The organism is Polaribacter pectinis, assembly GCF_014352875.1.
Lineage (GTDB): Bacteria > Bacteroidota > Bacteroidia > Flavobacteriales > Flavobacteriaceae > Polaribacter > Polaribacter pectinis.
This window is the reverse complement of the sequence record NZ_CP060695.1, coordinates 2380241-2437911: the sequence shown is the minus strand read 5'-3', so window position 1 is coordinate 2437911 and position 57671 is coordinate 2380241. Positions and strand designations below refer to the sequence as shown.

General features: G+C 29.1%; 53 protein-coding genes (2 of these 53 running past the window's edge). 22 read left to right on the top strand and 31 right to left on the bottom strand.

Going from position 1 to position 57671, the window contains the following annotated elements; genetic code table 11:
* Positions 1-587: the 5' portion of a YqaA family protein gene (locus H9W90_RS10830; protein WP_187481614.1), read on the bottom strand. The gene continues 43 nt to the left of window position 1, outside the view; the window shows 587 of its 630 coding nt (coding positions 1-587); the start codon lies at positions 585-587; the stop codon falls past the left edge of the window.
* Positions 588-750: 163 nt separating this feature from the next.
* Between H9W90_RS10830 and H9W90_RS10825 the strand changes: the two genes are divergently transcribed.
* Both H9W90_RS10825 and aat read left to right on the top strand, forming a co-directional pair.
* A complete protein-coding gene (locus H9W90_RS10825) occupies positions 751-3336 on the top strand; it encodes a chondroitinase-B domain-containing protein (protein ID WP_187481613.1) in 2586 nt (861 codons plus the stop codon).
* Between the two features lie 73 nt (positions 3337-3409).
* Positions 3410-4048: a leucyl/phenylalanyl-tRNA--protein transferase gene (gene aat, locus H9W90_RS10820; RefSeq protein WP_187481612.1), complete on the top strand. Its 639-nt coding sequence runs from the start codon at positions 3410-3412 to the stop codon at positions 4046-4048.
* Positions 4049-4400: 352 nt separating this feature from the next.
* Here aat and H9W90_RS10815 read toward each other — a convergent pair whose 3' ends face one another.
* Both H9W90_RS10815 and H9W90_RS10810 read right to left on the bottom strand, forming a co-directional pair.
* Entirely contained in the window at positions 4401-6071 is a 1671-nt protein-coding gene (locus H9W90_RS10815; protein WP_187481611.1) for an RluA family pseudouridine synthase, read from the bottom strand.
* 137 nt (positions 6072-6208) lie between these two features.
* Positions 6209-7054, bottom strand: coding sequence for an OmpA/MotB family protein (locus H9W90_RS10810; protein WP_187481610.1), 846 nt, complete (start codon positions 7052-7054; stop codon positions 6209-6211).
* A 116-nt stretch (positions 7055-7170) separates the two neighbouring features.
* Here H9W90_RS10810 and H9W90_RS10805 point away from each other — a divergent pair, with 116 nt between their 5' ends.
* Positions 7171-8163, top strand: coding sequence for an FAD:protein FMN transferase (locus H9W90_RS10805; protein WP_187481609.1), 993 nt, complete (start codon positions 7171-7173; stop codon positions 8161-8163).
* A gap of 74 nt (positions 8164-8237) precedes the next feature.
* The gene (locus H9W90_RS10800) at positions 8238-9518 is read left to right on the top strand and encodes a hypothetical protein (protein WP_187481608.1); all 1281 of its coding nucleotides are present in this window, start codon (positions 8238-8240) and stop codon (positions 9516-9518) included.
* A 7-nt stretch (positions 9519-9525) separates the two neighbouring features.
* Here the strand turns inward: H9W90_RS10800 and H9W90_RS10795 are convergent, their stop codons facing one another.
* Genes H9W90_RS10795 through gpmI form a run of 5 tightly spaced genes read right to left on the bottom strand, consistent with a single transcriptional unit; the run spans position 9526 to position 13639 of the window.
* Positions 9526-10296 carry a class I SAM-dependent methyltransferase gene (locus tag H9W90_RS10795; RefSeq protein ID WP_187481607.1) on the bottom strand — a complete coding sequence of 257 codons (771 nt, stop codon included), beginning with the start codon at positions 10294-10296 and terminating at the stop codon, positions 9526-9528.
* Between the two features lie 3 nt (positions 10297-10299).
* A complete protein-coding gene (gene map / locus H9W90_RS10790; RefSeq protein WP_187481606.1) occupies positions 10300-11106 on the bottom strand; it encodes a type I methionyl aminopeptidase in 807 nt (268 codons plus the stop codon).
* Between the two features lie 58 nt (positions 11107-11164).
* Complete coding sequence (locus tag H9W90_RS10785; RefSeq protein ID WP_187481605.1) at positions 11165-11569, bottom strand: BT0820 family HAD-type phosphatase; 405 nt, start codon at positions 11567-11569, stop codon at positions 11165-11167.
* Complete coding sequence (locus H9W90_RS10780; protein WP_187481604.1) at positions 11570-12103, bottom strand: thioredoxin family protein; 534 nt, start codon at positions 12101-12103, stop codon at positions 11570-11572.
* 18 nt (positions 12104-12121) lie between these two features.
* Complete coding sequence (gpmI, locus tag H9W90_RS10775; protein ID WP_187483972.1) at positions 12122-13639, bottom strand: 2,3-bisphosphoglycerate-independent phosphoglycerate mutase; 1518 nt, start codon at positions 13637-13639, stop codon at positions 12122-12124.
* Positions 13640-13912: 273 nt separating this feature from the next.
* On the opposite strand from gpmI, the gene H9W90_RS10770 reads away from it, so the two are divergent.
* Complete coding sequence (locus H9W90_RS10770) at positions 13913-14302, top strand: ankyrin repeat domain-containing protein (protein ID WP_187481603.1); 390 nt, start codon at positions 13913-13915, stop codon at positions 14300-14302.
* A 41-nt stretch (positions 14303-14343) separates the two neighbouring features.
* On the opposite strand, the gene H9W90_RS10765 is transcribed toward H9W90_RS10770, so the two are convergent.
* Positions 14344-14616 (bottom strand): hypothetical protein, encoded by a 273-nt coding sequence (locus tag H9W90_RS10765; RefSeq protein ID WP_187481602.1) that lies wholly within the window; start codon positions 14614-14616, stop codon positions 14344-14346.
* A gap of 193 nt (positions 14617-14809) precedes the next feature.
* Between H9W90_RS10765 and H9W90_RS10760 the strand changes: the two genes are divergently transcribed.
* A complete protein-coding gene (locus H9W90_RS10760) occupies positions 14810-16570 on the top strand; it encodes an aromatic amino acid hydroxylase (protein WP_187481601.1) in 1761 nt (586 codons plus the stop codon).
* Between the two features lie 38 nt (positions 16571-16608).
* The gene (locus tag H9W90_RS10755; RefSeq protein WP_187481600.1) at positions 16609-16884 is read left to right on the top strand and encodes a rhodanese-like domain-containing protein; all 276 of its coding nucleotides are present in this window, start codon (positions 16609-16611) and stop codon (positions 16882-16884) included.
* Between the two features lie 3 nt (positions 16885-16887).
* On the opposite strand, the gene H9W90_RS10750 is transcribed toward H9W90_RS10755, so the two are convergent.
* The 11 genes from H9W90_RS10750 to H9W90_RS10700 form a co-directional block, all read right to left on the bottom strand.
* Positions 16888-17274 carry a hypothetical protein gene (locus H9W90_RS10750; protein WP_187481599.1) on the bottom strand — a complete coding sequence of 129 codons (387 nt, stop codon included), beginning with the start codon at positions 17272-17274 and terminating at the stop codon, positions 16888-16890.
* 52 nt (positions 17275-17326) lie between these two features.
* Positions 17327-17980, bottom strand: a complete 654-nt coding sequence (locus H9W90_RS10745) for a response regulator transcription factor (RefSeq protein WP_187481598.1) — start codon at positions 17978-17980, stop codon at positions 17327-17329.
* 49 nt (positions 17981-18029) lie between these two features.
* Positions 18030-19934 carry a tetratricopeptide repeat-containing sensor histidine kinase gene (locus H9W90_RS10740; protein WP_187481597.1) on the bottom strand — a complete coding sequence of 635 codons (1905 nt, stop codon included), beginning with the start codon at positions 19932-19934 and terminating at the stop codon, positions 18030-18032.
* Between the two features lie 24 nt (positions 19935-19958).
* The gene (locus H9W90_RS10735; RefSeq protein ID WP_187481596.1) at positions 19959-21908 is read right to left on the bottom strand and encodes a tetratricopeptide repeat-containing sensor histidine kinase; all 1950 of its coding nucleotides are present in this window, start codon (positions 21906-21908) and stop codon (positions 19959-19961) included.
* A 57-nt stretch (positions 21909-21965) separates the two neighbouring features.
* Positions 21966-22256, bottom strand: a complete 291-nt coding sequence (locus tag H9W90_RS10730; protein ID WP_187481595.1) for a hypothetical protein — start codon at positions 22254-22256, stop codon at positions 21966-21968.
* A gap of 11 nt (positions 22257-22267) precedes the next feature.
* Positions 22268-23590 carry a hypothetical protein gene (locus H9W90_RS10725; protein WP_187481594.1) on the bottom strand — a complete coding sequence of 441 codons (1323 nt, stop codon included), beginning with the start codon at positions 23588-23590 and terminating at the stop codon, positions 22268-22270.
* 107 nt (positions 23591-23697) lie between these two features.
* Positions 23698-24144, bottom strand: coding sequence for a hypothetical protein (locus H9W90_RS10720; RefSeq protein ID WP_187481593.1), 447 nt, complete (start codon positions 24142-24144; stop codon positions 23698-23700).
* Positions 24145-24248: 104 nt separating this feature from the next.
* On the bottom strand, positions 24249-24719 hold the full coding sequence (locus H9W90_RS10715) for a DUF6252 domain-containing protein (protein ID WP_187481592.1): 471 nt from the start codon (positions 24717-24719) through the stop codon (positions 24249-24251).
* A gap of 79 nt (positions 24720-24798) precedes the next feature.
* Positions 24799-25794, bottom strand: a complete 996-nt coding sequence (locus tag H9W90_RS10710; protein WP_187481591.1) for a hypothetical protein — start codon at positions 25792-25794, stop codon at positions 24799-24801.
* A 4-nt stretch (positions 25795-25798) separates the two neighbouring features.
* Complete coding sequence (locus tag H9W90_RS10705) at positions 25799-26893, bottom strand: hypothetical protein (RefSeq protein WP_187481590.1); 1095 nt, start codon at positions 26891-26893, stop codon at positions 25799-25801.
* An 86-nt stretch (positions 26894-26979) separates the two neighbouring features.
* Positions 26980-27690, bottom strand: coding sequence for a DUF6498-containing protein (locus tag H9W90_RS10700; protein ID WP_187481589.1), 711 nt, complete (start codon positions 27688-27690; stop codon positions 26980-26982).
* A 156-nt stretch (positions 27691-27846) separates the two neighbouring features.
* On the opposite strand from H9W90_RS10700, the gene H9W90_RS10695 reads away from it, so the two are divergent.
* Positions 27847-28284: a hypothetical protein gene (locus H9W90_RS10695; protein ID WP_187481588.1), complete on the top strand. Its 438-nt coding sequence runs from the start codon at positions 27847-27849 to the stop codon at positions 28282-28284.
* Positions 28285-28343: 59 nt separating this feature from the next.
* Here H9W90_RS10695 and H9W90_RS10690 read toward each other — a convergent pair whose 3' ends face one another.
* From H9W90_RS10690 to alaS, 4 genes are all read right to left on the bottom strand, one after another.
* A complete protein-coding gene (locus H9W90_RS10690; protein ID WP_187481587.1) occupies positions 28344-29294 on the bottom strand; it encodes a GSCFA domain-containing protein in 951 nt (316 codons plus the stop codon).
* Complete coding sequence (locus H9W90_RS10685) at positions 29294-30874, bottom strand: DUF1501 domain-containing protein (RefSeq protein WP_187481586.1); 1581 nt, start codon at positions 30872-30874, stop codon at positions 29294-29296. Before H9W90_RS10685 ends, H9W90_RS10690 begins: the two co-directional genes overlap by 1 nt.
* Entirely contained in the window at positions 30874-32499 is a 1626-nt protein-coding gene (locus H9W90_RS10680; RefSeq protein WP_187481585.1) for a DUF1800 domain-containing protein, read from the bottom strand. Before H9W90_RS10680 ends, H9W90_RS10685 begins: the two co-directional genes overlap by 1 nt.
* Positions 32500-32636: 137 nt before the next feature.
* On the bottom strand, positions 32637-35255 hold the full coding sequence (alaS, locus tag H9W90_RS10675) for an alanine--tRNA ligase (RefSeq protein ID WP_187481584.1): 2619 nt from the start codon (positions 35253-35255) through the stop codon (positions 32637-32639).
* Between the two features lie 162 nt (positions 35256-35417).
* Here alaS and H9W90_RS10670 point away from each other — a divergent pair, with 162 nt between their 5' ends.
* From H9W90_RS10670 to H9W90_RS10615, 12 genes are all read left to right on the top strand, one after another.
* Positions 35418-36386 (top strand): M23 family metallopeptidase, encoded by a 969-nt coding sequence (locus tag H9W90_RS10670; protein WP_187481583.1) that lies wholly within the window; start codon positions 35418-35420, stop codon positions 36384-36386.
* Positions 36387-36440: 54 nt separating this feature from the next.
* Positions 36441-36770: a MerR family transcriptional regulator gene (locus H9W90_RS10665; RefSeq protein WP_187481582.1), complete on the top strand. Its 330-nt coding sequence runs from the start codon at positions 36441-36443 to the stop codon at positions 36768-36770.
* A 191-nt stretch (positions 36771-36961) separates the two neighbouring features.
* Positions 36962-38776 (top strand): acyl-CoA dehydrogenase family protein, encoded by a 1815-nt coding sequence (locus H9W90_RS10660; RefSeq protein WP_187481581.1) that lies wholly within the window; start codon positions 36962-36964, stop codon positions 38774-38776.
* Complete coding sequence (locus tag H9W90_RS10655) at positions 38776-39549, top strand: SDR family NAD(P)-dependent oxidoreductase (RefSeq protein WP_187481580.1); 774 nt, start codon at positions 38776-38778, stop codon at positions 39547-39549. Before H9W90_RS10660 ends, H9W90_RS10655 begins: the two co-directional genes overlap by 1 nt.
* Positions 39550-39568: 19 nt before the next feature.
* Positions 39569-40153, top strand: coding sequence for a hypothetical protein (locus tag H9W90_RS10650; protein ID WP_187481579.1), 585 nt, complete (start codon positions 39569-39571; stop codon positions 40151-40153).
* A 4-nt stretch (positions 40154-40157) separates the two neighbouring features.
* The gene (locus tag H9W90_RS10645; protein WP_187481578.1) at positions 40158-41375 is read left to right on the top strand and encodes an acyl-CoA dehydrogenase family protein; all 1218 of its coding nucleotides are present in this window, start codon (positions 40158-40160) and stop codon (positions 41373-41375) included.
* Entirely contained in the window at positions 41375-42433 is a 1059-nt protein-coding gene (locus H9W90_RS10640) for a phosphotransferase family protein (protein ID WP_187481577.1), read from the top strand. The genes H9W90_RS10645 and H9W90_RS10640 overlap by 1 nt, the downstream gene beginning before the upstream one ends.
* 124 nt (positions 42434-42557) lie before the next feature.
* The gene (locus H9W90_RS10635; protein ID WP_187481576.1) at positions 42558-43310 is read left to right on the top strand and encodes an SDR family NAD(P)-dependent oxidoreductase; all 753 of its coding nucleotides are present in this window, start codon (positions 42558-42560) and stop codon (positions 43308-43310) included.
* A 66-nt stretch (positions 43311-43376) separates the two neighbouring features.
* Complete coding sequence (locus H9W90_RS10630) at positions 43377-43985, top strand: LemA family protein (RefSeq protein ID WP_187481575.1); 609 nt, start codon at positions 43377-43379, stop codon at positions 43983-43985.
* 3 nt (positions 43986-43988) lie between these two features.
* Positions 43989-44426 (top strand): TPM domain-containing protein, encoded by a 438-nt coding sequence (locus H9W90_RS10625; RefSeq protein WP_187481574.1) that lies wholly within the window; start codon positions 43989-43991, stop codon positions 44424-44426.
* Positions 44423-45271, top strand: a complete 849-nt coding sequence (locus H9W90_RS10620; protein ID WP_187481573.1) for a TPM domain-containing protein — start codon at positions 44423-44425, stop codon at positions 45269-45271. Before H9W90_RS10625 ends, H9W90_RS10620 begins: the two co-directional genes overlap by 4 nt.
* Before the next feature lie 50 nt (positions 45272-45321).
* The gene (locus H9W90_RS10615; RefSeq protein ID WP_187481572.1) at positions 45322-46170 is read left to right on the top strand and encodes a hypothetical protein; all 849 of its coding nucleotides are present in this window, start codon (positions 45322-45324) and stop codon (positions 46168-46170) included.
* Here H9W90_RS10615 and H9W90_RS10610 read toward each other — a convergent pair.
* Genes H9W90_RS10610 through H9W90_RS10590 form a run of 5 tightly spaced genes read right to left on the bottom strand, consistent with a single transcriptional unit; the run spans position 46163 to position 52181 of the window.
* A complete protein-coding gene (locus H9W90_RS10610) occupies positions 46163-46549 on the bottom strand; it encodes a DUF423 domain-containing protein (RefSeq protein ID WP_187481571.1) in 387 nt (128 codons plus the stop codon). The genes H9W90_RS10615 and H9W90_RS10610 overlap by 8 nt on opposite strands.
* Before the next feature lie 6 nt (positions 46550-46555).
* Entirely contained in the window at positions 46556-50254 is a 3699-nt protein-coding gene (locus H9W90_RS10605) for a metallophosphoesterase (protein ID WP_187481570.1), read from the bottom strand.
* Positions 50255-50268: 14 nt separating this feature from the next.
* Positions 50269-50868, bottom strand: coding sequence for a nucleotidyltransferase family protein (locus H9W90_RS10600; protein WP_187481569.1), 600 nt, complete (start codon positions 50866-50868; stop codon positions 50269-50271).
* 3 nt (positions 50869-50871) lie between these two features.
* A complete protein-coding gene (locus tag H9W90_RS10595) occupies positions 50872-51891 on the bottom strand; it encodes an XdhC family protein (RefSeq protein ID WP_187481568.1) in 1020 nt (339 codons plus the stop codon).
* 17 nt (positions 51892-51908) lie between these two features.
* Positions 51909-52181, bottom strand: a complete 273-nt coding sequence (locus H9W90_RS10590) for a hypothetical protein (protein ID WP_187481567.1) — start codon at positions 52179-52181, stop codon at positions 51909-51911.
* Positions 52182-52406: 225 nt separating this feature from the next.
* On the opposite strand from H9W90_RS10590, the gene H9W90_RS10585 reads away from it, so the two are divergent.
* Complete coding sequence (locus H9W90_RS10585) at positions 52407-53609, top strand: Pycsar system effector family protein (RefSeq protein WP_187481566.1); 1203 nt, start codon at positions 52407-52409, stop codon at positions 53607-53609.
* Here the strand turns inward: H9W90_RS10585 and H9W90_RS10580 are convergent.
* Positions 53606-55993 carry a GAF domain-containing protein gene (locus H9W90_RS10580; protein ID WP_187481565.1) on the bottom strand — a complete coding sequence of 796 codons (2388 nt, stop codon included), beginning with the start codon at positions 55991-55993 and terminating at the stop codon, positions 53606-53608. The two genes, H9W90_RS10585 and H9W90_RS10580, sit on opposite strands and share 4 nt — an antisense overlap.
* Positions 55994-56198: 205 nt before the next feature.
* Positions 56199-57509, bottom strand: coding sequence for a ribosome biogenesis GTPase Der (gene der / locus H9W90_RS10575; protein WP_187481564.1), 1311 nt, complete (start codon positions 57507-57509; stop codon positions 56199-56201).
* Between the two features lie 82 nt (positions 57510-57591).
* On the opposite strand from der, the gene H9W90_RS10570 reads away from it, so the two are divergent.
* A protein-coding gene (locus tag H9W90_RS10570; RefSeq protein WP_187481563.1) for a GTP-binding protein crosses the window boundary here: on the top strand, positions 57592-57671 show its beginning. The gene runs 439 nt beyond the window's last position; only the first 80 of its 519 coding nucleotides appear in the window; its start codon is at positions 57592-57594; the stop codon falls past the right edge of the window.

Sequence of the window (57671 nt, the reverse complement as noted above, 5' to 3'; positions counted from 1 at the left end):
CTTGCAAAACGAAACAACCCGAAAAAAACAACGTTTCTAAACGGATATTTAATCATTCCTGCAGCTAAACAAGCAATAGAAAAAGGAAGAGGTAATAAAGCTCCAACTAAAATTAAAAAACCACCCCATTTTTTGGTGTTTTTTAAATTTGCAGCCATTTTTACTTCTAAATATTCTTTAACAGACTTTATTTTTAAAGCATTTTTTCCAATAAAATAAGATACCAATCCACCTGCATAAGATAAAGTTGCTAAAATGGATAAATTTAAAACAGGTTGTTCTGTTTTACCAGACCAAGCTATAAATATTTCTGGAGGAATTAAACCTAACAAAGTTTCTGATATAAAAAAAGTTGTTAAAACACCAAGTCTAGAAAACGTTTGTGTAATTGTTTCTAAACCTTCGTTTATATCATAGACATATTTATTAAATAAAAATAGACCAACAACAACTAAAACAATTGGCAAAAAAGCTTTTTTTACACTTTCCCAAACAAACAAATAAAAGCCAGTTCTACCATAATAATTATGGAGCCTTTTGCCTATAAATGCAGTTTTTTTCTTTCTTCTTTTTCTTTTTTTTTCCAAGAAAATATTTGTTTTTGTGAATCTACAAAAATAGGAACAAATTCTAAATAAAATATAGTAGAATTTTAGATTAACCTTTTTTTATGAAAGTTGAAATTATTAAAAGTTAAATTAATTTCATATATTTGGTTTACCAATCTGGTTAACCAAAAAAACAACTCACATGAAAACCAAATTACTACACAGAAACATTGCTGGAAAAATGCAATACTCAAAGATTAATCTATGTTTAATCATTATTCTTTGTTTTAGTCTTCAAACACATTTGTTTTCTCAAACTTATACAGATGCAGAAGAGTTAGAAGATGCTGTTAATGGCTCTACTAATGGAGGAACTTTTGTTGTTAAAAACGGTAGTTACAATGATTTTGAAGCTGCTTTTGAGAAAATGGCTACAGAAGCAAATCCTATTTTAGTAAAAGCAGAAACTGTAGGTGGTGTAACTTTAACAGGAGGGTCTAGTTTCAGGTTTAAGAAATCTGCATATATAACGTTAGAAGGATTTATATTTGACGGAACAGGAAATAGTTCTCTAATTAAATTTGAGGGGTGTAATAACATAAGAATTACCAGAAATGTTTTTGAATTAGCTGCTACTTCATCTGTAAAGTGGGTTTACATTGGTGGAGTTTATAATGATAATACAATCCCTTTTCAATTTCCAAGTCATAATAATAGAATAGACCATAATATTTTTCAAAATAAAAATACTCCAGGTCATTATATCACAATCGATGGAACTTCAGATACTAATGATGTTGGTTACCAATCTCAAAATGATAGAATAGACCATAACTATTTTAAAGATAATAGCCCAAGAGCTGTTAATGAACAAGAGTCAATTAGAATAGGATGGAGCGAAATGTCTCAATCTAGTGGTTATACAACTGTTGAATTTAATTTATTCGAAAATTGTGATGGAGATCCAGAAATTGTATCTGTAAAATCATCAGACAATATTGTTAGGCATAATACATTTGTTGGAAGTTATGGTACACTTTCTTTAAGACATGGAAATAGAAATAGAATAGAAGGAAATTACTTTTTTGGAAACGGAAAAGCTGTAGGTACTTCTCCAGACGGAGCAACTTTATACACAGGAGGAATTAGAGTTTATGGTACAGACCACATGATTATTAATAATTATATGGAAGGTTTAACAGGTACGCGTTGGGATGCTCCAATTACATTAACAATGGGAGATGCTATAGATGGACAGAGTACTAGTTTATCTAAACATTTTAGAGCAGAAAGAGTTACAATTGCATATAACACATTAGTTAATAATACACATGGAATTGAAATAGGTTATGATAATAATGATAAATATGGAAAAGATTTAAAGGATATAATTATCGCCAATAATTTGGTAACAGGTTCAGAAAATGCAATGGTAGAAATTGTAGATACAGACAATGATCAAGGAGATAATATTTCTTGGTTAAATAATTTAATGTATCCAACAGGTTCAGCAACTGTTTTAGCAGGAGCTACTACCACAAGTTTTGATGCTAGTGAAGTAAAAAATGAAAATCCTAATATTGTATATAATGCTACAGATAAAGTTTGGCGAACAACTTCTACAACACCTTTGTATGCAAATTCAGTAACATCAGAAACTATAGATAAAGATATAGAAGGACAAACTAGGCCTAGTTCTAGTAATCCTGGTGCAGATCATTTTAGTACAGAAAGTATTAGATACAAGCACTTAACAGCAGCAGATGTTGGCCCAAATGCTTATGAAACAGATGATAATACAGAAAGTTTATTTGTATCATCAGTAACAAATTTTATAGCAGCTGGCGAGTCTAAAGATTTTACTGTTACTTCTAATTTAAGTTGGTCTGTAACAGATGATAAAACTTGGATTACAGTTTCTCCATCAAGCGGAAGCAATAATGGTACAGTTACAATAACAGTAAGTGAGAATGCTACATTTTCTGTAAGAACTGGTACAGTTACTGTTACAGCTGGTAGTTTAACAAGAACAGTAACAGTAAACCAAGATGCTGGAGATCCTAAAGCTAATTTACTATTAATTAATGATGCTAGTTCTAATGACAACGTAACTATAGAATCTGTTTTCCATGAAGAAGTTACAGATACCAAAAACAATATTGCAGTACATAGTTTAGATAAAGATTTTAATACACAATGGGCTGGTAAAGGAATTGGCGGAGAAATTGTTTATAATTTAGGTGGTTCTTTCGATTTAGCTTTAGTAGACTTTGCTTCAACTAACGGAAAAACATACAAGTTTCAAATTTGGGTTTCTACTACAGGAACAGATTCTGGAGATTATGTAAACGCATTTCCTGGAAGTGGAAATTTATTAAGTAATTCTACAGAATCTTTTAAAAGTTTTTTATTACCAACAGTTATTTCTGGTGTAAAATATGTGAAGCTTATTGGTTATGGGCAAACATCTGGTAGCGAGTGGAATACTATTAAAGAAATAGAATTTTATAAAACTGATAATTTATCTGTTGATGAAAATAAACAATCTTCAACTTTAATATATCCTATTCCTGCAAATAATCTTTTAGAAATTAAAAACGTGAAAGCTGATGTAAATTCTGTTAATATAATAAGTTTGCAAGGAAAAGTAGTTATCTCTAAAAAATTAATGACATCTCAAACAAACCTAACAATAGATACTTCTAATTTGGCAAATGGACTTTATTTTGTTCATTTATTAAACACAAATAAAGAAAAAGAATCTAAATTGATAATCGTTCAACATTAAAAATTGTCTTCTAATTTTTAATATAAATGGCATCAATTTTTGATGCCATTTTTTTGTTTTCTATTTTTACAAAATGATTTGGCTTACAGATAAAATAGAATTTCCACCTTATGAGTTTACCACAGATGATGGCATTATTGCTTTGGGAGGAGACTTGTCTAATGAGCGATTAATTTATGCATACAAAAACGGAATTTTCCCTTGGTTTTCTGAAGGAGATCCAATTGTTTGGTATTGCCCACATGAAAGAATGGTATTGTTTCCAGAAGAAATAAAAGTATCTAAATCGATGCGAAAAATCATAAATAAAAATGAATTTACAATTACTGAAAATACAGCTTTTAAAGAGGTGATTTATAATTGTAAAAACATCGAAAGAAAAGATGGCTTTGAAACTTGGATTACAGATGACATGGAGCAAGCATATATAAGCTTACATAAAAAAGGCATTGCTAAATCTATTGAAATTTGGCAAAACAAAGAGTTAGTTGGCGGTCTTTATGGCCTAGAAATAAATAATATTTTTTGTGGAGAAAGTATGTTTAGCAATGTTTCAAATTCATCTAAATTAGCATTTATACATTTAGCAAACAATAAGAATTACAAACTAATAGACTGCCAAATTTACAATGAACACTTGGCAAGTTTAGGAGCTAAAGAAATTGACAGAAATTTGTTTTTAAGAATCTTACAAGCTAATAAATATGAATAACTATTTTTTAAATTCTGCAACTGATTTTTAAATCTTCAATTGAAGAAATAGAATGTAATTGGTTATACCTCTTTCTTATACTTCCTTTTGGATGAAATTTTCTTCTCTTTGTAAAATTTTCCTTGTCTATCCAACCACAAATAGTTAACTCTTTTTTTATTTTATGATACCTGCAAGAAATATAAATTTCGGTTTCTAAATAACATTGAAGTTTTTTAATTGTTCTTTGCAATGCTGCAGAATTGTATCTGTAACTTTTAGTATAACCATTTCATAGCGAGTTTTTACTTCACTAAAAACACTTAAAAAAAATTATAGTAATAAGTTTTAAATAAGTATTATAAGGAGAATGTTAAAATTCTGGAGCAATTGTAAAACTCATTTTTTTATAAGAAGTTGGGTGTAGGAATTCGATAAATTCTGCATGTAAATGCAATCTGTCCTCTTTTTTTCCATATAAATCATCGCCAATAATAGGTGAATTTAAACCATCTTTATGAGCTGCATGCACTCTTAATTGATGCGTTCTACCAGTTATTGGATAAAAGTAAACCCTAGTTTTTCCATTTTCTTTACTAATGATTTCCCAATCTGTTTCAGCAGCTTTTCCGTATTTAAAATCTACCAATTGTTTAGGTCTATCATCTAAATCTACGCGTAAAGGTAGTTTTATTTTTCCGCTATTTTTTTTAAGACTTCCATCTAATAAAGCAACATAGCGTTTTTTAATAGTTCTATTTATAAATTGACTTTGTAAAATTTTATTGGCTTCTTTAGTTTTGGTAAGTAATAAAATACCGGATGTAGACATATCTAACCTATGCACAATTAAAGGACCTGTAGCATCTGGATATTTATCTTTAATTCGAGAATAAACAGAATCTTTAATTTCTTTACCCGGAACCGATAAGAACTCTGCAGGTTTATTAAGAGCAATTAAAACATCATCTTCATAGATAATTTCTAATTCTTTTTGTTCTGCTAAATTTTCTAGTAATAAATTTGCTTCCATTTCAAGACCTTTTAACATGTGATTTAAAATAGGCTTACATCTACTTTGGCAAGCAGGATAATAGTTTTTATGTTTTCTAATTGCTGAATTTGGAGAAATTCCCCACCAAAATTCTGCCATTGTAATTGGTGTTAAATCATTTGCAAAAGCGTATTGTAAAAGTTTTGGGGCTGCACATTCTCCTGATCCTGCTGGAGGTTTTACAAGAGGATTATCGAAAATATCTAATAAATTTTTTAATTCTTTCTGTTGATTTAAAAATGCGTACTTGCTAAATAATGTTTGCTGTAAAAAGTTAGATTTTTCTTTTCTATCTGTTTTTAACGATGAAATTTTGTTTTCAAAAAATGCTAATTCAGTACTTATTTTTTCAAGCTTTGTAGTATAGTATTCTTGTAACTCTTTATAAAAAAACTGATCATTATAACTTTCTTGTGTTAGTTTTTTTGTCAGTTTTTCAAATTCATTCGCATTCAATTTTTTTTCTGAATTTTTTTTAAGAATCTTTCTTTCAGATTTAGAAATTCTCATTTTCTTTCTCTGTAGTTCTAAATCATCAGCAATTTCTTTATGTAGTTTTTTTGCAGTTTTTTTTATAGATAGATATTTTCCATCCTTTTTTAAAAGACCTAATTGTTCATTAATTTTATCGATTTTTGCTTCACCTTTTATATAAAAACTTCCTTCTGTTCTCATATTAAATACTGGTGGAACAAACTTGCTAGGTAAACTTTTATCTGCTAATTTGCCTGAAAAAGCTGCTAAATAACCAATTTTATTCAACTTATTTCTAACAACTAAAACTCCAAACATTTTACCAACAGGAGGTGTGTTGCTATCTTTTTTTATGCCGAAATTATGTGTAAAATCTGTTTGTTTTTCTAAATAAACTTGTATTTCTTTTGCAGCAATTATTGCCAAAGAATGTGGTTGGTAATAAAAAGGAAACGTGAATTTCTCTGGAAGCGATTCTTTAGAAATATCAGTTTTAAAATTTAGGAAATGTTTCAATTTGTCTTTATACAATTTAAAAACAAAAGTAGTTTTTTGTGTTCACTTTTACCATAATTTGTAACATCAACTTTAAAAATTAGTCATAAAAAAACCACTCATAAGAGTGGTTTTAATATTGTAATATGAACTTTTAATTATTTAGCATCTTGCTCTAACAAATCAAAAAACTGATTTAATTTAGGCATAATAATAATTTTTGTTCTTCTGTTTTTTGCTCTGTTTGCATCTGTATCATTAGGTGCTAAAGGTACATATTGGCTTCTACCAGCTGCAATTAATCTTTCTGGTTTAACACCATATTTGTATTGTAAGATTCTTGTAATAGAAGTAGCTCTCATTGCAGATAAATCCCAGTTGTCTTGTAAGAACTCTGTTTTTATAGATCTAGAATCTGTATGACCTTCAATCATAACTTCCATTTTTGGTTGGTCGTTAATTACTTTTGCAATTTTTTCTAATACTGAATAAGCATTATCATTTACATTATAACTTGCGCTTTTAAATAATAGTTTATCAGAAATAGAAATAAATACAACTGTTTTTTCAACATTTACTTCAATATCTTTATCTTGTATACCATCTGTTAAATTTCTAGTTAAATGATATTTAATAGCTAGGTTTAAAGAATCTTTTTGTGTCATTGCTTTTCTAACACCATTAATATATTTGTCTTTCTCACTTAATTGAGCAATAACAGTTTTAATATTATCAGAAGAAGATTGTGTAAGTACAGTTAAATTTTCTACTTGTTTTAAAGCAGTTTTTTTATCGTCTTTTAAAGATTTTACTTGTTCTGTTAAGGCAAAAGCTTTTGTAGATTCTTTTTCGTTTTCAATTAAACACTTCTGTAAATTTGCTTTTACATCCACTAATTCTTGTTTAGTTTTCTCATGCTTTTCTTGTAAAGCTACAAACTCTTTTTTAGAAGCACATGAACTTGCTACAATCACAAATAATAGTAATAATGATATTTTTCTCATTGTTATAGATATTAAATTCAGTTGACAAATTTAACAAAATGTATTAACAATATGTAGCTTTAAGTGTTTTTTGTGAAAATTTTATGTACTATTTTTGTTAATTAATTATGAAATTGATGAAACCATATAAAATACTACTTTCTCTTTCCTTAATACTTTATTTCTCTAGCTGTAAACAAGAAATTGTTCCTAAAGATTACACCTTTCAAGGTTTGGTATTTGGTACTTCTTACAAAATAGTGTATTTAAATGGTAAAGATAATTATCAAAAATCTATAGACAGCTTGTTTTATTTGATGAATAAATCTTTGTCTACCTATATTCCAACTTCAGATATCTCTAAAATTAATAAAGGAGATTCTACTGTTTTAATTGATGATTTATTTAAAGAAGTATACCAGAAATCTAAAAGAATATATTTAGAAACAGATGGTTTTTTCGACCCTACAGTTGGTAATCTTGTAAATTCTTGGGGTTTTGGACCCAAAAATGAAAAAAAGGATTTAACAGAAGAACAAGTTAATGAACAAATGAAATTCGTTGGTTTAGAAAAAATTTCTCTAGATAAAGGAATGATTAGAAAGCAACATCCAGAAATTTATTTAGACTTTAACTCTATTGCTAAAGGTTTTGGAATAGATGTGGTTGCTCGTTTTTTAGATTCAAAAAAAATAGATAATTATTTAGTAGAAATTGGTGGAGAAATAAGAACAAAAGGTTATAAAGACAATAATAAACCTTGGATAATTAAGCTAGTAAATCCTCTTAAAAAGAATGAGGAATCTGGTTTCAAAGAAATTAATTTATCTAATAAATCTATGGCAACCTCTGGTAATTATAGAAAGTTTAGGGTAAGTAATCAAGGTAAAAAATATGTACACACTGTTAATCCAAAAACTGGCTACGCAACAGAAAGTAATTTATTAAGTGCATCAGTAATTGCAAATTTAGATTGTGCAGATGTAGATGCATATGCAACCGCTTTTATGGCAATGGGTTTAGAAAAAACAAAAGAATTTTTAAGAAAAAATAAACAAATTGATGTAATTCTAATCTTTACTAATGATAATGGAAATTTAGAAGAATTCTCTACTTATACCTATAACTAGGTATTTTTGTTTAGTGTTATAAAGAGTATTTTTGTTATATTGCATCATTATAATTTGGGGATAATAATCTAACTATGAAAAAACTACTACTTGCACTTTTGTGCTTAATGACTTTTACAATAACCAACGCACAATCTAATAAAGACATTGCTAATGTGTATATAAAAAGGGCACAAGAAAGTCTAGGAAACCTTGAAATTGAGCTCTCTCTAACTCATTTTGATAAAGCAATGAAGTATATGGATACCATTACTTCATCTAAAGTTGCTAAATTAGGTACTTTTATACATTATGAGTTAAGAAATTTTGCTGAAGCAAAAGATTTGGCAAAACAATATTTTTTATTAGAAAGAAATAAAAAAACTGAAGAATATGCACAACTTATAGAGTTATATGTAAATATAAATGAAGAGTTAGAAGCAAAGTTAGCAGAAGAAAAAAGACTTGAGGAAGAGCGTTTAAAGAAAGAGAAAGAATTAAGAAAGATAGACTCACTTAAAACGGTTTGGACAGCCAAATCTAATGAACTTACTATAAAGGTAGATAGTATCTATAATTTCAATAAAAACAATCTAGCACTTTATACAAAAGGAGAAAACTTTGGTGTTATAGATGACAGAGGAAAAATAATAGTTGAAGCTACTGAATATAAAGACGCAATAAGTTCTGAAGGTTTTATTTTATTAAAGAACAGAAAATCTGAACCAAATAAAATTTATTGTTTTAATACAAATGATAAACAAGGTTTTTTAATACCAAATGTATCCGATTTTAATTCACTTTCTACACATTATGGCCATGTAATGTTGCCTAGAGGAAATGGTAGATTGGTTCTATATCCTAACAATTCATACGAGCCAATGGTGTTCGACTTAAATGTGAAGAAAATTGTTAGAGTTGCAAATGAAAAAGAATTATTTAAATCTTTAAAAGGTAATGATATAATTGATAAGTATAATAAAGATGGTGAAATTAAAATAAATAAAGAATGGTATGAGTTTGGAGGCCATGTAGGTGGAGGAATTTACCCATTATATTTTGAGAAAAACTACCAAGTAAATTCTTTTTTATGCTCTGTTGATGGAAATGTATTAAAATCTAGTTCAGGATACCAATATGTTGGAGCATTTTATAATAATAAATTGCAAGTTATTAAAAATGGTAAAACTATTTGGGTAAACCAAAATGGAACTAAAGTAAGTAATGCCAAAGATGAATATGCAGATTACATTGGTGATTCTAAAGTTGTTAAATTAGACAATGGAGCCTACCAAATTATGAGAAATGGTGTAATTGTTGCTGGTGATGAAGAGCTAGAAAAAATGGTAGAATTTTTAAGAAAAAACTCAAACTAACTAATCTTTAGTTTTTATAACAAACAGGAAGAATTTCATTCTTCATCAAACAAAATCGTTCTAGTTTTTCTGAAGCGATTTTTTTTGTATAATCTATTTCATCTACCGTAAAACCTATAGAACGAAGTTTCTTAAAATAATCTCTACCATAAACTCTAACATGGTCATATTGCCCAAATATTTTTGCGCGTTCTTTTCTGTCCGTAATAGAATTATCTTCAAAAGTTTTCTCTCTAGATAAATCTTGCGGAATTTGAAAAATACCAAATCCACCAGGTTTTAATACTCTGTATAATTCTTGCATGGCTTTAGTATCATCTGTAATATGTTCTAAAACATGATTGCAAAAAACAACATCAAACTCATTTTCTTTAAAGGGTAAATCGCAAATATCTGCTTTTACATCTGCAATAGGGCTTTCTAAATCGGAGGTAATATAATCTAGGTTTTTCAGCTTTCTAAAAATGTCTAAAAAACATTGTTCTGGAGCAATGTGTAAAACTTTTTGTGTTTTTGTTGAAGTAAAAAAATCAGTTTCATCTTTTAGAAAAAGCCACATTAATCTATGTCTTTCTAACGATAGAGTAGAAGGAGAAAGAGCATTTTCTCTTTGTTTTCCATAACCATAAGGTAGAAATTTTCGAAAAGATTTTCCATCAATAGGATCTGTAAATTTATCTCCTTTTAAAGAAAAAGCAATTACAGGACGTACTAAATAGCTAACTTTAATTAGCCAAGGTCTTGGTATGGTATTTAGTATGGATTTAAATACAGACACGAATTAACTTGCTCTAAATTCATCTTCTTCATTAGTTTCTATACCTAAAGCTTCATGAACATATTTAAAAGTAGAAAGTAATTCTGGTTTTCCGTTTACAATAGCAACATCATGTTCGAAATGTGCAGAAGGTTTATTGTCTAAAGTTGTAATTGTCCAACCATCTGAATGTTGTCTTATTTTATGAGTTCCTAAATTTGTCATTGGTTCTATGGCAACTACCATACCTTCCACAAATTTCTTACCTCTACCTCTTTTACCATAATTTGGCATTTCTGGATCTTCGTGCATTTCACGGCCTAAACCATGTCCAACCAATTCTCTTACAACACCATAACCATGGTCTTCTGTAAACTTCTGTATAGCATAACCAACATCTCCAACTCTGTTACCCGCTTTAAACTCACGAATACCAACATATAAACTTTCTCTGGTTACGTCTAATAATTTTCTAGTTTCAGAATCTATTTCGCCAACGGCAAAAGTATAAGCATGATCTCCATAAAAACCATTTTTTTTAGCACCACAATCTATAGAAATAATTTCTCCTTCTTTTAAAGGAGTTTTATTAGGAATACCATGTACAACTTGAGAGTTTGGACTCATACAAAGCGTGTTTGGAAAGTCGTACAAACCTAAAAATCCAGGAATTGCGCCTTCAGCTCTAATAAAATCTTCTGCAAGTTTGTCTAAATATAATGTGGTAACACCAGGTTTTACTTCTTTTGCAAGCATACCTAATGTTCTAGAAACGATTAATGCACTCTCGCGCATAATTTCTATTTCTTCTTTGGTTTTAATTTTAATCATGTTAAAAAAATTGAACCGCAAAGTTACTATAATTTAAAGAATTACAAATAAATTTAGACTATTTGAAAAAAGAGAAAAAACCTTTTTTCTTTTTCATTTCTGGTTCATAGTTAAAAATGAGTTTGTAGATATTTGTCCAACCTAAAAAACCACCAACATTTCTATCATCTATAAATAAATCTGCATGAATTTTTCTGCTGTATTTCTCTTCATAAACCTCTTCTGGAAAGTTTTTGTTTACTGCATAAAATTCAATCCCGTTTTCTTTGCAAAACTCTACTGCATCATTAAGTTTAGATCCACTTCTGTAGGTCCATAAAATTAAACGATGACCTTCAGATTGCAGTTTTTTAAGAGTTTCAAAAGCAAAGAGAATCGGTTTTCCTACTTTAGGAAATGCGTCTTCTACAATAGTGCCATCAAAATCTACAGCAATAATAAGATTGTTGTTAGGAATCTTCATTTATTTACTTCTATCGTAAGAATGCTTGTAAGGTTGTCCTGATACAATTTTTAACATGTCTTTCTCTAAAGATTCACGTGCATATTCTACATAACGTCCAATTTCTTCTCCGTCTTTATAGAAAATAAAAGTAGGTACTCTTTTTATGTCTAAACCTTCTTGTAAATTATCTGGGGTTTTTTTACTACGATTAACAGTAACTAAATCTAAATTTTTAAAATTGAAACCTGCTTGTTCTAAAATCTTATAAAAATGTGGAGTTTCTCTTTTACTATCTCCACACCAAGTTCCCATAAAACCTTTTATTTTAACTCCTTTAAGTTCTTTTTTTAAAGCGTTAACGGTTACTTCATCTGGTTTATAAGCATCAAATTTTTGAGTAAACCAAGTATTGTAAGGAGCTTGGTTAAAAGATTCTTTGTTTGCAAAACCTACTAAATCTCCGCTTTTATTTTTTGCTGCAGTTATTTCTTGTTGTGCACTGCCACAAGAAGCTAGAGCAATCGTAAAAAAGAATAAAAAAAAATATTTCATTTCTCTAATTTTTTATAGTTATAATAAAGAATGTTGTGTCATTTCTTCTGGTTGTGTAACTCCCATTAAGTCTAAAATAGTTGGTGCTACATCGCCCAAGATACCACTTTTTACTGATTTTATTTCATCATCAATTAAAATGAAAGGAACAGGGTTTGTAGTGTGTGCTGTGTGTGGAGATCCATCTGGATTCATCATTGTTTCGCAATTTCCATGATCTGCAATTAATAAAGTAGAATAACCGTTTTTTAAACCAGTTTCTATTACTTCTTTTGCACAAATGTCTACAGTTTCACAAGCTTTAATTGCTGCTTCCATTATTCCTGTATGGCCAACCATATCTCCATTTGCAAAGTTTAAACAAACAAAATCTGCTTCGCCTTTTTCTAAATCTTCACAAAGTGCATCTTTTAATTCATATGCACTCATTTCTGGTTTTAAATCGTAAGTTGCTACTTTTGGTGAATTTCTTAAAATTCGAGATTCACCTTCAAAAGGAGTTTCTTGTCCGCCAGAAAAGAAAAAAGTTACGTGAGGATATTTCTCTGTTTCAGCAATTCTAATTTGTTTTTTACCAGCATCAGATAATACTTCACCTAACGTATTTTTAATATTATCGCTGTTATAAATTACGTTAATTCCTTTAAAAGATTCATCATATAAAGTAATAGTTGTAAAATATAAGTCTAATTTTTTCATTCCGAATTCAGGGAAATCATTTTGAGACAATGCATTTGTAAGCTCTCTTCCTCTATCTGTTCTATAGTTGAAAAATAAAACTACATCACCTTCTTTTATTTGTGCTTTTGGAGAACCATCAGCATTTGTTACAATAATAGGTTTGTGAAATTCGTCTGTTAAACCAGCTTCATAATTTTTGTTGATAGTTGCAATAACATCTGTAGTTTTTTCACCAATACCATTTACAACACCATCATATGCCTCTTTAACACGTTCCCAACGATTATCTCTATCCATTGCATAATAACGTCCAGTTACAGTAGCCAATTCTCCTGTACTTTCTTTCATGTATTCTTGAATATTATTTATGAAAAAAGTACCAGATTTAGGATCGCAATCTCTACCGTCTGTAAATGCATGCAAATACACATTGTTTACTTCATTTTCTTTGGCAACATCTAAAATTCCTTTTAAATGATTTATGTGCGCATGAATACCACCATTAGAAACCAAACCTAATAAATGAACATCTTTGTTGTTTTCTTTAGCGTAATTTAAAGTATCTAACAACACTTTTTCTTTGCCTAAAGTTTTTTCTTTAACAGCTTTATTAATTCTTGCTAAATTTTGATATACAATTCTACCAGCACCTAAATTCATGTGTCCAACTTCCGAATTTCCCATCTGTCCTTCAGGTAAACCAACATGTAAACCATCTGTTCTTAACTGAGCGTGCGGATATTTGTTATATAAACTATTAATGTAAGGTGTTTTTGCATTGTAAATTGCGGAAACTTTTGGGTCTTGTGTAATTCCCCATCCGTCTAAAATCATTAAGATTACTTTCTTGTTCATCATCTAAAATTGAACAGTAAAAATAAGAAAGTTTTTTGTTTTAATTTTAAATTTTTACGAAACCGATAGCGTAGAATTCAGCACTAAATAGAAATGATTTATATCTATTTTTTTGAAAACTATTATTCTTTTATTTTTTATCATAATTAAAGTTAAAATTGACTGTTGTTTGTTAAACCCTTGTTAAATAGGGCTTTTTCTGAAACGTTTTTTAATTATTAAAGTCTTTTAAATATAACAAACAAATAATTTTAAACCCAAAACTTAATTATCATGAAAAAATTAATCGTACCAATGTTCGCCTGTTTATTTGCATTTTCTACTATAAATGCAACTTCTTTAAACAATGTTGTAAAAACAAATTCTACAGAATTTACCTCTTTTTCTTCGAGTGTAAATACGTTCTGTAAGTTAATTCAAATGGGAAAATATGAAGCTGTTGCCTCTCTTATTAAAGCCGGAGAAAATGTAAACAAAAAATCGAACGGATTAACACCTTTAATGTTTGCAGCAAGACATAACAAAGCAAAAATTGCCAAATTATTAATAGATAATGGCGCAAAATTAAAGACGAAATCTGATAAAGGAAATATGACAGCTTTGTCTATTGCAAAAAGATCTAAAGCAGTAGATGCTGTAAAAGTTATTAAAGAAGCACTTTAGTATTATTATTTGAATTAATTAATCTAAAGAAAATAGACTGTCTAAAAAGACAGTCTATTTTGCGTATATAAAAATGTTAGAAGCACAATAATTGATATTATTAGAATAACAATTTTCCTTTTAGAGGAAGCGTCATTTTCTTTTTGAACCCTTTTTTTAATCTTTTTTAATTCGGTTGGTGATGCTTTTTTGTCGAAATGAAGTTCACTTTTATCACTTTTTTTATACCCTTTTATTTTATCAAAAGTTGAAACACGAGTTCTTTTATTCGCTTTTAAACTTGCAATCATTGCAGAAATAGATCCAGAACTCATAATATAGAAGATTTAGTGATTACTAATAAGTAGTAAAAAAGACCTAAATGTTACATTTTTAAGCCTCATAAAGTTATTACAATATTTTTTAATGATTACGATATAGCTATTAAAGCTATTTTTTTATTCCTTTTAAATGTATTATCACTATTTTAATGTGTAATTTTGTAAGAATAATTCAATTATTTTTTAAATGAATACTCATTTTAAATTAAACGACGTTACTAAAAAATTACCCAAACATTTACACAAATTTGTGGTAAAACAACCTTATGAAGAATATACAGCGCAAAATCAAGCAGTTTGGCGTTATGTCATGAGAATGAATGTTGATTATTTAAGCAAAGTTGCACACGAATCTTATATAACTGGATTAAAAAAAACAGGAATTTCTGTAGAAAACATTCCTTATATGGATGGAATGAATAGAATTTTAAAAGAAATTGGTTGGGCTGCAGTTTCAGTAGATGGTTTTATTCCGCCAAATGCTTTTATGGAATTTCAAGCTTATAATGTGTTGGTAATTGCTTCTGATATGCGAACTATAAATCATATAGAATATACACCAGCACCAGATATTATTCATGAAGCAGCTGGTCATGCGCCCATTATAGCAAATCCAGAATATGCAGAATATTTAAGACGTTTTGGTGAAATTGGAAGCAAAGCAATTTCTTCTGCCAAAGATTATGAAATGTATGAGGCAATTCGTCTGTTATCAATTTTAAAAGAAGATCCAAATTCATCTGAAAAAGAAATAAATGAAGCGCAAGAAAAGGTAGAGTTTTTGCAAGAAAATATGGGTGAATTGTCTGAAATGGCACAAATAAGAAACCTACATTGGTGGACAGTAGAATATGGATTAATAGGCACTTTAGAAAATCCTAAAATTTATGGAGCAGGTTTACTTTCTTCAATAGGAGAAAGTGCTTGGTGTATGCAAGATGAAGTTAAAAAAGTACCTTATACTATTGAAGCCGCAAACATAAATTTCGATATTACAAAACCGCAACCACAGTTGTTTGTAACTCCAGATTTTGCGCATTTAAGTTTGGTTTTAGAGCAGTTTGCTAATAAAATGGCAATTAGAAAAGGAGGTTTAAAAGGTGTTCAAAAACTAATAAATTCTAAAAATTTAGGAACTATTGAATTAAGTACAGGTTTACAAATTTCTGGTGTTTTTACAAATGTAATTTCAGATGAAAACGGTAATCCTATTTATATTCAAACAACTGGTAAAACAGCGCTTTCTAGCAGAGATAAAGAGTTAATTGGACATGGAATAGAAAATCATACAGAAGGTTTTGGAAGTCCAATTGGTAAATTGAAAGGAATTAATATTCCTATAGAATATATGAGTCCAAGAGATTTAGAAGCCTATGAAATTTACGAAGGAAAACAAATTTCTTTAGAATTTGAAGGAGGAATAAAAGTGGTTGGAGATGTAATTACTGGTACTAGAGATTTACGTGGAAGAATTTTATTAATTTCTTTACAAAATTGTACAGTTTCTTATGAAGAAACTATTTTATTTAAACCAGAATGGGGAGTTTACGACATGGCAATTGGTAAAGAAGTAATCTCTGCTTACTCTGGACCAGCAGATAATAGCTCTTTTGGAGATTTAGGAAAAGTATCTGAAACCAAAACACATAAAATTATTTATTCTGCAGCAGAAAAAGAATTGTACAATTTGTATGATGAGGTTCGAAAAATGCGAGAACAAAAAGTAGTTTCAGAAGAAAAAATAACAAATATATTTAATCAGTTAAAAATAAAATTTTCTAAAGATTGGTTGCTGAATTTAGAAATCTATGAATTAGCTTTGCAAAATAATTTTCTTGTACAAACAGATGTATTAAACTATCTAATTAAATTACAAGAAAATAAAGAATACAAAGGTTTGATAAAAAACGGGTTAGATTTACTGAAAGTGAATTTACCACAATTGTAATAAAAATGGGAATATTTGACCTTTTTAAACGTAAAGATATGAGTTCAGAAATAAAAGAATATTTAGAAAAAGACGCAGTAATTTTAGATGTTAGAACTTTAGGAGAGTGGAATGAAGGCCACATAGAAAGTGCAAAACACATTGTTTTAAATTTAGTTCCTTTAGAAATTGAACAAATAAAATCTTGGGATAAACCAGTAATTGCAGTTTGTAGAAGTGGTGGTAGAAGTGGGCAAGCAGCTCAGTTTTTAGCACAAAATGGAGTAGATGTAATTAATGGTGGTCCTTGGCAAAATGTTGCTAAACATTTATAATAATTAGTATTTAAAGCCTCTTTTACGAAGTTTTTGCAGTCTTTTATAAACTTTTAAAGATTGTTTAAGTTTTCTAATAATAGCAAAAGTTCCACCCAACATTGCGCCTGTAAAAGCACCCATTGTTATTGGGTCGAAATCATGCCCAGTAATTAGGTATTTAGAATAAAATACGATCTCTCCAATTAAAATTGAGATTAAAAAAACTTGCAATTTAGATTTTGAAAAATGCGCATAAACTCCGCAAAAAATCCCACAAATTATAGAGGTGGCTGTAATTTTTGTTAGAAATAATTCTACAATATTGGTTTCGTCTAACATAAAAATGGATGTTATAAACATACCAATTAATGTACCTGCAAGAATACCAATTATAATTTTTTGAATCATTTTATAGCGAGATAAATTTATCTCTAGAAAGGTACAAAATATTTTCTTTGTTTTAGATAAGATTTTGCTTTTGCGCTTTCATTACAGCTTCTAATTTGCTGTGTACTTGTAGTTTTTTATAAATATTTTCTATGTGCTTTCTTACCGTAGACGGAGAAATTATAAGATTGTCGGAAATACTATTGTAGTTTAAACCTTTACTTAATTGAATTAAAATTTCTGTTTCTCTTTTAGAAAGTTTTACTTGTGCTGTTTCTTCTACTTTAGTGTCTGCTAGACTTGGGTTTCTTAACAAGTTTAAGGTCTTTAAAGCAATACTTGGCGTCATGGGTGCGCCACCTTTTGTAACTTCTAAAATACTTTTATAAAGGTTTTCTGCATCAATTTCTTTTAGTAAATACCCGTTTGCACCAGCTTTAATTGCATTAAAAACATAATCATCATCATCTAAAACAGTAAGCATAATTATCTTTATTTGTGGATATTTATTCTTTACCAATTCTGTGGCTTTTATACCATCCATTTGTGGCATTTGAATATCCATTAAAATAACATCTATATTGTGGTTCTCTTCTAATTTACCAATTAATTCTGCTCCATTATTTGCATGGAATTTCACAGAAATATCATCAAAAAAAGAAAGCTTTTCTTTTATAGCTTTCACTAAAAAGTAATTGTCTTCTGCTATGCAAATTTTTAAGTTCATTTGGTTAGATTAATTATTCTTTAAAATTACTTTAAGAATATGATTTATTTTATACGTCATTTGACGTATTTTTAATTAAAACAGAAAAGGAAACATTGGTACCTTTATTTGTTTGGGAGGTAATAGCAACTTTTCCTTTAATTTCGCTCATTCTTTTTTCCATATTAGATAAACCATTTCCTAAATCTACATTTTTTATATCGAAACCAACACCATTATCTATTACAGATGCAATAAATTGATTCTCTTTTTTATCAAGTATAATTTCTACTTTAGAAGCCTCTGCATATTTAATGGCATTGTTTATTGCTTCTTGAATTACCCTAAATATATTCATACCTTCTAAAGAAGAAAAAGTTGCATTTTTATCGATATTATAATTTACTTCAAACAGCATATTTTGTGTAGCAATTTTAGCTTTTTCTACAAAAGATAAAATTCTGGCGTGTAAATCTTCTACAGAAATTTCGCTCTTATTCATTGCCCAAATAGTATCTCTTAACTCATGAATAGTTTCTGATGTAAAAGTACTAATACCAATTAATTTGTCTTTTAATGTATCATTTACATCTTTAGAAATGTATTTTAAATTGTCTATAGATGAAATGATAAAAGTAAGTTGTGAACCAATATTATCATGTAAATCTCTAGAAATTCGTAAACGTTGTTCTTGCAGTCTATTTTGAGTTTTTATAGTTGCCAAAGCATCCTTTAAATTTATTTCTTTCTGTAATTGTTTACGTTTATATTGATTTTTCTTATAAATACCAAAAAAGATAATTCCTAAAATTAATAATGCAGATGCTAAAAAAATAGCATGTAAAGTTCTGTTTTTTATGGCTATTTCTTTTTCTAACAATTCTTCTTTTTGAAGCGCAATTTCTTTTTCTTTTTTTTCAGTTTGATATTTGGTTTCAACTTCTTGTAATAGTTTTAGGTTCGATTTTTTTGATATACTATCTTTATAATGGTGAAACTTTTTTAAATAATTAAGTGCCTTTTTATTTTCATTTTGCAATTCATAATAGTCTACGTAATTTAAAAGTGCATTTTCAGTATCTTCATTTACATTATATTTTTTTGCTATGTGATAGGCGCTATCAATATATATTTTAGATTTTTTTACTTTTTTATTTTCTAAAAATACTTGAGCAATGTTATTATAACTAGCACTAACACCTGCAAAATTGCCAACATTTCTCTCCATTTCTGCAGATTTTTCGAAATAATAAACTGCAGAATCTAAAGCACCTAAATAATAATGAACAGAGCCAACATTGTTTAAAGATTCTGCAATGCCTTTTTTGTCATTTAATTTTTTTTCTAACTGTAAAGAATACTTAAAGTATTTTAATGATTTTTCTAAATCACCTTCATTTGCATATATTATTGCAGCGTTATTGTAAGATTGAGAAATGCCCTTAAAATCTTTTAATTCTTCGAAAACTATTCTTGCTTTATTATGATATTCTAAAGATTTGACATTTAAATTTAAATAAGAATATACCACAGCTATATTATTATTAACAGTTGCAGTTTTTGCTAATTCTTTTTTTGCTTCATAAATTATTAGGCTTTTAAAATAGCTTGAGATTGCCTCTTCATAGAGACCAAGTTTTCTATTGCAAGCACCAATATTATTGTAAATAGAAGCTTTTATTAAATCTTCTTTAACCATTATTAAAGCTTCATTAGATAATTCTTTCGATTTTTTATATTGTCCCAAATCTCTGTAAACAATCGCTAAATTATTTTTTGTTCTACCAATATTTAAAGAATCTGTACTTTTTTTAGCGATCTTTAATGCTTTTTTTAAAGTTTCAATAGCTTCTTTTTGATTAAGCTTATATGAAGACATAGCTTCATTATTTAGAGTAAGAACATCTTGCGAAAATGAAAGAAAAGCTTTTAGAAGAAATGCAATTAAAAAAAAAGATTTTATTGTAAACTTCATAAGTTATTTTTGTTGAATTACAATTTACAAATAAATTTTAATAGTTGTTCCCTTTTCAATTTCTGAAACTATAACAACTTTCCCGTTAATTTTGCTCATTCTTTTTTCCATATTAGACAAACCATTTCCTAAATCGACATTTTTTATGTCGAAACCAACACCATCATCTATTACAGATGCAATAAATTGATTGTCTTTTTTATCAAGCTTAATTTCTACTTTTGAAGCCTCTGCATATTTAATGGCATTGTTTATTGCTTCTTGAATTACTCTAAATATATTCATACCTTCTAAAGAAGAAAAAGTTGCATTTTTATCGATATTATAATTTACTTCAAACAGCATATTTTCTGTAGCAATTTTAGCTTTTTCTACAAAAGATAAAATTCTGGCATGTAAATCTTCAACAGAAATTTCGCTCTTATTCATTGCCCAAATAGTATCTCTTAACTCATGAATAGTTTCTGATGTAAAAGTACTAATGCCAATTAATTTGTCTTTTAATGTATCATTTACATCTTTAGAAATGTATTTTAAATTGTCTATAGATGAAATGATAAAAGTAAGTTGAGAACCAATATTATCATGTAAATCTCTAGAAATTCGTAAACGTTGTTCCTGCAATCTATTTTGAGTTTTTATAGTTGCTAAAGCATCTTTCAAGTCTATTTCTTTCTGTAATTGTTTACGTTTATATTGATTTTTCTTGTAGATAGCAAAAAAGATAATTCCTAAGATTAATAAGGCAGATGCTAAAAGAATAGCATATAAAGTTCTGTTTTTTATGGCTAGTTCGTTTTCTAATAATTTTTCTTTTTGTATTGCAATTTGAGCCTCTTTTTTAGTTGTTTCATATTTAGTTTGTATTTCTGCTATATCTTTAGATTTCTCTTTTTCAAAAAGACTGTCTTTAGAAATAATATACTTATTCAAATAAATATTTGCTTGTTGGTAGTTTCCATCTTTTTGAAAACTTTTTGCCAATGTTTTACAACTAGATGTTATAAATTCTAAAGCTTTAACTTCTTCTGCAAAATCAAGGGCTTTTTTTCCAATTTTTATGGCTTGTTTGTGATCTTGGTGTTTATATTTAAAATTTGCGTACGCATTATTTAAAAAAGCAAGTTCATAAGGTTCTCTAAATTCTGTGTGTAATTTAATTGCGGCTAAATAATTTTTTTCAGCTTTAATTGGCTCATTTAAACTGTCATAAGATATTGCAATATTCGTTAATGGATAAGCAGCATACCTTTCATAATCATTTTCAGTAAAATATTTTTTTGCTTTTTCGGCACTTTTAATTGCTTTTAAATACTCTTTGTTCTCATTATAAACGCCACCTAAATTATTGTGTATTGCAGCAATATTTAAATGTTCGTTATTTTTTTCAAATAAAGTAAGTGCTTTATTATTGTATAAAATACATCTGTCAAATTCTTTAATTTTTCTTAAATCTACAGCAAGGTTTAAATAACCCCTTGCTATGTTTGCAGTATCTTTTAATGCTTCATATACAGGAATTCCTTTTAGAAAATTAGATATTGCTTCTTTAAAATTCCCCAAACGGCTATTCACAATCCCCAAACCAGAATAAGAGTTAGCTATTAAAACGGTATCATTAATACTTTTACTTAAAGCTAAAGACTCTTTAAAATAATTGATAGCTTTTGTGTATTCTGAATTCTCTCTTGCAAAATTTCCTAATTGTATTATTGCAATAGTTTTTAATCTTTTATCTTCTACTTTTAAAGAGATGTTATAAGCTTTATCACTATAAAATTTTGCAGAATCTAAATCTATTCCAGTATATTTTTCTGCAACTTCTATATATGTTAAGACCTTTTGTTTGTCAGTTTGTTTTTTTGAGACAATTAATAAACTATCAATAATTTTTTTTCCAGCAGATTGTGAGTAAAAATTTAAACAAAATAGAGTTGCAACAAAACATATTAATTTGGTTTTTGAAAAAAGCATAAAAAGTTAATTGTTTGATTGTTACAGTTCTAAAAGTAGTAAATTTTTTAAAAACAATTAAATATTAGAAAGTACTTCTTTGTAAGAATAATCTATATTGAAGATATTTACGTTTATCTTTTTGAAAGTAGCTTTTGTTTTAGACTCTAATTTGGTGATTTCTTTAGGTACTTTTTTTAAATATAAATGATTGTTTTTTTCAACTTCAATCTCTAAAAAAATAGCTTCTAATTTTTTATCTTCGAATGTTTTTAGTCTTTTAAAACTATAGCTAAAATATAAGATAAGTGAAACTGTAGTTATTATAATTGTAATAAGAATACTACTGTTTTCAGAAATTAAGTTCATCTATAAAGTTGTTATTTTAAGTACATACCTATTGCTGGTTGGTCTATTTCTTCAATTCTAAGAAAACCATTTACATAAAAACTTTCTCCTAGCATATCATCTTTTAAACCTTTCTTTTTTTTGTAAATCCAAAGCAGTGCTGTAGCATTTTTATCATTTTTAAACAAATATTCATATTTGTCATCATAGGTTTTAAAACTACTTACTGTAAAATTTAAATTAAACGAGTTGTTATTAAATTTTACAATAAAATTTGTGTTGCTGCCAACTTGTATGTTATTAAAGTCTGTTGTTTTTATTTCTGCAGAACCTGTAAGTTTTTTTACAGCTTCTTTTATAAACACAAAGTCATAATCCCATTTTTTTGTTTTAAATGTTGAAGAATTAACAGTATTGTTTGTATAGTTAGTCTTTTTAATTTCTTTCTTTTTTAAAGGAACTACAGCAACATTTGCAAAGTTACCATGTCTGTTTATAAAGATTCTATCAAATTGAGTACTTCCAGTTACATCTCCGTTTTCAAAATAGATTTCTCTAAAATAGAAATATTGGTATTTTCCAGATTTAGAGTGTTTTTTTACCCAATTATCTTTTTTATCATACACATAATCATAAGTTGATATGGAATTGGTTTTAGATTTCTGATGAGATTTAGAAAGATTTCCTTCTTTATCATATTCGTATGTAGTTGATGTGTTTCCGTATTTACTTTCTGAGTTGTAAGAAACTTTTACATCATCATCATAAATAGTTTTGTAGGTTCCAATAATACTGCCATCTGTACTACTGTAACTTGTTCTAATTTCTGTTTTTTTATCACCCTTATAACTGTAGCTTACATCTGCTGATAATTTATTGCTTTTAGAATATTCTTTTTTACTTATTACCCTTCCTCTTCTATCATTTACAAATACAGTATAGAATTTGCTGCCATCTGTGTAAATAGATTCTCTTTTGGTTAAATTACCTTTTTTGTCATAAGTAAAAACATAATGAGTGGAGTATTTTCCTTGAGAATCACTAATATCTTTTGTGCCAATTAACAAACCATCTGAATTATAATTGTAAAGTTTTTTTGTTGGAGTTCCGCTTGTGTATTGACTGTTGTACAAATAATAGGTTTCTATTAAATTTCCATCATCATTATATCTTTTAATGTTTACAGATTTTTTCACAAAACCTTTACTGTCTTTATCATAAGTATAATAATGGTCTATAGTTTTACGTACGTTTTTATGTAGGTTTTGAGATTTTAAATTATAAGTTTCTGCCTGACTAAACCCATCAAAACTAAAAGCAGTTATGAGGAATAGTAAAAGTGTAAATTTTTTCATTGTGTTTGTTTTTTAAGGTTTTTATAGATGTTTTAAAGGAGGTGGCTAGCATATTTTCTAGAAAAAACTAACCACCTGTAACCCTAAAAAACACTCTTAAATATTGTTTATTTATCATTAAATTGACCAAGCCATTTGCTATCTACCGTAGATGAAATGTTTATTTCATTTAATTCTCCAGACTGTGTCATAGAAACATCGTAAGAAATTTTGTCTCTACAAGTATCTCTAAACTGAATTTCTGTAGAACCAGCAGTTGTTAATCTTGGGTTTTTAATTGTTATACATTCTTCTCCAGCTACTTCTACAGTTAATACATTGTCCATTAAAGTAAATGTTGCTTTTGTACCATCTGGGTAAGGAGAGGCAGCATCAGCAAAGTGCATTGTTAAATTATAAGTTCCTTCAATAGATTTTGCTGCTGTTCCTGCAGTTTCTCCAGATGCAATTGTGTATTCGCAAGTTTCACAACCAGAAGAACTACTTTCTGAAGAACATGCAATTGCCAATGAAATAGTTAAAAATAGTAGTGTAATTTTTTTAAAAGTTTTCATAATATTTGTTTTAAGATTCCTCTACAAAGCTCTATAAACTATTAACAAAAAAAAATACGGCAGATGCCGTATTTTCTTCGTTTTCATAGAACCTTTTCAATAATTTAAGATTTTGGAGCACTAAACTTCCCTTCTGTAATAGTCTTATTTCCTGCGTTAGTATTTACACCTTCAAAAGAAAATGTACCAGTTACAGTAGTTGCTGTTTCTTCTGTTACGATTACTGTTCCAGAGCCAATGTTAAAAGTAGATGTCCAAGAAGCAACTGGGTTTATAGTACCATATATCATACTACTTGCGTTAGTAACTGCGTCTCCCGTTTTATAGGTTCCAACTCCAGTGTAGTTCATGATATTTAATCTAATAAATTCTCCGGAAGATTTAGAACCTTGTACAGCCAAAACATTGTTAGCTACAGTTGCACCAACAGAAACTGATAGAGAAATAAATTCTTCTCCATTTACTTTTGCGGAGAAAGAACCTTCTCCAGATACACCAAGATCGTTATCAGTTGCACTACAAGATATAAGAACAGTTGCACTGATAAATAATAAAATTTTTTGTAAAGTTTTCATACTATTTATTTTTTAGAATTATACATTACAAACTTCTAGATTAATGAGAATTTTTACAATACGGCAATTGCCGTATTTTTTATTTTTTAATAAATTTTCTGTATAAAATGATGAAAATAAAAAGTGCAAGAACACCTAAAAGAATTGGTATTCCGTAAATTACTAGATAGAAAATAAGACCAATAGCGTTGTTTGAAATTCCACCAACTTTATACGCATTTTCTAATTCTATTAAATTAAAATTATAATTATTAAAGTTGTTTTTAGAGAACCTATCTATACTTTTAAAATACAAATCACTTTTTGAGGTAATTTCTTTAAAGTTGAAATTCTCTATTTTTTTTCCATAAGTAATAATAAAATTGGGGTCAGGTTTTTTACCATAATCTGACAAAGAGAATTTTAAAATGGCATTCTCTTCATCAAAAAATAGTGAAGTTGGGGAACTTGTTTTTACGTTATCAATAGAAATATCATCTTTAAATTGTGTGTAAAAATCTCCTTTTTCTATAGGAGATTTCCATAAAGAACCAGTTTCAATTAAGTAGATAAAAGCATTTTTTTTATCAGAATTATAACCTTTTATAATTTTAGCATTGTTTGTGTTTACTAAAAAGTAGACTGTAAATTCGGTTATTTTATTTGGCGGAAAAGTAATTTCCCAAACATACCAATTATCATTTTCTGCATTGGGTTTTTTATAAATTGGTGCTTCAACTCCGTTAATTAATCCTTTAATTTTATATAAACCTTCTACTCTAACTTCATTTACTTCGTGATGAAATTGTACGTTTTCGAAAACATTGTTTACAGGATAACCTACTTTTATTTTTAAGGTATCTGAAGCTGTATTTTTAAAATAATAGGTTCCTTTTACAGTTGCAAATCCTTTGTAAAGTTGCATAAAAATATCTTCAGATTTCATCTGAATTTTTTTATAAGCAACAGTGTCTTCAGGATATAATAATGTAAAACTTCCACTACCACCAGCATTCCAAACTCCTGGTTGTGCAGAGTTAGAAACTAGAAAAAGACTTCCTAGAAATATAAAAAGTAGGTAGTAGAAGTTTTTCATGAAATTATTTCAATTTATTAAAAAATTCATCTAAATTTTTTTCTAAAAATGTGTTACAAACATTGTAAAATCCCTGGGCATATTTGTCTCCATCTACTTCTATCCATTTTGCTTTTTCAGAAAAACGATCTGCTTTAGCATCTAAATAGTTAGAAAAAGTTGAAAAAGATGTTGGTACAAAAGAACCTTGTTTTTGGTAAGCAACAACTTTTTGTTTCTTTAAAACACCATTAATTTCTACGTCATCTTTAAGAAAACCAGAGTATACAGCTTCTGCACCTAGACCAACTTTACCTTGCGAAAAAGTTACGTTGGAAGACGCAGGATATGTGTCTACTGCACCCTTAATTTTTACAGAACCAAACAGTTTACCTAGAGTAGTTTTTTTCTCTTTAAATTTTTGAGGAATGGTAACAGCATAGTTGTTTATCAACCTTAAATTGGTTTTAATTTTAACTTTAGCAGCTCTTCCTTTCATCCAATCAGAACCATTTTCAGAGAACATAACAAATAAATTTACATCTGCAATAATTGCATCTCCAAGTTCTTTAGATAGTTTTGCTTGTAATCCAATACCGCCTAAAAACCCTTTTTTAATTTCTCCTTTATCAGTTTTTCTTTTGTAAAAAGAGGTGTAGTTTGCTGGAACAATTGTTATAATTCCGCTTAAATTTTCTACTACTTGAGGCCCAGAAGCTTTTTCCCAACCTTCAAAAACTTTTGTCTTACTAGCTTCATCAGAATTTATAATTTCAAAGCCTTCACTTTTAAGTCGATTTATATAGTTTTGGTAAATTAGATTTGTCTTTTCCTGCATTTTATCTGCATTTATACCTCCTAAACCAACTGCTGCACTAGCAGTTGCATTGCTTGTGTTACCTCCAATTCTTCCACCATTTCCACCAGCTTTAAAATCTATAGCTTCTTTATAAATTTCAAAGTTTACATTAAATGAGTTTATATAAATTTTCTTTGGATCTTTTTTCATCTTTTTAGCTCCGTAAAATTTAGTTTTTATTTTTAGATCTTCTATATTTTGAGATAGCGCACTAAATGATATAAAGAAAATAGCGATTAATATGTAATTAAATTTTTTCATGTTATTTTGTTTTTAGGATTTTACTAATACAAAACTCATTAAAACAGTAAGTTTCTACAATACGTCATTTGACGTATATTTAAGAATTACTCCGTAAAAACAATGAGTTGTTTTTTTATGTCCTCTTTAGTTGCTTTTTCGTTTTCTAATTTTTCTGATAAATAATCTAACGTTTTGGAGTCTTTCTTAATTGAATCTAAACATAAATCAATAACCAACCTAAAAAAGATTAACAATATGGCTGCGATAATTCCTGCTTCGCCAAGAACAATAAAGAAAGAGGAAAGAATTACCACAAATTGCTGAACAAATATTCTCAAATAAGGTTTAAACATAATTTCTTTTGCAGTAAACTCTAGGTATTTTTTCTGCTGAATATAATCTGTTATAAATTTTCCCAAATGCATAAAAATAATGGCTGGTAAGGCATATTTAATATCTTCTAAATTTAAAATGATTGCATAGTTTTCTATAATATTAAAAGGCTCTTTTAAAATTCCATTTCCTTCTATACCAAAAAGCGAGAACCCAAAGAGTGATTGAATTGCTACAAACATTCCATAATGAACTAAAAAAAATAGAATTAAGCCATAGTTAGAAGATTTTGGTTTTTCGTATAAAATGCTCCACAACATTTTAAGTGCATTAAAAATTCCTATAATTATTGTTTCTAAAAAATATGCAAACAGAATAGATATTGCAGATGCTTTACCAATGTATAAAAGAAATAAAAGGTAAATAGAGCTTAACCAAATAAAAGCGTTTTGTTGTGTTGGGTAAAAAATAGATTTCAACATTTCTTAAGTTTTATAGTTGTAAAGTTCTAGCAATTCTTTTAAAAAAAGAATAAGGCAAATGCCGTATTTTATTTTTTTTCTATTTTAAAAGTAGGGTAAAACACTACATAATTGTTTTACTATTAGAGATGAATATTATAATTTAAAACTAAAATCATGAAGACTATAAAAATAGTATTAACTGTAATTGCATTTTCTTTTTTTGGAATTGTAAATTCACAAGAAAAGAAAGTAGAAGACAAGAAAGAATCTAAAACTTCTTATTACGAGCAAAGAGCAAAAGAAGATGCTAAATTTGAGCAACAGTATACTGCTGAAACTAAAAAAGAAGAAAGAAAGTTTTGGAAAGAACAAAAAAGATACGAAAAGGAGTTAAAGAAAAAAGATAAAGAAGCTTATGAAGCTTACATGCAAGGAAAAAGAGATGCCTATGCAGAACATCACAATCATTGTGATAATCATTGTAATCACGGGCATTATTATCACAGTCATGCTACATTTTATTATAGATATGAATATAGAAGTGAGCCAAGATATAGGTCTAGATCTACTATTAAAGTAGGTGTGCCAAGTGTTAGAATTGGTTTGTTTTAAAAAGTGCTACTTCTAGTTAGAAAAGCTTATTGAGTTTTAACTCAATAAGCTTTTTTATTTTAAAATTCTATGTTTGGAATCTTTGTTTTAATGTTCGAAATTTTAACTTCTAAATTTTTTAAAAAAGATTTATGACTATCAGAATTTTCATTAAAAGGTCTATGAGAAATTCCTTTTTGAATTGTTTCTATTTCTTGCATTGTAGTTTTTGAATCATCAGAAAACCACGTTGCTACAAACTTTTCCCAAATGTAATTAATGGCTGTTTTATTTGGATGAATCATATCTTCTGCATAGAATCTATAATCACGCAATTCATCCATCATTATTTCATAAGAAGGAAAATAGTGCGTTTTATTTCTCGGATTTACTACGTTGTGAATTCCTGCTATTAAATGCGATTTACTTTGTGTGTTTTCTATAAAACCATCTTTTAAATGTCTTACAGGAGAAACCGTAAAAAGAATATTTATATCTTTATTTACAGATTTTATAAGTTCGATAATTGCTTCTAAACTTTCAGAAACTTCATCAACAGAAAGTAATTCTTTTAAAAATTTTTTCTGTGGAATTTTATGGCAGTTTGCAACAATAGCATCAGTTTCTATAAATCTGTAAACCCAAGAAGTTCCTAAAGTAATTATAAGATGAGTCGCTTCCTTTGTTTGTTTATTTGTTAATGAAATAGTAGAATTTAAACTATTTATAAGCTCATTTTTATCCGTAGAACTTAAGCTCGAATGTGCATCGAAACAATGCCAGCGTTCATTTTGAAATACCAAATCTTCAACAGTATATTCCCTTTCATTAATCGCACTTGTAATAAGCTTTTCAATTGCTTTTGGTTGAAATAGAATTCCGAATGGATTTTGAGCAGACTGAAATTTATAATAATCTAATTTATTTCCAATATTTTCTGAAAAACAAGAGCCAATTAATAGAATTTTAGATTCGTAAGAAATAGGATTTCTAGCTTCTTTTTTTATTGGAATTTGTGTTTGTAGTTTCATTAATATTTTAAAACTTTTTTAGTTTTAGATATTTCTTTTGATTGATACAATATAAAGTAATTTCCTTTTGGTAAGTTTTGCAAATTAACATTAATTGTGTGCTGCAAATTACTATATTTTTGATTAGTAATTTGTTTTATAACTGCACCAATAGTATTATATAATGTAATTTTCACCATTTCATTATTTCCTATAAAAGTAATATTAAGAGAATCTAAAAATGGATTTGGAAATACGTTTATTTCTAATTCTTTCGATAGAAAGTTATTTGTAGAAAGTCTTGCAGAACATCCATCTTTAAAAAGTGGTAATGCATCAAAATCATTAAATAGAATAGTATTTACATCAGATTTTGTAGCTCCTAGCCAATCTGTTAGAATTGTGCTGTAAATATTTCTAAAATCGAATTGCATTTGTACACCTTCATTAATATCTACAGCTGTATCAATTTCTGGTGCATCACCTAAAATTTGGTCTTTTACACAACTTCCGAATAGAAATAAAGGAGCTGCTGTTCCATGATCTGTTCCAAAACCTCCATTCGAACGAATTCTTCTTCCAAATTCAGAATACGTCATTCCAATTACTTTATCATCAACATTTAATAATTGCAAATCATCTTGAAAAGCGTTCATTGCGCTCGACAATTCTTCTAATAAATCTGCATGTTTTCCTGTTTTTGTTTCTCCATCTACAACTTGATTGTCATGATTGTCGAAACCACCAATTTGTACAACATATACTTTTGTTTTTAGTCCGCCAGAAATTAAACGAGCAACATTTTTTAATTTTTCTGATAAATCAGAACTATCATATTTTGTAGATAAATTATTTCCTGCATTTGCTGCCGTTTTAATAACTTCTGCATACGCATTTGTTTGAGCAACTGTTTCATTTACAAAAGTTAAAGCATCTCCATAGCAATTATTAGGTATAGCGCCAGTATTAGAAACCAAAGCTGTTCCTGGATTTTCTGGGTCTGTTAGCGCCATAGAAAAGTTAGCACTTGTGCCTTGGCAAGTCTCTGAAACAATTTTTCCAATAGTAATTGCAAACGGATCTGGGTTTTCTGTATTTGGGTAATCTGTTGGAAATTCTGAATGATTTACATCAAAAAAACGACCAATCCAACCACTAGAAACGTATTCATTTGCATTGGATGCAGAATTCCAAATATCTGTAGATCTAAAATGAGAACGATTCTGATTTGGGTAACCTACATTTTGTATGACAGATAGTTTTTCTTGCTCCCAAATGTCTTTCATTCCAAACATAGATGGATGAAAACGAGTTACAGCATCAATTTCTAATAATTCGTTTTCTGGAATAATAATATTAGAGCGTACACTTTGTAAATTGTCATATTGATTCAAGTTAAAAACGGTATTTAAACCATCATTTCCACCTTGCAATTGTATAAGAACTAATATGTTTTCATTATCTTCTAAAAAAGAATATTCTTTGGGTTTTTCATTTGCGAATAGAGGAAAACCACTTAATGCAAATGGCAATGCAGCAGATGCTACTGAACTTAATTTTATAAAATCTCTACGGTTTAGTTTTTGTGTCTTCTTCATCATTACATAATTTGAAATTCAGACATTTGTAGCATTACAGAAATTAAACTTCTCAATTTATTTTCTACAGAAATACGTATGGCGTCATCAGAAGGATTTCCTAAAAAATCGGTGTATTCTATAGTCCATTCAAAATCGGGTAAACCCGGAATTAAAATATCTTTTAAGCTAATGATTTGACTTTCTGTTATTTCATAATTAAAAAGCTGACTAGCCAATTCATTAATTAAAATATTAGGATCTTCTGCATTTGTAATATTTGTAGCAATTAATAAAACTGGTACTAAAGGTGGAACTGTATAATTTTTATCATCTATAACTAAATCGCCTCCAGTTACCAATACTTTACAATATTCTAATCTTTTGGGTAGTAAAAAATTATTTACCCAAGTTTTATAATACAAAGGTCCTTGATAATAGGCTTTCCAGCCTGCAACATCTGGATGATTAAATACTGACTGTTCTAAATCTGAACAAGCCAAATATAGTATGTAAGCAAATTCATATTCTTCTTTTACAGAAGTGGTTGGTGCAGAAAGTAATAAAGATTTTGTAGCCGAAAGCATTAAATCTAAAGGACTTTTAATCATGCAGAATACATTTTCAAAAAAATGTTCAGATGCTAATAACTTCTTTAAAGCTTCACTAATATCATAATCATTATTTCTAACAATTTCAGCTAATGGAATAATAATATTTGTTTCAATTTCTGAAGTAATTTCAGAATTTACAAACCAAATATATAATTGCCTTGTTATATAAAGTGAACATTCTTCCTGTTCAAAAATTTTATCAATTACATCTTTATATTCTTGGTCTCCATTTTCAGAAATTACAGCATTATTAAACCTGTGAGATAAATTTTTATCGCCAGTTGTATGTCTATTACTTTGAAAATATGACGTTAAAGCATCAGCGTTAGTTAAACCTCTAGTTCGCCAACCTGTTAACACTTTTGCAATTTCTATAACATCACTTTCTGTGTAATTAGTATAATCTCCATTGCCAACAGCATCACCTTTACCAACAGTAAAAAGCTCTAATAACTCTCTAGAATAATTTTCATTAGGAGCAGTGTTTAAATTCTGATTTCCACTTAAGAAACGCAACATATTAGGGTCTATGGTAATTTGTTTTGTCAATTCTTTAAAGTTGCCCAAAGAATTGGTTCTTAACAAATTCATATAATAATATTCTAAATGCGGATTCCCATTCACAGAAACAAAATGGTTATGCCAGAAAAGCGTTAGTTTTTCTCTAATAGACATTTCTGCATTTTGCATTTGCAAGTAAGACCAAGCGTATAAAGAACGAGTTCTATATCTTAAAATAATGTTTTTTGCTGATGTATTTGCGTCTTCTACAGGAACAACATCTCCATGTATCCAGGTTTCGCCATAATTTGCAGCTGGGTCTAAAGCTTCGCCATTAGAAGTACCATCTAAAACATATTTTAAAGGTGGATTTGGCAACTCATTTTCAGAAAAAAGTATGTTTAAAGTTTCTGATAAACCTAAAGAAACTGAAGTGTCTACTAAAGATTGAGTAACCCCAAAAGAAGCTCTTCTTAATAAATGTCTGGCTTCTTTTTTTGTCCAACTTCCAGAATATGTATCTAAATAAGGCATAAATTTTTAGTTTTTAATTTGATAAAAACTAATTTGATTTATCTCAAATTTAATCTAATTTATCTGAAACAACAAATAACTAGTTTATTCCATTTAGACCAGGAATCTTCGAAATGGTTTAAAATTTATGCAAGAATCTACACCAAATAATCAACAGCTCTTTCTAAAGCTTTAGGAATTCCTCCTGGGTTTTTACCACCAGCAGTAGCAAAAAAGTTTTGGCCACCACCACCACCGTGAATTAGTTTTCCTAATTCTCTAACAACCTTACCAGCATCGTAACCACGTTCATTTGCTAGTTCTTTAGAAATATAACAAGTTAACATTGCTTTATCTTTAGAAGGAGCAGTAGCAAAGACTAAAAATAAATTTTGATATTCTTTACCTAAACCAAAAGCTAAATTTTTAATTCCGTTTGCGTCTAAATCTACTTTTGTAGCTAAAAACTGTACGCCATTTATTTCTCTTAACTGGTTTCTTAATTCACCAGATAAGTTTTGCGCTTTTTCTTTTAAAAGTTGTTCTATTTGTTTCTGTAAAGTTGTGTTCTCTTCTTGTAATTTCTGAACAGCTTTAACAGGTTCTTTAGTATTGTTTAATAGATCTTTAATTTCGAATAAAGCTCTATTGTTTTCAAAATAAAAATCTTTTACAGCATCGTTTGTAATTGCTTCTATTCTTCTAATTCCAGAAGCAACAGCTCCTTCAGATTTTATTTTAAAATGCCAGATGTCACTTGTGTTTTTTACGTGAGTTCCACCACAAAGTTCAATAGATTTTCCAAATTTTATTGCTCTAACTGTATCTCCATACTTTTCACCAAATAACGCCATTGCTCCATCTGCAATTGCTTGTTCCATGGTAATATTTCTACTTTCTTCTAAAGGAAGTTTACCAGAAATTCTTGCGTTTACAAAGTTTTCTACATCACGTAATTCATCAACAGTTAATTTAGAAAAATGAGAAAAATCGAAACGTAAATATTTAGAATGTACAGCAGAACCTTTTTGCTCTACATGTGTTCCTAAAACTTCTCTTAAAGCTTGATGTAATAAATGTGTTGCAGTATGATTACATTCTGTTCTGTAACGTTGTTTTTCATCTACAACTGCCTTAAAACTTTCATTTAAATGCTTTGGTAGGTTTTTTGAAAAATGAATTATTACGTTGTTTTCTTTTTTAGTATCAAGAATATATACAACATCTCCATGTGTATCTTCTAAATATCCTTTGTCACCAACTTGTCCACCACCTTCTGGATAAAAAGGTGTTAAGTTGAAAACTAATTGATACATTTCTCCGTCTTTTTTCGAAGTAACTTTTCTGTATCTAGTTAATTTTACAGTTGCTTCTAAAGAATCGTAACCTATAAATTCTTCCACAGCATCGTCAACCAAAAGAGTCCAATCTTCAGTAGACATTTCGCTTGCGGCTCTCGATCTATTTTTTTGTTTTTGAAGTTCCTCATCAAATCCTTTTTCATCTAAAGTGAATCCTTTTTCAGAAAGAATTAAAGCAGTTAAATCTACCGGAAAACCAAAAGTATCATACAATTCAAAAACTTTTTCACCAGAAATTTCTTTTGTTTTAGAGTCTGCTATAATTGCATCTAATAAAACCAAACCTTGGTCTAATGTTCTTAAAAAAGAAGTTTCTTCCTCTTTAATCACGTTTTCAATTAATTGTTTTTGAGCTTTTAATTCAGGGAAAGCATCTCCCATTTTTTTACTTAAAACATCAACTAGTCTATAAATGAAAGGCTCTTTTTTGTCTAGAAAAGTAAAACCATAACGAACTGCTCTTCGTAAAATTCTACGAATTACATAACCTGCACCTGTATTACTTGGCAATTGCCCATCTGCTATAGAAAAGGCTACAGCTCTAACATGGTCAGAAATTACACGAGTTGCAATATCTTGTTTTTCGTTAGCACCATATTTTGTGTTTGTAATTGTAGAAATTTCACTAATAATTGGTTTAAAAACATCAGTATCATAATTCGATTGAACATTCTGTAAAACCATACACAGACGTTCAAAACCCATTCCAGTATCTATGTGTTTGTTTGGTAATTCTTCTAAAGTTCCGTTTGCTTTTCTATTGAATTGCATAAAAACTAAATTCCAAATCTCTACTACATGAGGGTGATCTTCATTAATTAAAGTACGCCCATCTACTTTTGCTTTTTCTTCTGCAGAACGAATATCTACATGAATTTCAGAACAGGGTCCACAAGGTCCTTGCTCTCCCATTTCCCAAAAATTATCTTTCTTGTTTCCTTTTAAAATTCTGTCTTCAGCAATAAATTCTTTCCATAAATCGAAAGCTTCTGTATCCATTTTTAGATTGTCTGCATCATCAGAACCTTCAAAAACGGTTACATATAAAATGTCTTTATCAATCTTGTAAACTTCAGTTAATAATTCCCAAGCCCAAGCAATTGCTTCTTTCTTAAAATAATCTCCAAAAGACCAATTACCTAACATTTCGAATAAAGTATGATGATAAGTATCATAACCAACTTCTTCTAAATCGTTATGTTTACCAGAAACACGCAAACATTTTTGAGAATCGGATATTCTATTGTTCTTTGGAGTTCCGTTTCCTAAAAAATATTCTTTAAAGGGCGCCATTCCAGAATTAACAAACATTAAAGTTGGGTCATCTTTTGTAACCATTGGAGCTGAAGGCACAATTAAATGAGATTTTTCTTTGAAAAAATTTAAAAAAGTAGAACGAATATCTTGAGATTTCATAAAAAAGAAGTTTCCAAAAAACTTTGGATTGTGTTAATATATTTCTAAAAATACTACTTAAAAAAAGCAGTTATAAAACATTTTGTAAATTAGCGAGTTATTAAAAATGAGATTTCAATAAAAATTTCAAATTTAATGTACAAAAATAGTACATTTAACATTATGGCAAAAGTAAAATATTATTACGATGAAGATACGCTTTCTTACAGAAAAATTACTGTAAGAAAAAGTCAATATTATAAGAAATCTGTTTTCGGTCTTTTTGCTATATTTCTTATCGCATTCATTGGTTTTATTGTTTTTAGTCAGTTTATAATGTCTCCAAATGAGCGAGCTCAAGCAAGAGAATTAGAAAATTTAAAGTTGCATTATGAGCTTTTAACGAAAAGAATGGAAGAAAGCGGAGCTATTCTAGCACAGCTTCAAGAAAGAGATAACAATATTTATAGAACCTATTTTGAAGCAAACCCAATACCAGAAGAACAAAGAAAAGCTGGTTTTGGAGGTGTAAATAGATACAAATCTTTAGAAGGTTTCGACAATTCTACTATGATTACGAACCTAACCAAAGAAATAGATGTTTTGTCTAAACAATTGGTAGTACAATCTAAATCTTTAGACGAAATAGTTGTTTTAGCAAAAGAAAAAGAAAAAATGTTAGCAGCAATACCTGCTATTTTACCTGTAAAGTTAGAAGATTTAACAAGAATGGCCTCTGGTTATAAATGGAGAATGCATCCTATTTTAAAGATTAGAAAGTTCCATAAAGGAATGGATTTTACAGCTCCAGTAGGTACGCCAATTTATGCTTCTGGTAACGGAACTGTAATTAGAGCAGAAAGAAGTGCAACTTTTGGTAAGGTAGTTTATATAGACCATGGTTATGGGTACAAAACTATTTATGCTCACATGAGTATGATTAAAGCTAAAAAAAATCAAAATGTAAAACGTGGCGATTTAATTGGCTATGTTGGTAATACTGGGCGTTCTGTTTCTGCGCATTTACATTATGAAGTTCATAAAAATGATAGAGCTTTAAACCCTATTAACTTTTATTATGGAGACTTAACTCCAGAAGAATTTGCTGCCATGCAAAAAGCTGCAGAAGAAGAAGGGCAATCTTATGATTAAAATCGTGTAGCAACTACACTTTTACACAGTTTAATAATTACACAATATCAATAAATGCACATAGATTTACCTGAAAAAAGATACTACAAAATAGGCGAAGTCGCCAAAGCTTTTGATGTAAATACTTCTTTAATTCGTTTTTGGGAAAAGGAATTTGCTATTATTAAACCAAAAAAAAATGCCAAAGGAAACCGCCTTTTTACTCAAGAAGACATTAAGAACTTCAAACTAATCTTTAATTTAGTTAAAGAAAGAGGTTTTACTTTAGATGGAGCAAAACAAAAGCTCAAGGAAAACCCTGAAGGGATTTTCGATAATCAAGATATTATTAACAGATTAGAATTGGTAAAAGCAGAACTTCAGAAAATTAAAAATCAACTCTAACCCTTTTTATTGATATAACAATACTTGTTTATAGACTTTAATTTTGTCTGTGCAATAAGTTTTAGATTATTTGAAATTTATCGTTTTTACAATTTACTATGCACGCATAATATTTTTCGTTATATTTGAGGAAGTAATATCTTATAAATAAGAATTACAAGACTAAAATTCAACGATTAAATTTCATTAATATGCCAAAAAAATATGTAGATCTTGAAACACTTAAATACATATTGTATGATATTCATAAATTAGAAAATTTACTATCGAGAGAAAGATTTCAAGAACATGATATGGAATCGTTAAACTTATTTATAGATTCTGTAAAAGAGTTTTCAGATAGAGAGTTATTTCCATATTTTAAAGAAATGGATGAAAATCCAGCATATCATAAAGACGGAACTGTAATTGTTCATAAACAAGTGGGAACTGTTATGAAACAAAGTGGCGAAATGGGCATTATCGCTGCAGCTTTCGATTATGAAGATGGAGGTTTACAAATTCCTTTTTCAGCATTACAAGCAGCAGTTTATATTATGGATGCTGCAAATAATCATTTGCCAGGTTACCCAAGTTTAACACAAGGTTCAGCAGAATTAATCGTAGAATTTGGTAATGAAAAATTAAAAGAAACATACGTGCCAAAGATGCTTTCTGGAACTTGGGGAGGAACCATGTGTTTAACAGAACCACAAGCAGGAAGTTCACTTTCTGACATTTCAACAAAAGCAACGCCAACTTCAGATGGATTTTATAAAATTTCTGGACAGAAAATATTTATTTCTGGAGGCGATCATCAATATGCAGATAATTTTGTGCATTTAGTTTTGGCAAGAATAGAAGGCGCACCAAAAGGAACTAAAGGAATTTCTTTATTTGTTGTTCCTAAAAACAGACCAAAAGCAGATGGAACTTTAGAATATAATGATGTAATGACCATTGCAGATTTTCAGAAAATGGGACAAAGAGGATATTGTACAACACATTTAGGTTTTGGAGATTCCGACGATTGTAGAGGTTGGCTTGTAGGTGAAGAACACAAAGGTTTAAACCAAATGTTTTTAATGATGAATGGCGCAAGAATTGCAGTTGGTAGAGGTGCAGCAGCTATAACTATGGCAGCATACAGGGCGTCTTTACAATATGCAAATGAACGTTCTCAAGGAAGAAAATTATCTGCAGATGGTAAGAAAAATCCAACAGAAAAGCAGAGTTTAATTATAGAACATCCAGATGTTAGAAGAATGTTGTTGTTGCAAAAATCGATTGCAGAAGGTTCTTTAAGTTTGGTAATGTTAGCTTCTAAATATCATGATATTTTAACAACGGCAACTTCCAAAGAAGAAAAAGAAAAATACAATTTATTGTTAGAAATGATTATTCCGATTGTAAAAACATTTCCATCTGAAGCTGGTGCAGAATCTGTAGATAATGGATTGCAAGTTTTAGGAGGTTATGGCTTTTGTACCGATTTTTCTTTACAACAGTATTATAGAGATATTAGAATTTCTGCTTTATATGAAGGAACAACAGGAATTCAATCGCAAGATTTGTTGGGTAGAAAAGTAACCATGCATAATGGAAAAGGTTTAGAATTGTTATCTGCTGAAATTGTAAAAACAATTATTGCAGCTTCCAATGATGAAGATTTAAAAACCTACGCTACTATTTTAGGTGATAAATTAAAGCTTTCTCAAAAAGTGTTAGGTCATTTAATGCCATTTGCAATGAAAGGAAATTACGAGCGCTATTTAGCAGATGCAAATTTATTTATGGAATATATGAGCATTGTTGTTTTAGGTTGGTTATGGTTAGAAATGGCTGTAGATGCTAAAAAAGAATTGAGTAATTCTGATAAAAAATATTCAGAAACTTTTTATGAGAGTAAAATTCATACCATGAAATTCTATTTTAAATATGAAGTACCAAAAACAAATTCATTGGCAGAATCATTAATGAGCAACGAAGTTTTAACCATTAAAAAAGACAAAGAATTTATTTTATAATGAATATAAAAGAACAATTTAATTTAGAAGGGAAAGTTGCTATAGTTACAGGTTCAAGTAAAGGAATCGGAAAAGCAATTGCAAAAGGTTTGGCAGAAAACGGAGCGCAAGTGGTAATTTCAAGCAGAAGTCAAGAAGCTTGTGACGAAGTTGTAAAAGAATTTACTGAAGAAGGTTTAAAAGCAATCGGTATTGCATGTCATATTGGTAAAGAAGATCAACGAAAAAACCTAATTGATAAAACAATTAAAGCTTTTGGTAGAATAGATGTTTTAGTAAATAATGCAGCTATAAATCCTGTTTTTGGACCAATTGAAGATGTAGATCCTGCAATTTTTGATAAAATAATGGATGTAAATGTAAAAGCACCTTGGAGTTTATCCAACTTGGTTTTACCACATTTTAAAGCAAATAAAAACGGAAGCATTATTAATATTGCTTCTGTAGAAGCCTTAACTCCTGGTTTCGGATTGGGAATTTACAGCACAAGTAAAGCGGCAATTTTAATGCTGACAAAAAATCAAGCAAAAGAATGGGGACAATATGGTGTAAAAGCCAATGCAATTTGCCCAGGTTTAATTAAAACAAAGTTCAGTGCAGCACTTTGGCAAAACGAAAAAATTCTTGGTAAAATTGAAAAATCTTTACCAAGTGCAAGAATGGGAATGCCAGAAGAAATGGTAGGTTTAGCTTGCTTGTTAGCTTCTGATGCTGGAAATTACATGACTGGTGGCGTTTATACTGCAGATGGTGGTTATATGATTGCTGGGTAAAATAATTAAAAAAACACGAGTGAATTATATTAATGTAATAAGGAAAGAAATTACGGATTATTTTGATCCAAAATCATTAATTAAAAATAGTGAAGAAATTCATAAATCTCCAACAAGAAATTATTCTATAAAAACGGTTAGTTACATTCAAAATAAAGCTGATACAAATTGGGACGTAACTAAAGTTGAGGTTTTTGATAACAAAAAGGATGAAAGGATATTTGAATTTTTTAGTAACCATGGGGAATTATTTTTTAATTGGTTTAGAAAAGAAAGTATAGATTATTTAGTATGTGCTGAAGATATTTACGGAGGTCAAACCGTAATCGATCTAACTAATAATAAGATGGAAAGCTATTCTCCCAACGAAGATGGTTTTATTGCAACAGAGTTTTATTTATCTCCCAATGGAGAAAAATTAGCAATTATCGGATGCTTTTGGGCTTGTCCTTTTATCATTAAAATATATGATTTTACAAACCCTTTAAAATTACCATTTCAAGAAATTAAAGAAATTGATTTAAATAATAATACTATTGAAATTGAAGGTTGGTTGGATAATGAAAGAATAATTACTAATCAAGGAAAAATTATAACTATATAAATCTATGAACTTCGAATACTCAAATAAATCAATAGAATTACAGCAAAAACTAATTTCTTTTATAGAAGAGCATATTGTTCCTATTGAAGAAGAATTTATTGCTTTTCAAAATGATAAAAACAATATGTGGAAACGTTTTCCAAAAATAGAAACGTTAAAACAAAAAGCAAAAGATGCAGGTTTATGGAATTTATTTCTTCCAAATAATTATGGAGAATTAAGTCCGGGTTTAACCAATTTAGAGTATGCACCATTGGCAGAAATAATGGGTAAGAAAATCTGGATTTCAGAAATTTTTAACTGTTCTGCTCCAGATACTGGTAATATGGAAGTTCTTGCAAAATATGGGAGCGAATCTCAAAAAGATAAATGGCTAAAACCTTTAATGAATGGCGAAATACGTTCGGCTTTTTTAATGACAGAACCACAAGTTGCTTCTTCAGATGCTACTAATATTGAAACTTCTATTATTTTAGATGGCGATGAATACGTAATTAATGGAAGAAAATGGTGGTCTTCTGGAGCAATGGATCCACATTGTAAAGTTGCTATTATTATGGGGAAAACTGACCCAAATGCACATAGACATCAACAACAAAGTATGGTTCTGGTTCCTATGAATATTGAAGGTTTAGAAGTAATTAGACCGCTTTCTGTTTTAGGTTATTATGATTCACCAGAAGGTCATGCAGAAATTCAATTAACCAATGTTCGTGTTTCAAAAGAAAATTTAATTTTAGGAGAAGGCAGAGGTTTTGAGATTGCACAAGGACGTTTAGGTCCTGGTAGAATTCATCATTGCATGCGTTTGGTTGGTATGGCACAATATGCTTTAGAAATAATGGCGAAACGAACTTTAGAAAGAGAAACATTCGGAAAAAAATTTTATGATTATAGTAGTATTCGTCACGAAATTGCAAAATCTGCTTGCGAGATTGAACAAGCACGTTTATTAACACTTTCTGCAGCCGATAAAATGGATAAAGCAGGCAATAAGGAAGCTAAAGATATTATTGCAATGATAAAAATTGTTGCTCCAAATATGGCCCAAAAAGTAATTGATAGAGCGATGCAAATTTTGGGAGGAAAAGGTGTTGGCCCAGATACTTATTTACCACATTATTTTGCTATTGCAAGAATGTTGCGTTTGGCAGATGGACCAGATGAAGTACATATGTATCAATTAGGGAAAAGTTGTATTAAAAAATACGGAAACAAATAATGAGCAATCAAAAAGTAAGAGAAGGAGAAGCGTTAAATGAAGTTTTATTGAAGAAATATCTTCAAGAAAATAACATTATTGAATCTGTTGAAAGTGAATTATTTGTAGAACAATTTACTCATGGATTTTCCAACTTAACTTATCTTTTAAAAATAGAAAACAAAGAATTCGTTTTAAGAAAACCACCAAAAGGCGCTATTAAAAGAGGTCATGACATGAGTCGTGAGTTTAAAGTGCAAAGTGGAGTTAATAAAGCGTTTTCTAAAGTACCAAAAATGTTTACTTTTTCTGATGATGAAACTATTCTAGGAAGTGATTTTTATATCATGGAAAAAATAGAAGGAATTATTCTGAATTATAAGGAAGCTAAAAAAAGAAATATTACTCCTTCAGGATATAAAACAATTGCAAATTCTTGGTTAGACACTTTAGTAGAATTACATGCTGTAGATTATAAAGCGATTGGTTTAGCTGATTTAGGAAAACCAGAAGGTTATGTAGAAAGACAGGTTTCTAATTGGGGAAAACAATATTTAAAAGCAAAAACAGACGAATATCCAGAAGCACAAATGGTGATGAATTGGATGCAAGAAAATCAACCAAAAGTTTATGAACACTGTTTAATACACAATGATTTTAAATATGACAATGTTGTTTTTAAAGATGATTCTTGGCAAGAAGTTGCTGCAGTTTTAGATTGGGAAATGGCAACTTTGGGAGATCCTTTAATGGATTTAGGAACGTCTTTAGGTTATTGGACAGTTGCAACAGATCACGATTTTGTAAAACAAGGAATTCCGTCTCCAACCATTTTTAAAGGAAACCCAATTAGAAGTGAAATAGCAGAAATGTATGCAGAAAAGTCTGGAAGAACAATAGATAATTTAGTTTTCTATTATGCTTTTGGCTTGTTTAAAATAGCAGTAATTGCGCAACAAATTTATTATCGATATTCTAAAGGTTGGACTACAGATTCTCGTTTTGCTAATTTAAATAAAGCTGCAGAATTGTGTTGTAAACTGGCTTTAAAAGCGATAAAAACTAAATCCATAGATTAAAAATTTTTTATAAGATGGATTTGCGTTAGGGATTGCAGTGAAAATCCTTTTGCCTTTTTCTGGCAAAAGATTGTAACGTAAAGCCCGACCTTTTTAGGGAACGCCCAAATTAAAATTTAACAATATGCAAGTAGAAAATAAAATAGTAATTGTAACAGGTGCTGGTTCTGGAATAGGAAAAGCATCTGCAATTCATTTTGCGAAAAACGGTGCAACTGTTGTTGTTTCTGACATCAATTTAGAAAATGCCCAAAATGTAGTAGAAGAAATTAAAAATAATGGTGGAAAAGCATCTGTAAATAAATGCAACGTTGCAAAGTTTGATGAAGTAGAAAATTTGGTAAACGAGACTGTTAAAGCCTTTGGCAGATTAGATGTTATGGTAAATAATGCAGGTATTGGTCCAAATTTACTAAACACACACAAATCTAAATTACAAGATTGGGATGCAGTTATTGCAGTAAATCAAACAGGCGTTTATTACGGAATGAAATTGGCTTTAACGCAATTTGTAAAACAAGGTGGTGGAAATATTGTAAATATTGCTTCTTTGGCAGGTTTAAAAGCTTCGCCAAATAATATTAGTTATAGCGCAAGTAAATTTGCTGTGGTTGGTATGACAAAGTCTGCTGCTATGGAATATGCAACTAAAAATATTCGTGTAAATGCAGTTTGCCCAGGTTACACAGAATCTGCTTTGTTAGATCAATTATTAGGAGCTAAACCAGAAATGGACGCTATTTTGAAAAGTGTAATTCCTATGAAACGTTATGGGAAAACAGAAGAAATTGCAGAAGCTGTAGTTTGGTTAGCATCAGATAACACCAAATTTATTACAGGACAAACAATTACTTTAGATGGTGGAACATCGCTTTAGATTATCAAGAATATTCAGTAAGTTTGTAAAACAAAAAGTCAACACAAAAATTAAAATTTAGAAATTATGAAAAAATGGTTAATACCCGTAATTATTATAGCTTTAGTTGCTTACGCAATTTATAGTTGGGGAAAAGGATTCAATAATGAGGCAGTAGTTTTACAAGAAGATGCAAAAACAACTTGGTCTAACGTAGAAAGTTCTTACCAACGTAGAAACGATTTAATTGGAAACTTGGTTAAAACTGTACAAGGAGCAGCAGATTTTGAGAAAGAAACGTTAACACAAGTTATTGAAGCTCGTGCAAAAGCAACTTCAGTAAATATTAATGCAGGAGATTTAACGCCAGATAAAATGGCACAATTTCAACAAGCACAAGCAGGAATGAGCGGAGCACTTTCTAAATTATTAGTTTCTGTAGAACGTTACCCAGAATTAAAAGCAAATGCTAACTTTTTAGAATTACAGAGCCAGTTAGAAGGTACAGAAAACAGAATTAATGTTGCCAGAGACCGTTTTAACGAAGGTGTAAATAAGTACAATAAGCATATTAAAGTTTTTCCAAATTCTTTATTAGCAGGTTTGTTTAATTTTGATGAAATGGCTCGTTTTAAAGCGAATCCAGGTTCTGAAAATGCACCAGATGTAAATTTCGATTTTAACAAGAAAAAATAATAAATGTCTAAAGTAGAAGAGTTTCTTACTCCAGCAGAAGAACAAGAAATTATTTCTGCTATTAGAATTGCAGAGAAAAATACTTCTGGCGAAATACGTATACATATTGAAGCTTCTTCCGAGAAAGAACATTATGAACGTGCGCTAGAAGTGTTTCATCTGTTAAAAATGGACAATACGAAAGACGCAAATGCGGTATTAATTTATGTTGCTGTAAATGACAAGAAATTTGTTGTTTATGGTGATAAAGGAATTAACAAAGTAGTTGACAAAGACTTTTGGAATTCCACCAAAGAAGTGATGCAAAATCATTTTAAAAATGGAAATTTTAAACAAGGTATTGTAGATGGAATTTTAAAAGCTGGAGAAGAACTACAAGAACACTTTCCTTGGCAAATAGATGATGTAGACGAACTTTCTAATGAGATTTCTAAAGGATGAATTTAAGTAAGCAGTATTCAGTTGGCAGTTTTCAGTCATTAGTTTGTTGTAAAAAGTTTCTTTTTTTAATAGCTTTTTTATTTTCATTAAATATCTTTTCTCAAGGATATACAATTCCTGAAAAACCAAAATTTCAAACAAGTGTTTACGATTATGTAAACTTACTTTCAGAAGCTCAAAAAAAGCGTTTAGAAAGTAAATTAATTCGGTATTCAGATACTACTTCTACACAAATTGTAACCATAATCATCAATTCTACAGAAGGCGAAAATATTAATTATTTAGCGGCTAATTGGGGAGAAAAATGGGGTTTTGGAGATGCAGCAAAAGACAATGGAGTTCTAATTTTATTAGCAAAAGGCGATAAAAAAATTGCAATTCAAGCAGGTAAAGGAACAGAACATTTATTAACTGATTTTCAAGCCAAAAGAATTATTGAAAGAGTTATAATCCCAGAATTTAAACGAGGCGATTTCTATGGCGGTTTAGACAAAGGTTCAGATTATATTTTTAAAACACTAAATGGCGAATTTACAGGTACTCGTAAACAAGAATCAGAATTTGACCCAGGAATTATTTTTTTTATCATCATTATAATTATCTTTTTTATTATTATTTCTAGAGGAAATAAAAACAATAAAGGTGGTGGAAAAAGATATAGAAGAGGTTCTCTTGCAGATACCATTTTCGACACTATTATTTTAAGCAACGCCGGTAGAGGTGGAGGTAGTTTTGGTGGTGGATTTGGAGGCTCTTCTGGAGGTGGAGGAGGTTTTGGTGGCGGTTTTGGTGGCGGTTTTGGCGGTGGAAGTTTTGGTGGAGGTGGAGCTTCTGGTGGTTGGTAACTTTCATGGTACACTTTTTGATGTTATTATTGAAAAAAATAACTGTATTTATGTTCAAAAAGATTGCGTTTGTATTAAGTTTTTTATTGTTGATGAGTTGTCAGAATTTTGGACAATTAAAACTCCTAACAGATTTACCTAAAAGTTTAAAAGAAGTTTCCGGGACTGAAATTGTACCAAAGTCAGATTTAATCTGGATGATAAATGATGGCGGAAATAAACCTGAATTGTTAGGTTTAAATGAAAAAGGAAAAATCATTAAAGAGATTTACATCAAAGCAAAAAATCACGATTGGGAAGATTTAACTTCTGATGAAAAAGGAAATATTTACATTGGCGATTTCGGAAACAACTTAAACAGAAGAAAAAATTTGTCTATCATTATTGTTGAACAAAATGAGTTGGATGAAAAGAACGCTGAAGTAGATGAGATTGAATTTGAATACCCAAATCAAACTAAATTTCCTCCAAAAAAGAAAAACAGATTTTTTGACACAGAAAGTTTTTTCTACTTTAAAGAATCACTTTATCTTTTTACAAAAAGTAGAGTAAAAGGCAACTATGGTAAAACTACCATGTATAAAATTCCTGCTAAAAAAGGTGAATACGTAGCTGAAATTGTTGGAGAATTCGAAAACTGCAGCAGTTTAGAATGTTGGATAACTTCAGCAGATATTTCTGAAGATGGAAAAAAAGTAGCATTATTATCTCAAAAAAATGTGCTAATCTTCACTGATTTTAATGGCGATAATTTCTTGTCCGGAAAGGTTCAAAAAATTGAAATGAAACATCGATCACAAAAAGAAGGAATCACTTTTAAAGACAACAATACTTTACTTATTACAGACGAAAAAGCTCATGGAGCTGGTGGGAATTTGTATGAGTTAAAACTTAATTAAAAGTTACCACAAACTTATAAATTAACAACGCCCAACCCAAAATTAAAAACAAACCTCCCAAAGGTGTAATTGGCCCTAAAAATTTTAGTTTTTTATTGTTTGCAGAAGAAATTACCAAGCCATAAATTGAAAAGGAAAAGAGAATTGTTCCAATTATAAAAGCGTTTATTATATAGCTATCAATTGTAATTTCAGAATTTAATTGAAACCCTAAAATCAATAATACAATAGCATGATACATCTGGTATTTTACACCAGTTTCAAAACTATTTAATTGTTCTGTTGTTAGTTTTTTCTTTAACAAATGAGCTCCAAAAGCTCCAAAAATTACTGATAAAGCTCCAAATATTGCTCCAAAATATAATGCTATCTGACTCATAATTATTTAAAAATCGAAACCTAAATTAAAAGTAAATCTGCTGCCATCATCACCAGTAAAAAGACCAATTTTACCAGATATTAGATTTGCTGCGTTAAAAAATATTCCACCTCCATAAGATGTATTTGGTTTGCTCGCTGCACTTGGTAAAACAGTTAATGTATTTGGTGTACCCCAAACTTTTCCATAGTCAAAACCACCAAAAAGACCAATGTGTGTAGGTAGTAAATTTGTTTTTACTCTTCTAATATTAAAACGAATGTCTGTAGTATGATAAAAAGCATTTTTACCTGTAAAACGCTGATTTCTAAAACTCCTTAAGCCTTCATTTCCTCCAATTGTTGCAGCTTGATAAAATTCAAAATCTCTACCAAAGTTAAAATGCCCATTTATTTTAGAGGCTAAAACTAATTTGCCGCTAGGAATTAATTTGTGAGTAATTGCAAGAGAAGATGCTGCGTAAGAGAAGCTTCTTTTTTCATCTAAATTTTTAGTGTATCCAACTTTTGTACTAAACTCCATGCCTAAAGTAGGAAAAGCTGGGTTGTCTGAATGTTGGTAATAATAACTTGCTTCAGTATTTAAAAAATTTTGCGTATCAAAAATTCTGTTTCCAGAAGCAAATTGTGTTTCTAAAAATCTGCCAGCTGTTCTTTCTACATCGTAATTTTCATATTTTACACTTACTTTTAGTTCATCTCCTAAATCTCCTCTCCATTTTACAAAAGAGCCTAAATTTATTTGTCCGATTTTTACTCTATTAAAATCTCTATCTTCATCATCTTTTTTAGCTTCAGGGTTGGCAGAATTATTACCAAAACCAAAGAAGTTTCTTGCAAAATTTGCGGAATTAAATTTAGCATCAATTCCAAGATTCCAACGATCAAAAACGTTAGCAAATTCACCAGAATACTCTAATTCATAACCATTAGTAGCAAAATAATAGAATGCAGAAATTGTATGTTGTCTTGTAAAAGGGTTTCTTTCAAAGCCATTAACGATATATACATTTTTAAGACCTAACTTAATTCCATCATCAGGATTGTAACCTATGGCAGGAGATATTACATCTTTCCCGTTTTTTAATTTCTTATAATTATAAGTATTTGTTTGATAATCGTCTGTTGTTTTTTTATGAATATTAGGTGTTTTAAAAGTGTTTTTCTTTGATTTATGATCGTACACTTTTACATCATGTTCTTTATTAATTTCATAAGTATCGTTACCTAAACCACCAATAATTTTTAACTTAATAGATAATTTTCCATTAGCCCCATTTAATATAAAAACATCATCATCATCTAAACCATAGATCCAGATTTCTTTAGTAACATTACAATTGTATCTTCTTTGATGAAAAATATCCGCTTTTTTACCATCTTTAATTCTGTAACCAGTTATTTTAGTGTCACCATTTACAAAACGTTCTATTTCAAATAAATCATCTTTGTTTGTTCCTTTAACTACTTGAAATTTATTGAGATGAGAGAAATACTTATCAGATATTTTCTGAAGATTTTTTCTTCTACCGATTAATTTTCTTTTAATTTCATCAACAGTTTTACTTCTTACTTCTTTTGGAAATTTAGAAAATGCACTTTCTATAACTTCATCTGTAATTTGAGATGTAATAATTTCTACTTGAGCATCCCAAACCTTTTTATCGGATTTAGAAATTAAATTCATGTCTAAAGGATAACCAGATAAATTAAACCACTTTGGACTTTCAATATCTTCTGTATATGAACGCATTCCTCTTAAATCTGGTATTGCTTTTGTAAGGAAGTTTAATAAAATACCATCACCAAAAATAGAAAATGCTTGATCTCTATCTCTTGGTACAGGTCTGTAAACTATTTTTTCATTTTCCTCGAATTCTGCCCAACGCCATTGGTCTTGGTGCCTATCCCAATCTCCAATAAGCATATCAAATAAACGTGCTCTTATGTAAGATTTTTCATCCAAAATATATTTTTCATCCTTTGCAAGATTTTTTCTTAAATCGTCTGTACTTATAATTTCATCAGAAAAACCAAAATGTTCTTTATCTCCGTGACCAGAAGCTGTTCTTTCTTCTATCATATATAATTCGCCACCAAAATCTTCATTAAAGCCTCCTAAACTTTCTTGTTTAGGAACAAAATATAAAACAGGTTTGGAATGATAAACACTTATAGCGTCTGCTAATTCTCCAATTGTAAATGGCGCATAAGGATGAGAACCTGTAAATACATCTAATAACAAGTCTTCTGTATAAGTGTCTGCAAATTGCCCTTCTACGTATTGATCTTTAAATGCCACAGCTTGTAGATACTGTACAGCATTTTTACGCAAAGCTCTCATAACATATTCTCTACCATCTTTGTCTTCTAAACGAAGTGATTTAGATTGATGTCCACCACCTTTTCTAACAGGTTTTAAACCGCCAAATAATGTGTCTAAACGAACAGTTGGTGCTACTACTTTTTGCCCAAAATATTTACGATATCTATTTCCCCAAAGCATGTTGTAAACTCCACCTTTTTTTACTTCATTAGTAGAATATATTGCCGCTTCTTTTTCGCTTAATTTTGCATTCGGAAAATTGTTGTATTCAATAATACTATCAGCTTTAAAAACATTTGCTTCATAAACTATTTTACGGTCTTTTGCAGTGTAAAAATGAACTGTAGAAGCACCATCTTTATAAATATCTAACCTAGCAAAACCTTGTGAAGCGTAAGAAAATTTACCACCATTTACATTTTTAGTAGCTGTTATTTTAGAACCAGAACCGCTTACAATTTGTGGAATATTATCTTGAACTATATATTGCAAGCTATGCTCATGACCGGACACAAAAATAACTTTATCATTTGCTTGAGAAATAGTAATTATTCTTTTTCTTAATTGATTGTATTTATCATTTTGTTGGTCTGTATTTGTAACACCAGAAGTTTTACGTAAAATATTAATAGCAGTTCCTAAAATAGGAGCTGGTTTCATGTGGCTTTTTAATGAATAATAACCTCCATGAGGGCCGTTTGTAAACATTGGGTGATGCAAAGCTATAATTGTTGTCTTACCTCTAGCTTTCTTAACCAAACCTTCAAATTCTTCAAAAAACTTTTCCCTTGTTTTAATTTGGCAATCATCATTAATTCCTGGATGATTATCCCAATTGGTAACAAACCAATGTGTGTCTACTATAATTAACTGAATATCATCAGAAATTTCTACCTTTTCTAAAGGACAGCCTTTTTCTGGTAGAAAAGAGTTTTTACCTAAAGCTTTATCAACTAATTTTTCTTGTCTTCGTAAACCTTTTAAACCACTATACCAATCATGATTTCCTGGAATGAATAAAGTTTTTCCTGGAAATTTTTTACCAATATCTGTTTGTACCTTTAATCGATGTTCTGCTAACGTATAGCCTTTAGATTCTTCTGGTGGAATACCTCTTTGGTAAACATTATCTCCTAAAAACAACAATGTAGATTTTTTGGGAGCCTTATGAATTTCTCTTTCTAAATGCGCTAAAGCAGAATCTTTACTATATAAATCTGAATTACCAGCATCGCCAATTAGGTAGAAAGAATGTATTACTTTAGAAGTATCTTTTCTAGAGGTATATTTATGATTTTCTACAACTTGCATCTCTATAGTTGCACAAGAATAAATAAGGAGTAAACAAGCTGTAAATAATGAGTATTTTAATAATTTCATAGATGCAAAAATAGCTATTTTGAAATTGATTTTTTAAAAAGAATTAAATCTTCTTCTGTATCAATATCAATTAAATTAGTTTTAAATTCAGAGCAAATAACATCATTATTTTTGTTATTCATTAACTCTTTTGCACCTTTATCTTCCTCTATCAATAATAATTCAGAAAAAAACTTTTCAGGGAAAATTGCTGGCACACCATATTTAGTTTTATAATTAGAAGCTACTATTTTAGATGGACTTTCTTTATATAAACGAACCATAGATTTTAAATATTCAATTTCTATGCAAGGTTGGTCTGCTAATAAAATAAAAATTACATTATAGTTGAAATTATTTTTTTTTAGAAACTCAATTCCAGTAACAATACTTGAACTTAAACCTCTTTTAAATCCTGCATTGTTTATAAAAGTGATGTTTTTTGTGGTGATTTCATTTTTTATCTTATCAGAATTTCCACCCAAAACACAAAATACATCGTTAGGAAAAACACTTTTTGCTTTTTCTAAAGTAATGTCTAATAGTGTTTTACCATTTATTTTTACCAATTGTTTTATTGCTTTCATTCGGGAAGATTTTCCCGCGGCTAAAACTAAAACAGCAATATTTTTCATCAATCAATTATTAATTTTTCCATTCAAGTTTCTTAAAGAAAAAGGTTCTTTTTTTCTAACTACAGATAAGATTTCAGCAACTATAGAAACTGCAATTTCTTCTGGAGTTTGGGCACCAATATGTAAACCTGCAGGAGTGTAAATAAGGTCTAAAAAATCTTCTGAAAGATCTGGAACTAATTCAAAAAGCTCATTAAATAAACGTTCTCTTCTATTTGGTGCTCCTAAAATTCCAATATATTTTGGATTATGTTTAGATAAATTAATTACATATTTCAAGTCTTGTACATAACTATGATTCATAATTACAACTGCAGAATTTGTACTTATGTTTTTGAACTGAATTGTTTCTGGAGTTTCACCGATTACAGAATTTGCTCCTGGAAAATCAGCTTTATTTTTTGGGTCTTTTATAGAGGTAACTACATCTATTTCCCAACCTAAATTTGAGGCAATCTTACATAATTTCACAGCATCATGTTCACCACCAATAATTATCAACTTAAAAGCAGGTTGTAGGGTTTTAGTAAAAGTTATTGCTTCATTTTTGATTTGAAAATCAAAAGAATCATTAAATGTAAATTGACGTTTATTTTTAAAAGTAACATAAGAACCAAAGTTTCCGAAAGTTTCATCCTTTTTTAAGAAAATCGAGTCAATTTTAATAGTTTCTCTGTTTTTTTTTGCATTTAAAAATTCATTTAAAAATAATTTTGAGATTGAAAAAGGTTCAATTAAAATGTATAAAACACCTTCGCAACCTAGTCTATACCTACCATCATAAGTAATTATTTTTGCTTTTTTGTTAGAAAAAACACTTTTTGCTCTGTGTATAATTTCTTTTTCTACGCAACCACCACTAACAGCACCTACTGAACTTAAATCTTCAGAAATTAACATTCTAACGCCAGGTTTTCTATAAGATGAACCTTCTAAATGTACAACAGAAGCAAGCACATTTTTTAATCCTTTTTCTTGACTAATGATGGCTTGTTGTATTATTTCATGGATTTCATGAATCATTTATAAAAAGTTTAAAACTATTTTTTAAAATTTATTTTACAAGTTTCGCACTCAAAAGTATCTTCATTTATAGAAATGCCAGTAATCTTATTTTCAACAATTTCATTGATGAAATTATTATAGGTTTGGTCATTACCAACTAATTTATTGCCTTTGTTTAGTTTGTAAAATTCTCCTTCCCATTCTTGTTTTCCCCAACAGTTTGGGCAAACTCCTTTTGGTGCTTTTTTAGATGTATCTCCTTTTGATTTTGAAGCAAAATAATTTCTAATATTTTGAATTGTAGACATAGTTATTATTTTTTAATTCTTTTCTAACATTTAGTGTTTAGAAGAAAAATTATTTTCTATTTTTAATAAAGAATATTTTTTAGGTTTTTGATAAAAAAAAGTAAAAGAATATAGCTTCTATATTTAATTTGTAACTTTGAAAGTAATAGCTAAATTTACGACAAAATATACAAATCTAAAGATAACTTAATTTATCTATTTTTGTTTTCCTAAAATAAAATTATAATGAGCGCACTATTGATTGCTGCTGAAAAGCATGTTTTTAATTTATTGAATACAGAATTAGATACTATTTACGTGTATCATAATTTGGCTCATACTCAAAGAGTAGTTGAAAAAATAAATGAGTTAATAGAAAATTTAGAAATTGATAAAAGCGATAGTGAAAACTTACAAATTGCTGCTTGGTTTCATGATACTGGTTTTGTAAAAGGAACAGAAAATCATGAAGCAGAAAGCGTTAAGATTGCTACAGCTTTTTTAGAAAGTAATAAAGTCACTAAAAAAAGAATTGAAGCAATTTCTAATTTAATTTTGGCAACCAAAATGGGTTTTGAGCCAACAAATGATTTAGAAAAAATTATTATTGACGCCGATTGTGCACATTTAGCTAGTAAAAACTTTTTTGATTATACTTCTCTTTTGAGAAAAGAGTGGGAACTTTTAGGTGTTAAAACTCAAACAAATGCAGAATGGATTGCAGGTAACATAAAATTTTTTACACAACACCACCGCTATTATACAGAATATGCTCTAAAAAATTGGACAAAATCTAAAGGTAAGAACCTTGCCAAATTGTTAAAGTCTCAAAAAAAGACAAAAGCAGATAACAAGAAGTTTAAGCAAAAGAAAGAAGCTTTAGATATAAAGAAAAATAAAAGTGATGTGCCAGAAAGAGGTGTAGAAACTATGTTTAGAGTTGCTTTAAGAAACCATATTACTTTAAGTGATATTGCAGATACTAAAGCAAATATTTTACTTTCGGTAAATGCAATTATTGTTTCTTTAGCTTTATCTAACTTATTACCAAAATTAGATAATCCATCCAATACACATCTATTTGTACCAACTATTATTTTTATAGTTTTTACAGTTGCGTCTATAATTTTATCAATTTTAGCAACAAGACCAAATGTTACAGAAGGTAAATTTACAAGAGAAGATGTGGCTAATAAAAAAGTAAATTTATTGTTTTTTGGTAATTTCCATCAAATGGAATTAGAAGATTTTGAGTGGGGAATTTCTGAAATGATGACAGATAGAGATTATTTATATGGTTCTCTAACTAAAGATTTATACTTTTTAGGCTTGGTTTTAAATAGAAAATACAAAATTTTAAGGCTTACGTATACAGTTTTTATGATTGGTATTATAGCTAGTGTAATTGCTTTTGCAATTTCTTTTTCTTACCAAGGAATGCCAATTTAAGATTCTATTTCTCTTATTAAATCATTTAAAGTAATTGTTTTTGTTTCATCAAAATCTTTTTGATAAATAACTTCTACACGCAAAGCTTTTAAACCAGAAACACCTTGTAGGTCTTCTAAATCTAAAAATTCTATAGCCCCTAATTGATTTTTAGATTGTAAGAATTTTATATATTTAATATATTCTAAAGCATCTTTTTCTTGAGAATATACAATTGCAATTTTACCAGGAACTGTTAAACGTTCTTCAGTTCCTTTTATGTGAGATTTGTCTATACGCTTTTTTATAATCTCATATCTAATATTGTAAGCACCATCTACATCAAACTGTTTTTCATCCATTCTAAATTTTATTGCCATAGCATTGCTATGCACCAAAATTAAAGAAGCTACACGTAAATCTTGTTTCATGTTTTTTCGCTCATAAAAAGCAAGATTTTCCATCTCACAAGTTATTTGCAATTGCCACAAACGTAAGTTGTACAAATACAAATCATTAAAAACTTTACTTTTTGTAATAGATTGCCCAATGTACATATTGTACTCAACACCGTCTGTTTTATATCTCTCAAAATAATGAGGAAACATTTTTTGAGCCTGTTTTTGTTTTTTATCAATAAATTTTGCCAGTTTATCATTTATAAGAGTAACACTATCTTCATAGTCTTTTCTTTTTTCATAAACTACTTCTAAATCTGCATCTAAACGATTTGTATAAATGTCTACTTTGTTGGCAAGTGTTTTATTTATGTTTTTAATATGATTAAAAACAGGATATATTTCTCTTTTTAAAAAGTCTAAAATATTTATTTCATCTCCAGCACTTAAACCTTTGTTTACATCTTTTAAGTACGTAGAAACCCTAAACATTAATTCGTTATAAATAGGTAATTTTTCTGTTTTACAAGCATCTTTTAATACAGAAATTGCTAATGTAAGTTGTGTTGTTAAGTCTTCTTGTATAGCATTGTTTCTTGCGTCAGAAGATCCTTTTATATCACTTTGACCAAATAAAGGATAGACATCATCAAATATAATTTCATCTAATTTTGCAGTATCATTTGTTTGTGAATCTACATGATATTTTTCTGCAGCTTGATAAAAACGCCATTTTACAGCACTATGTATTGATGTGTAATTTTCTTGAATTGTAGCTTCTAAAACATTCTGACGTTCTTCTGAAGTTCTTTTTACTGCAGCTTCAAAAACAGGAATAATATCTTTTAATTTGTTGATATTTACTGAATTCAAATCATACGCTTTTGGAGAAGCAATTTCTAACAATGCTAAATCTCCATTTTTAGTAGCTTTAATAGGGATGATGATAATGCTTTGTATACCAGAATCATGTAAAGTTTGGTAAAAAGGATTTTTATCGGTTTTTACACCATAATCTTCTACATCTGAAATTGTAAATGTTTCATGGTTAACAAAAACCTTTTGAATTATTCTGTTACAGAAATATCCATCACCACAATTGATTTCGCTGTCTTTAGAAAGAATAATACTGTTGGCTTTACTAATAGAAGTTTCGCAAATTTTATCATTTACGTTATCAAAAATAGAATACCCTAATTTTAAATCTTTAATACTATAAAAATCTCTTAAATTATTTTGAAGTTTAAAAATTAGGTTGTCATCACCAGCTAATAAATTAGCTTTTATGGAAGACAGCATTTCTTCAGATGTTACGTCGAACAAGTTTAAAAGCCCAAATCCTTTAAAAATATAACTATTAACAGGAAATTTCTCTTTCCAAATTTCAACGTCATCAAAATTATTTAGCAACTCTTTAAAATCTTCTTGTGTTAATTTTGGTGCTTTATTTGTTGGAATAATTTCAGTAAAATCTGCGTTAAATGCAGCTCTGTAATATTTCATTGTTCCAGTTGTTTTATCTGGAATATCAAAATAAAATGGTCTTTTTATGTCTATATTAAAATCATAAACGAATCCTAAAATAAATGTACATGCCATTATGTACATACTGTCATCTTCGAAATTACGAACTTTAAACTCGTAATCTTCACCTGCATTTTCTAATATATTATTTAAACGATCTGTGTATTTTAAAGATGTAAAAGAAAAAGGAACTGTTGCTGCTTTTATTTCATTTAACCTTAAAGGTTCTGGAAATAAAGGGTCTAACAATAGGTTTATTTGTTCGCTGTATTTTTCAACTAATGAAAGGTCTGAAAAACCTGTATTTAGTTCTGGGTTTTTTTCAAAAATCTTCACCATTTCATTTGCCGAAGCATAAAATGGATGTTTCTCAAAATCCTTATTGGCATATTTTTTAAAAAGTGTAAAAACCTTTTGAAAAGAAATGTTCAATTCTAGAGGTAAGTCAATATTAGAAACTAAACTCAATTCTTTGATTTTCATTTTTTGAAATATTTATAAGCAAATTTACAAAATTGTTATTTGATAGTCGATTTAAGCCTAATTTACTTACTTTTTTTGTGGTTATAAAATATAAAATTAGAAAAAATTTTATATTTCAAGAGAATTATTAGCAAATAAAAAAGATTATAACTTATTTAATAATGAGTTATAATCTTATGAGAATTGATAAAAAAAATCTAATTTTTTATTTCTGTCTAAAATAAATAGTAATTGGTACACCAGAAAAATCGTACATTTCTCTTAGTTTATTTTCAATAAAACGTTTGTACGGATCTCTAACATATTGTGGCAAATTACAGAAAAATGCAAATTGTGGTGTTTGCGTTGGTAATTGCATACAATACTTAATTTTTACATATTTTCCTTTAGTTGCTGGTGGTGGATAGCTTTTAACTATTTCCAACATAGCATCATTTAATTTACTTGTAGGTATTTTCTTTTTTCTTTTTTCAAAAACTTCTACAGCAGTTTCTATAGCTTTAAATAAACGTTGTTTTGTTAAAGCAGAAATAAAGACAATTGGTACGTCTGTATAAGGTTCAATTTGTTTTCTAACCATTGCTTCAAAATCGCGCATTGTGTTAGTTTCTTTTTCAATTAAATCCCATTTATTAATTAAAATAACAACACCTTTTCTGTTTTTTTCTGCCAACCAAAATATATTTTGATCTTGACCTTCAAAACCACGGGTTGCATCTACCACTAAAATAATAACATCTGAATATTCTATGGTACGAACTGCACGCATTACAGAGTAGAATTCTAAATCTTCTTTTACTTTCGATTTTTTTCTAATTCCAGCTGTATCTACTAAATTAAAATCGAACCCGAAACGATTGTATTTTGTGTCTATAGAGTCTCTTGTAGTTCCTGCAATATTGGTAACTATATTTCTATCTTGTCCAATAAGAGCATTTATAAATGAAGATTTTCCTGCATTTGGTCTACCAACAACAGCAAATCTTGGTAATTCTTCTTTCTCTAAATCTATTTCTTCTGGTTCTGGCATTTTTTCTGCCAAAGCATCTAATAAATCTCCAGTTCCACTACCATTAATAGATGCAATTGTATAATAATCTCCCAATCCTAAATTGTAAAACTCTACTGCATCTGGCTCACGCATTGCGTTATCTACCTTGTTAACAACGGTAAAAATTGGTTTTTTAACCTTGCGTAAAAGCTTTGCAACTTCTGCATCCATAGGTGTAATACCATCTTCTACATTTACCACAAAAACAATTAAATCTGCTTCCTCGATAGCAAGATTTACTTGTTTTCTGATTTCTTCTTCAAAAATATCATCAGAACCAATAATATAACCACCTGTATCTATCACAGAAAATTCTTTTCCGTTCCAGTCAGATTTTCCATAATGTCTATCTCTTGTAACTCCGCTTACAGAATCTACAATTGCTTCTCTACGTTGTACTAATCTGTTAAAAAGTGTTGACTTCCCTACATTTGGTCTTCCTACAATGGCAACAATGCTATTCATCTTATTGATAATTTTTTGCAAAGATACAATTTACTATATGATAATTAATCGTATTTTTAGACAGTTATAATATCTGGTTTTTATGAGCGATAAAAAGACACTTTTAATAGAGAAAAGAAATAGTGAACTTTTTTTAAGACCGCGTTTTTCAATTGATTTGGA

Coding starts and splice junctions, on each gene's coding strand:
- H9W90_RS10825 (WP_187481613.1), top strand. CDS start 751: ATGAAAACCAAATTACTACACAGAAACATTGCTGGAAAAATGCAATAC.
- aat (WP_187481612.1), top strand. CDS start 3,410: ATGATTTGGCTTACAGATAAAATAGAATTTCCACCTTATGAGTTTACC.
- H9W90_RS10810 (WP_187481610.1), bottom strand. CDS start 7,054: ATGAGAAAAATATCATTATTACTATTATTTGTGATTGTAGCAAGTTCA.
- H9W90_RS10805 (WP_187481609.1), top strand. CDS start 7,171: ATGAAACCATATAAAATACTACTTTCTCTTTCCTTAATACTTTATTTC.
- H9W90_RS10800 (WP_187481608.1), top strand. CDS start 8,238: ATGAAAAAACTACTACTTGCACTTTTGTGCTTAATGACTTTTACAATA.
- map (WP_187481606.1), bottom strand. CDS start 11,106: ATGATTAAAATTAAAACCAAAGAAGAAATAGAAATTATGCGCGAGAGT.
- H9W90_RS10785 (WP_187481605.1), bottom strand. CDS start 11,569: ATGAAGATTCCTAACAACAATCTTATTATTGCTGTAGATTTTGATGGC.
- H9W90_RS10780 (WP_187481604.1), bottom strand. CDS start 12,103: ATGAAATATTTTTTTTTATTCTTTTTTACGATTGCTCTAGCTTCTTGT.
- gpmI (WP_187483972.1), bottom strand. CDS start 13,639: ATGAACAAGAAAGTAATCTTAATGATTTTAGACGGATGGGGAATTACA.
- H9W90_RS10770 (WP_187481603.1), top strand. CDS start 13,913: ATGAAAAAATTAATCGTACCAATGTTCGCCTGTTTATTTGCATTTTCT.
- H9W90_RS10765 (WP_187481602.1), bottom strand. CDS start 14,616: ATGAGTTCTGGATCTATTTCTGCAATGATTGCAAGTTTAAAAGCGAAT.
- H9W90_RS10760 (WP_187481601.1), top strand. CDS start 14,810: ATGAATACTCATTTTAAATTAAACGACGTTACTAAAAAATTACCCAAA.
- H9W90_RS10755 (WP_187481600.1), top strand. CDS start 16,609: ATGAGTTCAGAAATAAAAGAATATTTAGAAAAAGACGCAGTAATTTTA.
- H9W90_RS10750 (WP_187481599.1), bottom strand. CDS start 17,274: ATGATTCAAAAAATTATAATTGGTATTCTTGCAGGTACATTAATTGGT.
- H9W90_RS10745 (WP_187481598.1), bottom strand. CDS start 17,980: ATGAACTTAAAAATTTGCATAGCAGAAGACAATTACTTTTTAGTGAAA.
- H9W90_RS10740 (WP_187481597.1), bottom strand. CDS start 19,934: ATGAAGTTTACAATAAAATCTTTTTTTTTAATTGCATTTCTTCTAAAA.
- H9W90_RS10735 (WP_187481596.1), bottom strand. CDS start 21,908: ATGCTTTTTTCAAAAACCAAATTAATATGTTTTGTTGCAACTCTATTT.
- H9W90_RS10730 (WP_187481595.1), bottom strand. CDS start 22,256: ATGAACTTAATTTCTGAAAACAGTAGTATTCTTATTACAATTATAATA.
- H9W90_RS10725 (WP_187481594.1), bottom strand. CDS start 23,590: ATGAAAAAATTTACACTTTTACTATTCCTCATAACTGCTTTTAGTTTT.
- H9W90_RS10720 (WP_187481593.1), bottom strand. CDS start 24,144: ATGAAAACTTTTAAAAAAATTACACTACTATTTTTAACTATTTCATTG.
- H9W90_RS10715 (WP_187481592.1), bottom strand. CDS start 24,719: ATGAAAACTTTACAAAAAATTTTATTATTTATCAGTGCAACTGTTCTT.
- H9W90_RS10710 (WP_187481591.1), bottom strand. CDS start 25,794: ATGAAAAACTTCTACTACCTACTTTTTATATTTCTAGGAAGTCTTTTT.
- H9W90_RS10705 (WP_187481590.1), bottom strand. CDS start 26,893: ATGAAAAAATTTAATTACATATTAATCGCTATTTTCTTTATATCATTT.
- H9W90_RS10700 (WP_187481589.1), bottom strand. CDS start 27,690: ATGTTGAAATCTATTTTTTACCCAACACAACAAAACGCTTTTATTTGG.
- H9W90_RS10695 (WP_187481588.1), top strand. CDS start 27,847: ATGAAGACTATAAAAATAGTATTAACTGTAATTGCATTTTCTTTTTTT.
- H9W90_RS10690 (WP_187481587.1), bottom strand. CDS start 29,294: ATGAAACTACAAACACAAATTCCAATAAAAAAAGAAGCTAGAAATCCT.
- H9W90_RS10685 (WP_187481586.1), bottom strand. CDS start 30,874: ATGATGAAGAAGACACAAAAACTAAACCGTAGAGATTTTATAAAATTA.
- H9W90_RS10680 (WP_187481585.1), bottom strand. CDS start 32,499: ATGCCTTATTTAGATACATATTCTGGAAGTTGGACAAAAAAAGAAGCC.
- alaS (WP_187481584.1), bottom strand. CDS start 35,255: ATGAAATCTCAAGATATTCGTTCTACTTTTTTAAATTTTTTCAAAGAA.
- H9W90_RS10670 (WP_187481583.1), top strand. CDS start 35,418: ATGGCAAAAGTAAAATATTATTACGATGAAGATACGCTTTCTTACAGA.
- H9W90_RS10665 (WP_187481582.1), top strand. CDS start 36,441: ATGCACATAGATTTACCTGAAAAAAGATACTACAAAATAGGCGAAGTC.
- H9W90_RS10660 (WP_187481581.1), top strand. CDS start 36,962: ATGCCAAAAAAATATGTAGATCTTGAAACACTTAAATACATATTGTAT.
- H9W90_RS10655 (WP_187481580.1), top strand. CDS start 38,776: ATGAATATAAAAGAACAATTTAATTTAGAAGGGAAAGTTGCTATAGTT.
- H9W90_RS10645 (WP_187481578.1), top strand. CDS start 40,158: ATGAACTTCGAATACTCAAATAAATCAATAGAATTACAGCAAAAACTA.
- H9W90_RS10640 (WP_187481577.1), top strand. CDS start 41,375: ATGAGCAATCAAAAAGTAAGAGAAGGAGAAGCGTTAAATGAAGTTTTA.
- H9W90_RS10635 (WP_187481576.1), top strand. CDS start 42,558: ATGCAAGTAGAAAATAAAATAGTAATTGTAACAGGTGCTGGTTCTGGA.
- H9W90_RS10630 (WP_187481575.1), top strand. CDS start 43,377: ATGAAAAAATGGTTAATACCCGTAATTATTATAGCTTTAGTTGCTTAC.
- H9W90_RS10625 (WP_187481574.1), top strand. CDS start 43,989: ATGTCTAAAGTAGAAGAGTTTCTTACTCCAGCAGAAGAACAAGAAATT.
- H9W90_RS10620 (WP_187481573.1), top strand. CDS start 44,423: ATGAATTTAAGTAAGCAGTATTCAGTTGGCAGTTTTCAGTCATTAGTT.
- H9W90_RS10615 (WP_187481572.1), top strand. CDS start 45,322: ATGTTCAAAAAGATTGCGTTTGTATTAAGTTTTTTATTGTTGATGAGT.
- H9W90_RS10610 (WP_187481571.1), bottom strand. CDS start 46,549: ATGAGTCAGATAGCATTATATTTTGGAGCAATATTTGGAGCTTTATCA.
- H9W90_RS10605 (WP_187481570.1), bottom strand. CDS start 50,254: ATGAAATTATTAAAATACTCATTATTTACAGCTTGTTTACTCCTTATT.
- H9W90_RS10600 (WP_187481569.1), bottom strand. CDS start 50,868: ATGAAAAATATTGCTGTTTTAGTTTTAGCCGCGGGAAAATCTTCCCGA.
- H9W90_RS10595 (WP_187481568.1), bottom strand. CDS start 51,891: ATGATTCATGAAATCCATGAAATAATACAACAAGCCATCATTAGTCAA.
- H9W90_RS10590 (WP_187481567.1), bottom strand. CDS start 52,181: ATGTCTACAATTCAAAATATTAGAAATTATTTTGCTTCAAAATCAAAA.
- H9W90_RS10585 (WP_187481566.1), top strand. CDS start 52,407: ATGAGCGCACTATTGATTGCTGCTGAAAAGCATGTTTTTAATTTATTG.
- H9W90_RS10580 (WP_187481565.1), bottom strand. CDS start 55,993: ATGAAAATCAAAGAATTGAGTTTAGTTTCTAATATTGACTTACCTCTA.
- der (WP_187481564.1), bottom strand. CDS start 57,509: ATGAATAGCATTGTTGCCATTGTAGGAAGACCAAATGTAGGGAAGTCA.